The sequence below is a fragment of the Photobacterium sp. ABD4_091 genome (assembly GCF_056160145.1).
This window is the reverse complement of sequence record NZ_JBSWWQ010000003.1, coordinates 576286-633080: the sequence shown is the minus strand read 5'-3', so window position 1 is coordinate 633080 and position 56795 is coordinate 576286. Positions and strand designations below refer to the sequence as shown.

Sequence of the window (56795 nt, the reverse complement as noted above, 5' to 3'; positions counted from 1 at the left end):
ACGGACAACCTTTTTACCACCGCCTTGCCCCCATTAATGGCTGTCCCACTTGATCAAACCAGCCCCTTATCCGCGATTGTCGAACAGCTTTTTGCTGAAGCCTTTGCCCAAAGCCCCGGAAAAAAGCTCATTATCGATAGGCTGTGTGAAATCTTGCTGGTTTTGCTCATACGCCAAAGTATCGAGCAGCAAACCCTTGATGAAGGTATGCTCGCTGGCTTATCTCACCCCAAACTGGCCCGAGTGCTTGAAATGCTCCACAATACGCCAGACAAGACATATTCAATGGAACAGCTTGCTAGTGAAGCTGCGATGTCACGCACTGTCTTCATGGAGTCCTTTAAGTCCGTAGTGGGCACTACGCCAGGTGACTACCAAATGCGTTGGCGGATAGAATTGGCACAGAGCCTGCTCAAAAAAGGCAAAGCACTGGCCTATGTAGCTGACGCGGTGGGATATAGTAACCGCTCAGGGTTTGCCCGCGCCTTTCGCAAGGTAACAGGCATGTCGCCTACGCATTGGCTTGCCGAGCGTTAACCCCTATCACCACTAGGTTTTAGAATTGATATCACTAACTTCAGCGCGGTCGCCTACACTGTCGAAAGTAAAAGATAACGCTCCCCTTTCAGCTGTGATTATTTGTCGTCTATTTACTTATTACTTAGCGAGGATATATGGATATTGACGGTATTCGGCTATTTGTCCTCGCGGCCGATATGCTCAATATCAGTGCTGCTGGGCGCCAGCTAGGATTAGCTCCGGCTGTCGCATCGGCAAAGTTAGCCAAACTCGAACACCAAATTGGCGCCGATCTGTTGCACCGCTCTACCCGCAAAGTCTCCCTCTCTGCCGAAGGGGCGAAGTTCTTGCCGTTTGCCCGGGAAATTATCGCCCAAGAAGATGCGGCTCGTGCCATATTGAGCAACAGCACAAAAAAGGTATCAGGGACACTACGTTTTGCCGCCACCAGCACATTCAGTCAGCTTTACATCGCCCCAATATTACCTGAGTTTCTTGCCCGCTATCCCGGTATCAATCTTGAACTAAGGATGTCGGATACCAAGGTCAACCTGATCGAAGGAGGGTTCGATCTCGCCCTTCGCAACTACGCTATCGAAGACAGCAACCTCAAGGCTCGGAAGCTGGCTGACGACAGGCGGATACTGTGCGCTTCACCGAACTACCTCACTCAGTTTGGCACCCCTCAAACTCCCCAAGACTTAGCAAAGCACCAGCTATTGGTTTTCATGCGTGACAGTGCCAGGGATCTAACCTCTCAGGAAACATCAACCAATACTGAGCTACCTTCTTGTTCATTCCCACCCAAACACGCTAAGAGCCGGGTGGTTTGCGATGACGGTTCTACGATGCGGGTGGCAACAATGGCTGGCGTTGGCATTTCCATGAACGCCTACTGGAGTGTCCACAATGAGCTCAAAAGCGGACAATTAGTCCATGTCCTGCCTAATTTTGAAATCACGGACCAATCAGCTATTTGGTTGGTTTATCCAAAATCGAATGTGCTGCCTGCAAAAGTGCGGGTCTTTATTGACTATATTCTGGAAAAAATAGGTGATCCGCCTATTTGGGAAAGGTAACTATGTTTTAGAGAGCTAGGTTTTAGCAAAAGAGCTTTGTCGGTTATATTGCCGTTTTTACACAATACTGATTGTCTATCATCGTGCAGCATTATTGTATTACATATCAATAAATTATATGCTTTTTAGCTATTCTGAGACATCTTCGACACTATTTTTTTCCGTCTCGAACTATGCTGGGGATATACCCAATGACCTTGAAGTGACTTGGATATTTTATTCAGCAGGAGGGCGTCGTGATGAAATACAAACATATCCTAGTGGCACTGGAACTATCCGAAGAAACCAATGTGCTAATTGATAGAGCTGTTTTTCTAGCCAAGCTACTCAATGCAGAGGTCTCTTTTGTCCATATTGACGGTACGCACGGGGAGATCTATCCCGAGCTGATTGATATCAAGCAATCCCCGAACGAAACGCCTTTGGGTGAGCCTAAAATGGAACAACTCAGGGCCTTTGAAACCAATACCGATTATCCCATCAAGCACTTCTTGGTCGGTACCGGTGACTTGAGCAGTAAGCTACAAGATATTATCCCGGAAAAAGATGTGGATCTGATCATCTGCGGTCACCACCACGACTTCTGGAGTAAAATCATTTCCTACTCTAAGCACCTGATCAATAAATCCCCTGTTGATATCCTTGTCGTGCCAATCTAAAGCTGGCAACGGGATATCAACCACTACTAGCCGGATCAGTGTCCCCTGCTGATCCGGCTTTTTCATATCGAAAAGTTATCCCCCCAGGATTACCGGCGCTGACACGAAGTACAGCCTCGGCAGGCAGAGCGGGTATGCGGGTCCAACCGGCCACGCTGCACTTTGCAATAGGCATTTTTCAGTGCCCGGCGGGCAGAGAACCAGTCATCCGGTTTTGAAATCAACAGGTAACCATTAAATCGCTTAACTAGTTGGGTACGGTACTCATTGATAAACTTGCTATCAAAGTCAATGTCAAAGTACTCCAGTGCCTGTTCAATCGACGTAAAAGTGGCTATTTTTTGCAAGATATCGTTCTGGCTCATCAAATCTTCAGGGGTTAATGCACATAAACAGATGGCAGTTTACGGTAAGGCGCGCCGCTGGGTATTGATGTAACATGGTGTTTGCATTGCTTTTGCTTTATTCAACCCATGGCGATTATATGGAAAACCCATATTCTCTTTTCCATTATCTCTAATTTACCGACAGTCTCTCCTCTCCTAGTTTTTAAGGTGTGCAAAACACTTCTTTCAACTAATTTGTCTGCACGACTCTGATATTCATTCGATTCATATACTTACGCAATAGTGGATGCTGAGATGAGGAGTAACACGATGGAATATAAGAATTTCACGACGTTTACCGTCAACGTTGAGGAAGGTATCGCCTGGGTAACCATTGATTTTCCCCCAGTTAATGTACAGGGGCAAGAAATGCTTGCCGACCTTAACAGCCTGGCATTGCGGCTAGAGCGTGACCGCGAAGTCAAAGTCGTCGTGTTCCAATCTGCCAACCCTGAAATCTGGGTATGCCATTACGATACCAACCTGCTGCGCGATATGTCCAAAGATGCTGTCGCCCGTAACGAAGCCAAACTCCTCGATCTGCAAGCTGTTTTAGAACGCATCAGCAAACTGCCACAAGCGACAATCGCCAAACTTGAAGGCTACGCCCGTGGTGGCGGCCATGAGTTTGCACTGGCCTGTGACATGCGCTTTGCCGCACGCGGGAAATACAAATTTATGCAGATGGAGGTGGCAATGGGGATCTTACCTTGCGGTGGCGGTGCTTCGCGTATGGCACGCCAGGCAGGATTAGGTCGAGCACTGGAGATCATCCTCAGTGCCCGAGATTTTGATGCCGATGAAGCCGAAGCCTACGGCACAATTAACAAGGCACTCGAACCCGATGAAATCGGTGAGTACGTCGAGACACTCGCCAAACGCATCGCCAAGTTCCCAGCCGAATCCATCAACGCCTGCAAACAGACAGTCTATGAGTCTATCGACAGGCCAATCGATGACGCTCTTAAAGCCGAAGCTTACTGGCTGTACCAGGCCACCAGTAAAACGGCGGCTATCAAACGCTTTACCTGGGCTGATGAGCAAGGTGCCCAGTTTGATATTGAAAACCAAAGAAACTGGGAGCAACTGGTGATCAATATTCAGGATATCAACGAGGATTAAGCCTCAATTCCCAAGTTACCTAAACTCAGATGGCTGCCAGAAATTAATTTAACGCTGTGCAGCCATCGGTTGATCTGAGCACTAGCCAGGCCTACAACAAGCAATACCCAAATATGAATTTCTCTTAACCATGGTGAATCAGCTTTATTTTCCATACACTCCTCCTTAAACAGCCAACACCCCAAATAACCTCAATGAAAAATAAAACCGCAATATGGGTTTAATATCTCAGGTTCATAATTTCGCCCCAATATTATTGGGGATAATGAAGGAGTATCGACATGGTCAAGTTGCATTTAATCTTTGAGTCTCTTTTCTGGGCCTTGCTTATTATTACCATTTTCCGAGTCGACCTAAGTAGCTACCTATTAAATTTTCTCATTTCTTTCTAGCCTTTCTCAACCCACACTATCAACGCCAACCTCAAAGCCAAACTCAATACCTGCAAGAACGGCAAGAACTGCCACCGCACATAAACACCCAACCACCTCAGTTATTAAACCACCACAGTTATTAAGCCAATACGAAAACCAACAAACCATTGTTTATAATGAATTTACATATCAAAAGCATGCTCTGCCAAAAATGAATATCTCTTAAACGTAGTGTAATCACAGGCCACTCTTTACCATTAGCCCCATCAAAACAGTCGTATTTCAGACGCAACGGCTTAAAGCAAAAAACACACAATAATACAGTTTATTTCGGAGACAGCAGCAATGAAGTTAACACTTCCAACCTTGCCCAATTACAAACTATTGAAAGTCGCGATTAGCCTAACGCTATCCGTCGTCATTTTAACAGGTTGTAACGCAGAGCCAGAATCAGAAATAAAAGCTGTTGTTGTCCGTCCGGCTATGACGGAAATTGTCACCTTTTCCAATAACTCAGCATTGAGCCTGAGCGGTACTGTTCAAGCTGCACAGCGTGCCGATCTTTCTTTTCGCTCTTCAGGCCGCTTGGTCGAGATATTGGTCAAAGAAGGTGATGAAGTGAAGAAAGGCGATTTGCTGGCTAAACTGGACCCCAAAGACGCTGAAACCAACCTAAACTCAGCTCGCGTTGAAATGCGTAACACCCAAACCGAATACCAGCGTGCCAAGTCCATCTTTGAATCTAGCCAAGCCATCTCAAAGAGCCAACTGGAAGAAATAGAAGTTCGTTTCCGTTTAGCCAACCACCGCTTGGATGAGGCCAAGCGCCGGTTGGAAGAAACCCGGCTGCTAGCACCGTTCGACGGCATGATCAGCCGCAAACACCGCAACACCCATGTGCTGGTTCAGGCTAATGAAGCGGTTTTGTCTCTCCATAACCTCTCCGATATGGAGGTAGTTATCGATGTCCCAGAAAGGCTGATGCTTAAAGAAGAGCAACAGCAGCCAACAGTGATGGCACAAATTCCTGCGTTATCAGGCAAGCAGTTTGAACTGGCGTTGAGAACCTACTCAACCAAGCCTGATCCGGTTACCCAAACCTACGAGGTGACAATGGGTTTTGTTGACCTCAACAACACAACAGTTTTGCCGGGTATGACTGTTCGGGTTGTCCCGGGTGAAGACAATCAAACCGTATCGTCTTCTATTTCGGTTCCATTGTCGGCAGTGATCCCCGATAACCAAGGCCAACAGTACCTATGGCTAGTAAACAGTGATAACCAGCTAGAAAAACGCTTCATTACAACAGGTACGCTGAAAGGAAACCGAGTAGAAGTGACTGCCAACTTATACGTTGGCGAGCAAATCGTCGTGGCAGGCACGGCAAACCTCTCTGAAAACATGACGGTAAGACCCACTCTGATGGAGGCTAAATAATGAATATCGCTCGCTACACATTGGCGAAACGCACCAGCGTTTGGGTCTTGATAGCCCTGACCTTGATCGGAGGCTACCTTAGCTATCTCAAGCTTGGCCGTTTTGAAGACCCTGAGTTTGTGATCCGCCAAGCCGTCATCGTGACGCCGTATGCTGGCGCCACAGCACAAGAAGTCGCAGATGAGGTCACTGATGTTATCGAGGGAGCGGTACAGTCATTACAGGAATTGGATGAAGTCACCTCTGTCTCCAAGCAAGGCATGTCGGAAGTCACCGTTGAAATCAAACGCAGCTTTTCTAAAACCGATGCCGAGCTGCAGCAGGTTTGGGATAAGCTGCGCAGGAAAATCAATGATGCCCAGCGTATGCTGCCGCCGAGTGCCGGGCCATCTATCGTCAACGACGACTTTGCCGATGTTTTTGCCCAGTTCTATGCGGTAACGGGTGAAGGCTACACCGATAAGCAGCTACAAAACTATGTGGATGAGCTAAGGCGAGAGCTGGTACTGGTGCCGGGGGTTTCGAAAACCACCACCATGGCAGAAAAGCAGGAAGCGATTTTTGTCGAGATTGCCAGTGCCCGCCTGGAGCAGTTTGGCCTCTCTGCTGAGAAAGTCTATCAAGTACTGCAAAAGCAAAATATGGTCACCGTGGCAGGTACATTGGAAACCGAGTCCATGCGCGTTGCCGTCGTGCCGACCTCAAGCGTGCGTACCTTTGATGACCTGAAAAACCTACAGATCGGTATCGGTGAAAATAACACCATTATGCGCCTTGGTGATATCGCAACGGTTACCCGTGGCTACCAGGAGCCAACTTCCGTGCTGATGCGTTACAACGGTATGCGTGCGATTGGCCTTGGGATCTCAAATGTCGCTGGCGGTAATGTGGTCGAGATGGGTGATGCGGTCACTGCCCGTATTGCCGAGCTGGAAAGCCAGCGGCCTGTGGGTATTGAATTGCACGATGTGTCGATTCAGTCTGAATCGGTAAAAGCGTCGGTCGCTGATTTCATCAATAACTTGATTGCCGCGGTTGTCATTGTTTTTGTGGTCTTGCTGCTCTTTATGGGTGTGCGCACCGGTATCATCATCGGCTTCGTCCTAGTGCTAACTGTGGCTGGCACCCTGATTGTCATGCTGATTGACGACATCGCCATGCAGCGTATCTCTCTAGGCGCTTTGATCATTGCCTTGGGAATGCTGGTTGATAACGCCATCGTAGTGACTGACGGTATTCTGACCCGACTGCAGAAAAATCCACAAGCGAATCGCGAAGAAATTTCTGCTGAAATCGTCGATGAGACCAAGTGGCCGCTGCTGGGTGGTACCATCGTCGGGATCTGTGCCTTCAGTGCTATCGGCTTGTCACCATCAAACATGGGAGAATATGCCGGCTCACTGTTCTGGGTGATCCTCTACTCGATGTTCTTGAGCTGGGTATTAGCGATTACCGTTACCCCGTTACTGTGCCATGACTTTATTAAAATCAATGCGAAAAAGGCTAATGCCAAGCCAGGGCGAGTCAGCAAGCTTTACCACAAGGTATTAGTTAAAGTACTCAGCAACCAAAAAACCAGCATCATGGTGGTGATTGCGGTTTTCGTTATGGGTGTCAAAGCGTTCGGCTATGTGCCTCCAGGCTTTATGCCAGAGTCACAGCGGGCACAATTTGCGATTGATGTATTTCTGCCGCAAGGCTCAGATATCTCGCGCACTGAAAGCATCATGCTAGATATTGAGAAAGATGTAAGTGCAAAAGACGGCGTCACCAATACCATCAGCTTCATTGGCTCTGGCGGCCTGCGCTTTATGCTGACGTACTCAGCCGAGCCTCAGAATCCGAGCTATGGCCAACTATTGGTCGATGTCGACGACCACAATGCGATAGAAACACTGGTAGCCGAGCTACAGGTTGAACTGAGCGAGCGCTACCAAGATGCCTCGATCAATGTGTGGAAGTTCATGTTAGGCCCTGGCGGCGGTAAGAAAATAGAAGCGGCATTCAAAGGCCCTGACAGTACAGTACTTCGCCAACTGTCAGAGCAGGCAAAAGATTTGATGCACAACAACCCGAACCTGATTGCTGTACAAGATGACTGGCGACAGCAGGTGCCAGTGCTAAGCCCAGTATTTTCGGCAGAAAAAACGCAGCAGTTCGGCTTGACGACCCAAGAGCTGAACAGTGCAATAGAGCAGACCTTGTCGGGCAGGCAGGTCGGTGTCTACCGCGAAGGCAACGACTTGGTGCCAATTGTTGTGCGCGCACCTCATGATGAGCGCAACCATGAGCATGCAATTGAAAATACTCAGGTGTTTAGCTCAAAAGCAGGTAGCTTCATCCAATTAAACCAGCTGATCGAATCGAATGATTTGGTATGGCAAGATGCAATGCTAAGGCGCGTGGACCGTATTCCGACCATTATGGCGCAGGCTGATCCTGCCCCGGGAGTACTGACGTCAACAGCGTTCGAGTCAATCAAGGCAGAAATCGAAAGCATGCCACTGCCTGTGGGCTACCAGCTTGAGTGGCACGGTGAATACAAAGATGCCAAAGAGGCAGATGAAGGCCTGATGCTATCAGCACCTTACGGTTTCACAGCGATGGTGTTGGCAGTGGTATTCATGTTTAATGGTATCCGCCAGGCGCTGGTTATCTGGTTGACAGTCCCACTTGCGGTGGTTGGTGTCGCCATTGGCTTGATTATCTTCCAGACGCCGTTTGAGTTCATGGCGACATTGGGCTTCCTAAGCTTGATCGGGATGATGGTGAAGAATGCGATAGTACTGGTTGATCAGGCCGACAATGAAGTACGTGCAGGTAAGGCTCCTTACAATGCCATCATTGATGCAGCGATGAGCCGGGCAAGGCCAGTGATCTTAGGGGCAACCACAACCATCCTTGGTGTTGCGCCATTGCTGATTGACCCGTTCTTCAAGAGCATGGCGGTGACAATCATGTTTGGTCTGCTGTTTGCGACAGTTCTGACCTTGGTGGTTATTCCGCTGAACTATGCGCTGTTCTTTAAGATCAAGCCGATTAAAGCAGAATAAACTGTTTGGAGACTTCAACTAAATAATAAGCTTGGGCATTTACCCAGGCTTTTTTTATTTTTAAACACACCAACTTTCATTAACCCAGCAAGTTTATGATTTACTTGTATTTATATTTCGATGTCAATGTTGGAGACATGCTCAACAACCAATCGCTGTCGAACATGTGGCTAGGCTATAGCCTTTATATTCAATGGGACTTTTACTACTCATATATTGCGTTGCCAAGCTCCCTAATTGCTGATAAATTCCACACGTTTCTTATCTATTTAGCAAGGAGGTTTCCGATGATTTTTTCTCAACAAACTCAAATTAACAAGCGTCCTTACGTCATTTTAGGCTGATTAAGACACCTAAAGACCCTGTAAGGACGACAACCAATTTATTGTCGGAATTACAAAATGTTCAAAGAAATCAATGAAGCAACTGCAAAGCCTGTTGTTTGGTCTACATATACTGCCGATGTATTGTGGACAGATAGCCATATCGCCAAACAAATGCTGGCCTATCACCTCAATCCGGAGATCGAAGCGGCTTCCCGTTCATTCGATTTTATCGATGAGTCGGTAAACTGGCTGGTTTCAGAATTCAAGCTTGGCCAGTCATCGAAAACGATCGATTTTGGCTGCGGCCCGGGGTTGTATACCCAACGCCTAAAGAAGCAGGGAATAGGAACCGTCATAGGGCTCGATTTCTCGCAAAACTCGTTAGATTTCGCGACTGAGCAAGCCAAGTTTGCCAACTTAGATATCGAGTACCACCTAGGGAATTACCTTGACTACAGTGACTCACGCCAGTTTGATTTAATCTCCATGGTGATGTGCGATTTTTGTGCGCTAAACCCAGCGCAACGCTCTACCTTGCTGGGTAAATTCAAGTCGTTACTTGCGCCAAACGGGGTAATTGCACTAGACGTCTATACCGCGAAAAGGTTTGAACAACAAACTGAGTCGCTAACCCTAGCCAAGAACTCGATGAATGGTTTTTGGAGCGCTGAAGAGTACTGGTGTATCCAATCTTCCTTCACTTACGGTGATGATCTCGTCACACTGGACAAGTATGTCATCAGTGAAGCGCAAAGAGAGTGGACGGTCTACAACTGGCTGCAGCACTTTACACTGGACATGCTAAAAGCGGAGCTTGAGCCGCATGGGTTGCAAGTAAAGGCCACCTACAACGACTTGCGCGGTAAACCATTGACAGATGGTGACGAGATGGCTGTTATTGTCAGCCATCAATAATAAATACTCATCATCGAGTTGGGGCGATAAATCGCCCCTTTTTTATTGGTGCCAAGTTTCATTTATAGCTGGCATTCAACACGTTAATACTTACTTCTTTCGTTTGACACATCTCTGATTGTCCTCGTTCATGACTTGTGAAGAAACTAAGCTAGATTGCTTTGCAATAATGTATATTACAGACAGTTAGGTATGTGGTTAGAGAGACAAATAAGTGAAGCCCGTGAAGCCGGTTCGATTGATCCTCGGTGAACCTTGCAGGGCCATTGACGGCCCTATTGGACAGGAGGAACCATACACAGATCCTCATCGCCATGAGTATTGGGAGATCATATGGTGCTTGGATAGCTCAGGGACACAAAACATTGATTTTGTTGAGTACCAGAATAAAGTCGGGCGCTTTTTTACCGTCGCCCCTGGACAGGTACACCAGTCCTCACCCGAAGGAAGTAATGTTCGCTTGTTGGTGTTTGCTCATGGCTTTGTCGAAACCAACAAACGGAGCACACAGTTGGTCGATAGCGTGTTCGCAGTTCGCAGCAACCGCTCTCCTTACCTAGACTGTGTTGAGCAAGGCAACCAATATTTGCACCCTATCTTCACCTTGATCCAACAAGAATGCGAGCGATCAGATTGTGACTGGGCTTTAGTCGAATCACTGATTAACTGCTTTCTTCGCTATCTGCTGCGCTTTTCAACCAACAACGCATTGAAAGGGGAAGAGCGGGATCCACGTGTCGGCCAAGTTATCGAACTGATAGACCTGCACTACAAACAAGAAAAACACTGCCAGTTTTATGCTGATGCGTTGGCAATCACCAATAAGCGTATCAATGAAATTGTCAAAGCCGATCTCGGCAAGACAGTCACCCAACTGATCCACGACCGGGTAATGTTAGAAGCCAACCGAGATCTGGCCTTTTCAAACAAGACCATCAAGACAATTGCCTTTGAATTGGGCTTTGCCGATCCCGCCTATTTCAGCCGCTTCTACCGTAGCAATATGAAGGAGTCACCGGCGCAATTTAGGCTAAGATGTGTAGATAGTGCAACACTATAAGCAGATAATCCATTTATCCATTGTGCCAATGTACTGATAATACCGGCCACTTAATTCATCTAGCTGGTTATATTACATACAATGGATATCAATCTAAAAACTGATCCAATATCAAAATCTTTCTATCAATACCTATGGCCAGCCTTGACGGGAATGATCATTAAGTCTCTGTTTATTATCGGTGACGGTTGGTTTGTCGGTCAGGGTGTTGGGGCCGATGGGCTTGGAGCCCTATCCCTTGTGATTCCGCCATTTTCTATTTTTACCGCTATCGCAATGATGATAGGTATTGGTGGCGCGGCTAGAATGTCGATTGATCAGGGAAAGGGCAATACCAAGTCAGGTCAGATCTGGCTTAATCAATCTCTGCTGCTCGTCACTCTGCTTTCTAGCTTAGGTGTCGTGTTTGCACTGGTTTGGCTCGATGAACTCATCGCACTCATGGGGGCAAGTGGTTACATGGCTGAATTGGCCTATGACTTTCTCTCAGTACTAATGCCATTCTTTGTTATTTACTCAATTGGCTGGGTACTCTCTTGCTTTGTGCGCAACGATAGAAACCCAAAGTTGGCGACCTATGCAATGTCTATTGGAGCGATCACCAATTTAGTACTCGATTACATATTCATCATCGAGTTTGACATGGGTATGAAAGGCGCAGCTATTGCGACAGCAATTGCACAAGTTGTTATTTTTCTTATTCTGCTCAGCCACTTTGTGCGAAAGCAAGGTTCGTTAACACTGAATATAAAAGGGGTTCGCCTAAACAAAGCTCAAGATATAGTCACATTAGGCATGCCAACGTTCTTTATTGAAGTTACGTCGGCTTTAACTATATTGCTGTTTAATTATGTACTGTTAAGCCAATTTGGAGAAAGTCATATAATTGCCTATGGATTGACAACCAATATCGGTGTCTTTGCCCTTTTTGTCATGGTCGGCATTGCCCAGGCTTGTCAGCCAATCATGAGCTTCAACCATGGAGCAAGCCAAATACAGCGCATCGACCAAACACTTGCGTTGGGCTTGAAAACAGCAATTGGTAGCGGCATCGTATTTCTATTGGTTATTTGGTGGTCCGCACCTCAAATTGCAACTTGGTACTTCGGAGAAGCAGGGGATCTGATCGAACTTTCTGCAACGGCACTGAGCCTGTTTTTCCTTGGCATTCCCTTGATGGGATTAAATATGGTTATCGCTAACCTATTTCAAGCGATTGCCAAACCCAACCAAGCCACAGTCATTTCACTTGGCCGAGGGTTTATTTTCGTTGCACTTGGGGTATTACTGCTTCCTCAGCTATTTCCGGAGAATGGCATTTGGGCAAGCATTATGTTCGCAGAGTTGGTCACGGCCATCATCAGCTTGAGCATGCTGTTCACCTATCGACGTAAACGAAACCAGCAAGCCGATCAGGCTGAAGCTGTTGAATTGGCAGTATAAATAGTCAAAAAGGCCGAGCTTAGCTCGGCCTTTAATTCCTATCACATTGTATTTCGCAAGCGTATTATAGCTCCTGCATCAACTGGATATAGTTACCGCAGGTATCATCTAGCACCGCTATCATGATTAATAGTATTTATTCGACTGTAACAGTGACAGGCTCAATAGACTGCATGCCCGCAGCGATTGGGTAGACGATAGCGGTTCCTTTACCAATCGCAGTAATGGCCTGATTATCAGGTGTCGCACGAACAATACTCGGGTTATCAATCACCCAGCCATCAATTTCATTTATATCGACTAGGCTGCCTGAATTATGCATGCCGCGAATTGAAGGGATAAACTGAGAACCGACGGCCATAGTGGTACGGCTAGGGAAAGGCATTACCCACTCGAATTCAGACTCGCCTTCACTCACGTCAATGCGGATTTCTTGTGAACGAACACCGTCCGCACGGGCAATTAGCAAACCGTAGCCTTCTTCATGGGCAGTCACTAATCCACCTTCAGAAACAGTTAGCTCTTTTGAAGAATTAACGACTTGCCACTGAACAGAACTGGTGACATCTTGTTGCGATCCGTCAGAGTACGTCGCGTGTGCCTGTGCTTGCTGTGACTCACCAACAGCCATATTTCGGTGAGGGAATTCTACCGTAATTTCATCGATAACAGCCTCACCCACCTTGACGGTTGCAGGCTGACTCGAATTGACCCCTTTGTAAGTTGCAGATATCAGCGTCAAACCACTCTTCACACCAAAAACAACGCCATTTTCTGAAATAGGGGATACTTCAGGATTACTGCTGTGCCAAGTCACCCCTTGTGGATACATCTCGTAGCCATCATTGTAAAGAACGCGCACTGTCATTGGCTTTGAAACACCAGAATCGATGGTTACATTGTAAGGTGAGACGAAAACCTCAAGCACCTCTCGCTCTTCTGCAATACCCGGGGTGCTCAATGCACCAAAAATGCTGACTAAGAAAAGATTCTTCAACTTCCACATGACGAATAAAACTCCACTGAAAAAAACGGCTACCTCAACTAAAAACGGGTAACACTAAAAATAATGAGTAAACGCTCAAACACAGCGTTGGTCATTTAAAGCGACATGGAGAAGAAATAACTAATTTAAATAACCTTGAGTTAAATATGACTTAAGAAATTTAAAATTGTTATTTTGATACAATCAGGTTAACCTTAATTAACAAAAATGCCACATGGCGCGATATTTACTGCTACATCATGAAAATTATCTGAATCAGCATCTCAATATATTTGCCCAAATTACATTTAGGATAAGAACCCCATATCAAAACATTACGGTCAATCAATTAATTTGATGATTAATATTGAATAAACATCACGATTTTAATATCTTTGACATTAAAGGTTTATGATAAAGCCATTGATAATCACGAAAATAGCACCTGCAATTAAGCCCAATAAGGGCTCGAAACCAAATAATGACAGAATGCTCACACCGACAATATTCTGCAATCCGATATAAATTACCGCTAACAGCGTCAGTAAAAAAATTGACTTACCGACAGATAAAAGTGTTCTTATATTGGCAATTATTCCAATACCTGAAAAGAAATACAGTAATAAGGTATCCCTCGCCTCAAATAAAAATTAACTAACACATTGAATACTCATCTTTTAAATCAATCAGCATGTGCTATGTTAGTAACAGATTCGTATTGGAAACTGGCCATGGAGTAGACAGCGCTGATGAAAACCAACCTAGAGGATCTTGATCTTAATCTCCTAAAACTACTGCGCGTAGTGGTAGAAACTCGCAACACGTCGACTGCCGCAGAAAAGCTCGGTATTTCTCAAACCAGTGTCAGCCGAGGGTTGGCAAAACTGCGCGAAACATTTGGCGACCAGTTATTTATCCGCAAAGCCCATGGCGTCGAACCTTCAGAGCTGGCCGAGAGACTCGCAGAAGCGGCTGAAAACATGCTGACTCCTTTTGCCAATGTGCTTGACTCATACCAGAGCTTTAACCCGCTCGAATATAGTGGAAAAATTGTTATCGCCATCGAGTTAAGCCTTCTTGAAACGTTTGGCCAAGGTATATACCGGGTTCTCAATGACGCACTTCCTAATGCTTGTCTCGAGCTCATTTATTGGCAAGAAGGCTCGTTGCAAGACATTCTCGATCGTAAAATCGATTATATGATCCACTTTTCAGCTTACCCGCTGCCTCAAGACCTTTATGCTCACCACCTCAGCAGCCTAAAAGTAAGCTTGCTTGCAAGGAAGGACCACCCGATTTTGAGTCAAACCAGCGAACTGGAGTCTATCGCTCACCTTCCGGTAGTAAAGCTCGTTTCCGATGCAATAAACTTGAAACACGACCCCTTTGATGAACTCTATTTAGACAAAGGGCTCACGCCAAAAATTGCTCTCAGAACACACAGTATACCCATTGCTATTGAAAAACTTGAACGCTCAGATGCCATCAAGTTCAGTAGCAGTTACCTTATGAGCCTGAGCGACAAACTAGCCTGTTATCCTTTGCCTAAGATGCCAGCACATTTAACAGAGTTCAGTATTTCAGGAAGCTACCTTCAGTCCAAGCGGGGCTACCCGCTCAACCAGCACCTGCATCAAACCATGCAAACTTTCTTCGATAGCGTAATTCAGCCAAAGATATCCCAGTAACTGGTCATTTCAGGTAACCAGCGATAGCAACTGGTTACCTGAACTGTTGTCAGAGCCACTTTTATTAAAACTGATAGCTCATACCTACTGTCATCAAGTATTCGTCACTCTCATAAAAATCAATGTTCGAGGTGTTGAAATTGGCCCCGGCCAACGACACCAAACTCCAATTATCCCATCCGGCAAAGTCTGCATACTCATAAGCAACAAAAACTTTATATCGGTTATCTGAACGTTCTTTGTTGTCAAAAATTGGGTTTGCACCGTCATAACTTCTATGTGCATAAGAACCGGTGAGAGCTAAACTATGGCCGTTAGCGTGGGTGAAATAGGTCAGTTCGGCTTTATATTGATCGAATGTTTCCGCTTTGCCTTTCGCATCTCGGTGAGTATACGACACAGAAGACACTAGCCCAGAGCGCTGGCTTAGCATCGACTTATACGACCCCTTGATGAAATAGGTATCATGGTCACGACGCAATTCCGGATCAATGATTTGCTCGTCATCCACCTCTGCAGTGGCATAAGCCATATCGAGCGACATACCAGAGTTATTGATATTATTCAGCTTTACACGAAAGGCATGACCTTCAATATCTGTTTTTTGTCGATTACTCCCTGTTTGATAAGGATTAGCCCACACCTCACCCGAGACTACCGTTGGTAAGAAAGCCGCATCCAGTTGAGTACCATTGGCAAAGTCGTATTGGTAGCCGACCTCAAAGGCCAAGTCACCCACCGCTAGGTCATCCCTTGAGGTACCCAGATAAACTCGTTGATTGTTGTTATCGCCCAACCGATAGGTCAGGCTGCCTAAAGGAGCGGCAATAACATCATTGGTATGGGAACCTTTACTCGTTATGTCTTTTAAACGTGCATCGCCATTGGTACTCAAGTTTGAATTCGTAGACATATACCCCGAGGTCACTATGATTTCACCACTCAACCGAGAAGGCTCATTGGCAAAACTCATTGTCGAAAAACCGGTAAGAAAAGCTGCTGTATATAAAAGGTAATTCTTCATCGTTATCTCTGTCTGAATTAATATTGGCTTTCAAAAAAGGGCTGAACTTAAGTGAATGCAATATTAAGGTGTGAGTATAAAATTACCACGCATAACAGAAATTCATTTCTGGGCACTAGACAAAATAGCCATATGTGCAATGCCATTAACATCAAAACAATTTTGAATTTCTCTTATTCATAGCAGAAGGGTAAAAGTAGTGTTAGCTTTATTTCAATAACTTACAGTCAGTAGAGAATAAAAATGTCATTCTATGGTTCACTAGAAAAAGATAACAGCATTAATATTTATATCAACGACCGGCTTTACAATATTGATGATAAAGGCCAAGGTGAGTGTGAAATCATAATTATTGATAAATCCCATTCCAATATTAAAAAAAACAATAGTGGTATATCATCCAAAAGAATTATAACCATGGATATCACTCCTGCTTGGGGAAGTAATATAAATAATTTATCGATTTCCAGTTTATTTGAGCTTGCCAAAGATATACACCTCCTTGCCGATATTTATTGGATAGACAAACTCAAAATAAATGACTTGAGTAATAACATTCAATTGCGTGAAATTTTAGCGTCTATCTTTCACAACCGACTAAAAGATGAAGTAGTGCTTGATTACTACTAAGCACCCTGACATCTCCACTTCTCGTGGCTCTCTCCCCTTTAATGCCAACTTACCCTCATTGGTTAAGTTGGTATTATCGTAGTTACACCTTCCAAGAGCACGGCATCCTTACCTGCATAGTTCAAATATCAAGCAACTTTAGCTTCATAACTCAGAGATGTTCCTTTTCATCACCCCATTCAATCAAGCTTTAAAAAGCCCCTATTCTCTGGAGGATTATTTTATCTGCGAAAATGTAAAAAAATTTTTTCAAAGTTCGATATAATGGGTTCGATAATCTTGTAGAGATTTGGATAGTACGTTAATGAACCAAACCCAGCAGTTGCTAGATGTTAGTACCAACGCTTTATTGCTCCTCGAATTTCAGAAACTGGACAAGCACCTTACCTTAGCTGAAAGAAATAATATTTTAGTTAAGTATTTCAAACGTATAGCTAAATCCAATAGATACCGGGCAATCAAAAAAACAGCCAAACAGTGGATTAATATTGGCCGTCACCCTGAGGGTGATTTGGAAGCCACGCTGAGTAATGAAGTCGAGCAACTCACCCAGACTTGCTCCACCGACTTGTACCGCTTTGTCGGGCTGGTTGACGACATTGAGTCTGAGCTGAAAACCAAAGTGCAGTATTCCCAAGCGCACAAAATTGACCTAAATGCCCGTTACGGCAAGGTATTGGTCTGCGTGGTGGATGAAGATTTGAAAGCCAGCTTTGACGAAGAAGGCTTAATGACCAAGTCGACCCAAGTCTTGTTCATCGGTGCTACAGATGACAAAGACACCTTCTCGGCAGTGATCGATAAGTGTGATGATTTCCAATCGGTTATCGCTTACGAAGATGAAAATCACCTTCGCGTTGAGTTATTCAGGCTCTAGCTAATACGAAAAAAGGAGGCATTGCTGCCTCCTCGTTTATTGCCAAATCATCGCCAATGCGGTTAATCAATCAGCGTTAGCGAATCGAGGATCCCCTTACCACTATGGATCCCCCCTTCGTTTTCACTGGCTGGCTTACTGCGGATCAAATACCCTGCATAGCCATCAAGCTGTGTGACAGGCTCACCGTTGAAATAAGCCGTAAACAAGCCAATCTCGCTGACTAAATCCGCGACGAATGTCTGCTCGGCATCACGAACTGCAACAGTCGGTGTTTCTCGCTCGTGCGGATACAAACGTTGCATCAACGCCCAAGCATCGTACTCTTCAGGCTGTAACTGGCTAAGCCTTTCAGTGATATCTTCACCAAACACGCAATGGCCGCCCCCTTCACCTTGATTCTTCAATACCCACTCATGCTTAGCCGCTTGGGTATTGAACCATTCAATCGTAGCGCTATTGACTGGCTTCATCTCGGCCAGCACACTTTTGACTAGCTGTGCTTCTTCAAGGCTCAGCCCCCAGCGCGCATAGTCTTCTGCTGGCATCATGGTCAGCAGCATCTGCATCGATTTACTGGTCGCCAACTGTTGGCTGATTGTGGCATTAACCGCGACATGATGCTGTTCGATGAACAAACGAGTCTGGCTCAAAGTATGGCAGCAGATAGACTCGTTAAGCTCTGGTGCCCAGTAGTCTGAATACTGGTAGCCTGCCCGTAGGTAAACCACATCAATGGCACCAATCCCTTCCAGTATCAAACGCTGGCCATCGCCAGTCGAAAGCTGAGAGCTCAGCTGTTCGAACGTACGGCGAACAGTGCGCAAGCCCAGTTTCTGTAATGCAACTTCAAGCAAGTGCTGGTCATACACATTGTCTTCGTTCTTCTGCACCACCATCAAAAACGCGGGTTTGCCTTCTTCGTTGAAGTCCGCTCTGATTTTGTTCGCGGATGTGGCAATCGCATAGGCCAACTGTTCAAGCCCCTGGTTCGGCGCCGGTACCGCATTGCTGTCCTCTTGCCATTTCTGGTAAGCCTCCGGCCACTGACTTTGCATATAGGCATGGAACTCTGTTGCCCTTTGCCCAAAAGGCCCCATACCGGCAGCGATACCGTTGAACTCAATCACTTTCGCGCCATGTTGGCGGTCATCCATAAAATCGGTACGCATCAACAGCAAAGGCTGGCGGGCAGGAAAACGTCTGTCCCTGATATCGCCATGCGCCTGTTGATGGAGCGACATCAAGCGGCCAAAGAATGGATCGGCTTTCGCCATATCACCCAACGACGCCTGTAAGAAATCATGATCTTCAGAAACCTGGCTGATCAGCTTGGTGATCAGCGGCGTGACTTTCAGCAGGTGGTCATAGACATCATGCTCCATCGTCATCGGCGCAATGCTAAATGGGCAGTGCCTTGCAGTATTGTCAGCCTGCCTGAATGCCACACCATGCATGATTGCCCACTCGCAGGCATCTTCGATGATTTGCTGCGACAGCAGACTATTATTTGAGTTTGTCATACTTTGCTACTCTTACACTCAGCGATTGAGACACTGCAAAATCAGCCTCTCAATCTTCTATTTGTATTCTTAACTGCTAAATCTTTCAGCCTATCAAGCGGCCGATGCGTTAGTGGTTTGAGCTTGGGTCAAACCCAATGAACTATTCAGGTGCTCGCTCTCTTCCTGTGCTTTTTGGGCAAGGTACAAGTCGCGGTAATCACCCTCTTGGCCAATCAGCTCATCATGGGTACCGCTTTGCACCACGCGCCCTTTGTTCATCACCAGAATTTGGTCCGCATTTTGAATAGTCGACAAGCGGTGGGCAACGGTGATCACGGTTCGGCCATCCTGAATATTCTCCAGCGCTTCTTTGACCGCTTCTTCGGTATCACTGTCAATATTGGCCGTTGCTTCATCAAGCAAGAAAACCTTTGGGTCGTGTGAAATAGCCCTAGCCAGCGCCAGCAACTGTTTTTCCCCGACAGACAACGAGGCTCCGCCGTGCCCGGGTTCATGTTCATAGCCACCAGCGAGCTGCTTGATAAAGGAATGTGCCTGGACTTGCTTGGCGGCAAAGGTGGCTTTATCGATATCCAACTCATCGTGTGATAAGTCGATATTCTCCAACACTGAACCGCTGAAAATAGTAGGGTCTTGAGAAACCAAGCCAAACATCTGGCGAAGCTGTGCGTCTGGCAATGAGCCAATAGGCTGGCCACCAACCAGGATCTCTCCCTTCTGGTGCTTATAGAAACGCATCAACAGGTTAATCACCGAACTCTTGCCGCTGCCAGTGTGGCCAACAATGGCAGTAAACTTTCCGCCTTTGGCGGTAAAGCTCACACCGGACAGTACCGGATTCTCTTCCTCATAGCCGAAGTCGACATTGCGAAACTCGATATCATACGGCTCAGCGACTTCAGCAAATGATTTCGCATGGTGCTCACGCTCGGATTCATCATCCAGCAACTCAAACACACGCTTGGAGGCAACCGTTGCGACCTGCAATTTACGCAGCTCCATCGATAGCTGTCTGAATGGGTCGAAGAATCGCTCAATATAATTGAGGAATGCATACAGCGTCCCCACCTCCACTACAGTCGTCAGTGAACCATTGGCAAACCAGGCAACAATACCAGCCGCGGTCAGGGTGGAGACCAACCTTGTCAGCGGCAGCAGCATCAGGCTGTCGATAGCAATTGACTTGGTTCGGAACTGGAACCAACGCTGGTTTTCCTGCTCGAATTTCTCGGCAAACGCTTTTTCCTGCCGGAAAGCCTGTATCAAGGCCATCCCCTGCAGTGACTCGTTGATCTTGCCATTGATATTACTGACCTGGGTACGGATACCGTCAAATACCGGCATCGATACCTTGCGGTACAAGTGCATGGTCAACAGCAGCACCGGAATGAGAATCAGGCTAAGCAGCATCAAACGCCAATCCAGTATGGCGATGGCAATAAAGATGGCACTAATTCGCAAGCCGCCCTGAATAATGGTCGGAATGGTCGAAACAAACATATCGCGCATTGATTCGGTATCATTGGTAATATACGAAACCAACTTGCCCGCCGGTAGCTTGTCAAAGTTTCTAATTGGGAAATTCAGGACATGGCTAAACAGCTCTTTTCTGACATCTTTCACCACCAGCAAAGCACTGTGGCGGAATGTCACCGCTTGCAAATAAGTAAAAAGCGCTGAGATAACATAAAACAACATCACCAAGCCGGTTAACCAAACCAAGTGCTGCCATTCAAACTGCTGCGGAACGATGACATCATCGAGGATGATTTTCGCCAGCCATGGAATGGCCATTTCAGCACTGACCGCAACAGCCAGCATGGCAAATGCAGTTAGAAAACGGAGTTTATGAGGCAGTGAATACGCCAACAATCGCTTAAGCATGAACTTCTCCTACTGATTGGCCTTCGGCGGTTTCTGCCCTTTGCTGGTACTGGACTAGCTGACTCTGGCGTTGGTAGACCATGGAATACCAGCCTTGCTTTGCAACCAACTCATGGTGCGAACCCTGCTCTTCAATCTGGCCATCATTAAGAACCAACACATGATCCGCTTCTATCAGGTTGGTCAAACGCTGGGTAACCAATAACACGGTTTTGTGCCCGTAATGCGCCTTCAAATTCTGGCGAACGATCACTTCGGTTTTCATATCCAACGCACTGAAAGGATCATCAAGCAAAAGAATATCGGCATCGGACAGCAGGGCCCTAGCCAGAGTCAAGCGCTGGCGCTGGCCGCCTGAGAGGTTGGTTCCCCCCTCACGCAGTTCGGTATTGAACCCATCTGGCATCGCTTCAATTTCCGCTTTGATCCCTGCCATTTCGGCAGCAAATGCTATTTCAGCATCAGTGGCATCCGGTTTGGCCAATGCGATATTTTCGGCAATGGTGCCGGAGAACAAAAACGGCTTTTGTGGTACCCAAGCCACCTTGCCTCGCAATGACTCGAAGGTCAGGCTTTCAACTGGGAAACCATCAATGCTGATTGACGATAACGGCGATAACGGGAACTGCCTTAGCACCAATTGCAACAAGGTACTTTTTCCGCTGCCCGTCGGCCCAGTGATGCCAACCAACCCACCACTTGCCACATTGAACTGAATGTCTTGCAACGCGCGGCGATTGGCACCCTGATAAGAAAATGCGTTGATATTGATAGCTAAATTGGACTTGGCATCGCCAGGCAAGGCATTCTCTCCTTCAATGACATCTTCTTTTTCAGAGAACAACGCCTCCAAACGCTGCCATGACGTACTGCCACGCTGAAACACGTTGAACTGCCAGCCAAATTGCAAGAAGGGCCCCAACAATTGGCCCAAATACAAGGTAAAAGTGGTAAACAAGCCGACAGAAATAGTGCCTTGGTTAATCAACCATGCACCGTACCCCAGTGAAATCACAAACGACAAACCGTAAACAAGCTGGATAGTCGGCCCGAATGCCGCATCCACTTTGGCGACCGCTAGGTTGGCATCCAAGGTTTCATCAAGGGTCTGCCCAAAACGTTTCTCTTGGCGCTGGCCAATACCGTGGGAGCGCACAGCCCGAATACCCGATACGGTCTCGCGGGTTTCTTCGTTAAGATGCGAAAAAGCCGCCTGGGCTCGACCAAAGGCCTTGTGCAGCTTGGCGCCATACCGGCTGGTGACTAGAACCAACAGCGGAAATGGTAAGAGTGCCACCGCAGTTAATTCACCGCTGACGACAAAAATCATCCCGAAGATTACGGTGAAGCCGGCAATCAGAGAGTCCACCAAGGTCATGATCCCCATCCCCGTAGCTTCTTCTACGGCATTGAGGTCATTAGTAGCATGTGCCATCAAGTCACCGGTACTTCGCCGGGAATAAAATGAAGGCGACAATTTGGCAAATTTCTGGAATAAATCTCGGCGCAGCACCTTGGCTATCCCAATAGCGGCACCATAAAGCTGGCTCTGCCAGACATAACGCAGGCCGTACATGGCAACCGCGGCAGCGACAATACCGCCAAGGTGCACCAACAACACTGACAACGTCAGGTTTCCTACGCTGATATAATCAACAATACGGCCGATGAGCCATGAAGGCACCAAGTTCAGCAGTGCCACAACCTGCAGCACCACGATGGCAATCAAGTATTGGCGGGCAAACATTTTTATGTAGCCCCGCAACTTCCAAAGAATATTCATGTGTTTTTCACTAAGACCTCTAGCTTGCATTCAGACGCCTGTTAGCGGTTTTATTACCGCACGGCGTAATTTCTAATTATCCAGAAATATCGATCTAAAACAAATATTGCGTGCTGGGCGCAGAGACAAAACCCAATGCACTTATAGAAAGACGAATGTGAGAGAAAAAAGACGAAATAAAATGAAGAAAATGTGGGGCAGTACTAAGTCAGATTGGTAATAAACTTAATAAACAGTGGGATATAAGTGATTTTACGTTAGCTCAATTGCTAGCTAATTACGAAAGTCTTTTACGAAAGCCTTCTCAGCCAACAGACGATCAAGCTCTGCACTACCATGCCAATCATTCGCTTGAGTCGCGCCGTGCTTTACAGTGTGCAAGTCAGTATTGGCAAATACATAAACATTGTGATGAACACCGGGTTTTACCGTGATCACTTCATTCTCTATCACCTCTTTGATACGAGCTTTGCCATCCTGAAGCTCAGCGAAGAGGATTCTGCCCGATTGAACAATGTACGTCTCGTAAGTCGAGATATGATAGTGGCTGTTCTGCCAAGCACCTCCAGCATTAGGGTAACGAGTACGGATATAACCGGAGCCATCGCTGGCTTTCATTCTATGGCGCGTTTCACCGTTGGCCATCACTTCGCTATTGGTTTGTAGCGTATCGCAAGAAACTGAGAACGCGGAATGATTTTTCATATGGGGTGTATGAAGTGTTATGTACCGCGGTTAGAGAACCGCGGTACGGAAAAAGTAAGTAGTGAGAATAATGTTTGGTTGGGGCTAGATGTCTAGCCAGTCATTGAAGTCTACCCAAGATAAATCTCGGCTTTTCATCTGCTCGACGTAAAGTTCATACTCGGCACATTGCGCATCTCGTTCAGGATTGCGCCAGTTTTTGTCTTCTTTCAAACTCATAAATTCATCCTTGAATCTAAATGAAGGTCGAAACACCTACGGTCAATTCACACTATCACTAAAAACCCAGGTTGCAAACAAAAAACGTTTTTCGCCCAAAAAACCAGAGAATTGACGGCAAATCAGCCATTCAGCACAAAACTGCTAAATTTTTGCCGTTTTGCCGAACTCAGCATTGACCTGTCTACAGCTTCACAGTTTATGCTGCTGCCATCAGTTTTGAGGAGAGATAAAAATGTATTACGGCATCTATGAGAAAAGCCAATCCGAAACCATTATCGAGTTATTTACCCAAACTTTCTCAGATTCAGAAGGCCAAAATGAAGGCAAAGTGATTGGTCAGCTCGTCAGCGAGTTACTGGAATCGACAAAAAGCGAAGACATATTCACCTTTGTCGCCAAGGACGAAAACGAGATCGTGGGCAGTATACTGTTTACCCGCCTGACATTCGCATCAGACAAAACCGCTTTCTTGCTGGCACCAGTTGCTGTTAGCACACAAAGCCAGGGTAAAGGCATTGGCCAAGCGCTAATCAAAGCAGGCTTGGAAGCGCTTAAACAGCATTGCGTGGATCTTGTTTTTACCTACGGTGACCCAAGCTTCTACACCAAAATTGGCTTTGAGCGCATTACCGAACAAGAGTTTCAGGCACCACTACCATTGTCTTACCCGCACGGTTGGATGGCGCAATCACTGAACGAGCAACCACTTGCAGCGATAGCGGGTAATTCATCTTGTGTTGAGGCGTTTGACAAGCCGGAGCTTTGGTAACTAATACACACATAGCAATGGTTTTGGCTCATTCATTGAGCCAAAACACCTACATTTACTGATTATTTTACCTATAAAAACCGACACACCCCATCAAAGATCACATTATTTTGCAAATTAATGTATTTACTTCTGCATCGTTTAGCGTTAGTTTGATCCGGTCTGCTACTCAGACCGACAATGATTTTCGAAGTCACACCTCACTTCTCGCCAAAGTTAGATGCACCCCTAGAAGATTATTCCTATTACCATACCATTGCGTGCTAAGTTGCGAGCACTCTGCAGTGATGAGTCAGTGAGCTAGGTGACCTCCTGACGAATAAAGAATAGAAAAGGTCAATGAGTAAACCGGAACCGCACTTGCGGGTATCCGGCAGGACAAGCGCTGTCTTCAGCATTTGTACTCAATTTGATAGCCACAAACTCAACGCAAGTTCCCTTTTTATAGGTATATAGGCAAACGACGAAAGTGCCTGCCGGGACAGAATGCAGAGTTTGGGCAACAAGGAAAAATTATGATTTCACATACCGGAATTATCCGCAGCTACAACCCAGCCAACCGCACCGGCCTTATCACTTGTGATCTTGGCGGTGACATTCGCTTCTGTGGCGCTAACATTACTAGCCAAGGCCAACCGGCATCAGGTAGCCTCGTCCAGTTTGTCATGGACGATTCAAGCAAAAGCCTACAGGCCGTAAAAATTACTTTTATTTAATTTAGGCTACAGAACATACAGCGCCCTTTTAAGGGCGCTGTTTTAATAACCAACTCCCACCAACAAACCCGCTCACCCTTTAACCAATTGTAAACCACTATTTCTGCTGTTTTTCTTTCCCCCGAATGCATTGCGATGCATTATTAGCCAAAAGTATAAAACTGGCCGCATATACTCTGTCAGAGCAATGTTAAGAGTCACTTTTTTCTGCTTTCATCAAATCGAGCTAATCTAAGCCGTAAAAAATCAAACATACTTCACAAAACGAATATCTTTTACGCAAGAAAACTGATTTTTTTGGGATCAAGGAACCTTTTTAACACACGCATTGTCTCTTTATGGCAGACTAGCGCTTCTTTAGGGATGCATAGTTATAGTCATTCAAAAAATATTCATGGTTATGGGCCACACCAAAAGGCGACATAACCCGAGATAAAGAACCTTTATCAAGAAAAATCAGCAAAAAAAAACGACGAGTTCTTTTACCATGTCTACGCAAAACTCGACGCTTTCTCGAAAGTGGATGTCGACCAAATTACTGGGGATCGCTGGCTTCTCGCTACTGACGATTGCAGCGCTCCTGACACAAACCAGCACCAATCACCGCACGGTTCCGCTAGACCTTGCGATCTCATCAACCCCTTGGTCTCCAAGCGAACAAGCCGATCAGCCCGTCTATGAGCCGCCTCGCTACGCTTATACCATCCAAAAAGGTGATACGCTTAGCCAGATTTTCTCCCGACTAAATATTCCTTTGCGGTCGATTCAAGAGCTTCAGGAAGCTGATCTAAACCATTTGAAGATTGATACACTACAACCGGGCAATACTTTGCGTTTTTGGGTCAATTCGGCCGAAGGCAAGCTCAACCGCCTGGAATTGGAATTTAGTGTTGCTCAAAAAGTCGCCTACCATCGACTAGAAGACAACAGCTTTGAAGTCGAGGAAATTGCCATTCCTGGTAACTGGGATGACGTGGTTGCCAGCGGTGAGATCCACGGCAGTTTCTCAGTATCGGCTCAGAAAGCAGGGCTGAACTCTACCGAAATCTATGAGATCACCAGCCTGCTGCGTGAAAAGCTAAACTTCTCTCGTGACCTGCGCGCTGGCGATAAGTTCGAAGTGGTTGTTTCCCGCCAGTCGGTCGACGGCGAAATTACCGGCCAGCATGAACTGCGTGCCATCCGTATTCACAGCCGAGGCAGGGCAACCACCGCTTACCTGCATAGCGATGGTAACTTCTACGACTCCAAAGGCGAGAGCCTGCAGCGTGCATTCTTGCGCTACCCATACGAGCGTAACCGCACGTACCGCATCAGCTCTAGCTTCAACCCACGACGACTTCACCCGGTTACAGGACGTGTCTCGCCGCATAACGGGGTAGATTTTGCCACTCCAACCGGAACACCTGTCATTTCAACCGGTGACGGTGTCGTTACCCAGGTAGTTAATCACCCATACGCCGGTAAATATGTTGTTATCCAGCACGGTACCAACTACCGCACCCGCTATCTGCATAACAGCAGGATTCTTGTTCGCAAAGGCCAGAAGGTCTCACGAGGCCAGCGCATTGCCCTTGCAGGCGCAACAGGCCGAGTAACCGGTCCGCATATCCACTATGAATTCCATATTCGTAACCGCCCGGTGAACCCAATGACTGCCAATATCCCAATGGCTTCATCAGTACCAAGCAAAGAAAAAGGGCAGTTCAAGGAAACCGTGGCGCTGTATGACGAAATGATGGATAACCCAAACCGCTCGATGTTCAGTATGGCCGAATCAGAGCAAGAGCCTAAGGCTTAGTAAACGCTATATACTAAACAGACAAAGGGGGAAGCATGCTTCCCCCTTTGTTTTAATCACCATTAGTAGTCAGTACCTACTATCAATAGATAGCATCCACTTCATAGAACACCACCTTACCGCCAATATGCACTTCGGCCTCTTCGCCAAGCGTTAAACCCAGCAATGCTTCACCCAATGGCGATGACGGCGTGACAACAACTACCTCGTGATTTTCAACCTTCAGCTTGATGCCACCTGCTGCAGGCCCAAAGAATATCCATTTCTCATTGTCATCTTCATCAAGAAGATGGACCAGACACCCCAGCACGACTTCATCCAGTGCTTTCGGTAGTGACGTTTTCAGTTGATCGTAAGCGTTGATATCCGCTAAACACTCGGCGACGCGCTGTGACTGCCCATGTGCCAAGTAGGCCGCCTCAATCGCCAATGTATCGTATTGGGTTTCAGCAACACTCTGATCATCGGTTGCCGCACTGTGCGCCTGATCAGCCGCATGCATGGCTCCTTGGTAGGCTTGTTGTAAATCGTCGAGGATAAGATCAATGATCTGAGGTTTATGGCTGGAATTCATGGTGTCGGTGTTTTCATTGAAACGAGATGGAAATGAAATTGTACCGTGGATTACCCTTTATCCCCAAACAACTTCAAGGTGCAGGGGCGCGTATATCATTTCGGAATACCTTGGAAATCCAAAGTACTATCATGCTGAGCCAAGTTATTGCTCTTGCGGCTTAGCTTGCGAAACTCCGTAGGCGTCATTTTCATATAGCGCTGAAAGGTTTCATAGAAGCGGCTATTGGAATTAAAACCCACCGTCAGGGCGATATCGAGAATCGTCCGGTTAGTATCGGCTAACAATGCACGGGCATGGTTAATGCGCATGGAAGTGACATATTCCTTGATCGTCATTTTCATCACGCTCTGGAACAAGTTCATCGCATAGTTGGTATGCAAGCCGACATGTTCAGCGATGTTTTTCACTGTAAGCGGTGTGTCATGATTACAAGCGATATATTCCAAGATCTTCTGGACATGGAACTGTGAGTGCTTAGAGAGCCCTTTCATACTGCCTTTGCTTTCCATGGTATGGGTCAGCTTTTCCCACCCCGTCAAGCATACCCGTTTGAGCATCAAAGACATCTCATCAGCGGCCAATTGGCGAAAACCAATATCATTGCTTTTGCTCTCTTCCATCCAAAATGCAATCTGCTGCTCGGTCACCAAATTAGGCAGCGCAGACTGAACCACCGCGCCATGAGTGATCTGATTGAGCAGGTTTTCATCCAGCGGCCAGGCTAAAAAGTAATGGATAGGAATATTCAAGATCCCCATATTCGTCGACTGGCCTGGCTCGGTGAGCTGGTGCGGTGTGGTGGCCCAGAAGATCCCTATATGACCACTATTGATTGTGAACGGGTGGTCGTTAATGACATAGTCGACATCATCACCAAAGGGAATATTCACTTCAATTTGACCATGCCAATGATAGCAAGGCATATGGTGCGGCTTGCGCAGCTCAATATGAATAGATTCATACGAAGAGAAGAGACTCAGCGGCCCAATAGCATCGGCATCAGAGCTATCTTGCGGATTCTCATTCTGGGCAATTTGCTTAGCCATGGTTCCTCTGTATGCCGGTCGGTAAAACAGATGCGAATATACGACAACACAGACATCCCTGTTGGGAATTTTTCCACAAACTGTGAAGCCCAGCCCAAAGCCCGGCTTCACAAAATAGAGGTAAGCACTTATTCCACAATAAAAAAAGGCCATCAGAAGGTGCGATGGCCAAAAGTGCTAAAAAGATACGTTATACCCAGTTTACCTAGCGTGGTTGGGTAAATATGTCTTTGGAAGAACGCAGCTATTTATAACCTTGATCCACAACGAGGTAAAACAAGCTTTTTTTATCGTACTGAGAAAGACATTCACGCGTTATCACCACCTTTCACCGCGGCCAAAACGATAGACCAGCTGGCCCGAAAATAAGTCATCGTTGGTTGAGAGTTTCCCGCTGTAGAAATGCACCCAATCGGCCTGCAATGCCCAGTTACTGTTTAATTTATAGTGCAAGCCAAGCCCACCGTTCACTTGGAAAGTGGTGGTGTCTCGGTCTTTTTCCAATAGTGTTTCACCGATACCGGCATTAATATAAGGACGCAGATCATCATCACCAAAGAAATAATATTGGAAATCGAAGCTGTAATTTTCATAGGTGATGCTTTCACCCGTAGTCTTGCTGTCGGTATCTATACGGGTATATTGCAGGCGGGATGATAAAGATGGGGTGTAATACACACCCAGAGTGATCATCGGTGCCCAGCTATTATCGATCCCCCACTCGTCATCTAAATCCAGATAGCGGCCACCAACCGAAATACCGACGATGCCGTAGTCCACCGGATCATGGGTTGTGACGTTGCGTACACGGGTATAACTGCGCCGCATCGCAGGACTGGTATCGCCCTCACCGAACTGGAAGTTCATATTTATATTGAACTGGCTATCTGTCTGGCCGTTAGGGAGAGCAACATCTTGGAAGCCAATATACCCAGTACCGGCTTTCACTACATCACGCCCCATCAGGTGATTTACCCCGCGGCCTAAGGTGTCAACCGGGTCGAGCAGGAACAACGCCGTGTTACCCATCCATTCGGAATCCCACACTTTGCCTCCGCCCTGAATGATTTCACGTTCTTTATGGAAGGCCCACTCACCGTAGACCCAGCCAAGTACAGGGGTGACAACCAAGTCCTGAACAGCAGGCACTTCAGCAAACGCCTCAACACCATACTCCCAATAGAAAGTCGACATCATGAAGGAATAGACAAATGCGTCCCACTGGCGGTATCCCGACTTACGGGCGATTTGGTAATACACGCCGCCAAAATACGGATGGCCGATATAGTTGATGTACCAAACATCCCTATCCCATACCGGCCCATCCCTGACATTATCCCACCATTTTTCCAATAGGCGGTCATCACTGGTATCCCAGTTTGAGATGTCTTCCGGCAACAAGGCAATAAAACCAGCGACACCGACGCCATACCAGAAAATAGATTTGGTTTGTGACCAGAGGCGATCGATATCTTCGCCATTTTCACCGGAGAACAAAGCAACGTTATAGGGCGAGTCATAAACCGATACAGTACGCGGCACCTGCTCCCAGGTGGTATTGGTATAAGGAGATGTAGAGTACTTGGAATTATAGGCAGGCTGCTCGGGCGAGCTATCCGAGAGAAAAAGAGGCTGCTGTGGTTCATCTTGAGCTACAGCTATTGATGATGCCAACGCTAACCCCACTGCCATTGCTAACCGCATTCCAACCTCCTTTCAAAAACGGCCTTTGGCCTAAATATCGAAAACTAATGGCTATTAATTTCAGATACTTAAAAACCATACTTTTGAGTATAGTTAACACAATCAAAAGAAAATATTTGCTTGCAGTAGAATATCAATTCTCAGATCTGTCGCACAATTTTACAGCTATTGCTGCTTGATCCTCTTCCCCTCCCCAAAAAAAACCAGCACTAGCCGCCAATTTTCAATGCTATTTTTCATTTCCTGCTAGCCTTTAACGTGGAGTTTTCACTACAAAATGGAAGGAATGAATATGAACCTGATCGCCAAATCGGCTGTAGTCATTATTTCAGCCATTGCTTTAGCCTCCCCCTCTGTCATTGCGGCACAGCTCTCTGATGCTGATTTGCAAGCCGCGATGGAAGCCAAACTAACCGAACAATTAAAAGACGAGAAAGTGGCGGCACACACTGCTGAGTTCATCATGAACAACTTGCTCACCTGGCAGGGCGAACCGCTTCCGCTTGATCAAGCCGATAGCATTATCGCCTATGCCTTCGGTAACCGGATAGCCGAGAACGGCAACCAATCACCGGGGCCGATGAACAAAGCCTTGGCTGATACCGTCGTGGAGATCTACGAAAAAACCGGTAAACCCGTCTATGCACAATGGGAAATTGCCCAAGAGATAGGTGATCGCGTTGAAGCCAAAGATCTCACCGCGATTTACCCAAAAGTTGGTGCTGATGGCACCATCATTTACTTAAGCACCATTGGCGTTGCTGAAGAGATAGTGAAACTGGCAGGGGGAACCGAAAAACTCGGTAAAGCTGTTGTGGTCGGCTTCTATGAACACAGCATGCGTACCATCAACACAACCCAAAATGCAGGTATTGAAGCTTATGCCCCTGAAGGCATCGAACTGCCCCACGATTATGATGAGCAATCAGGCCAACCCTGGACGCGTGATGCACTTATTTTTGTCATGCATGAAATCCGCAACCGAGGCACCAACGAACGAACAAGGCTGATTGAACAGGCAAACAAAGAAAATTAAACAGTAGAATGTTGAATTAAATAGAACTCGGTGTGGCTATTTTCTGCCGCATCGAGTTTGTATCAATAAGATTATAACGATTCTTGCGCCACTGATTGATCCAAATAACGCAGAAGCTCGGTAGGTGAGCATTGACGTAAAGCAATACGGCGCAAAATATCAGCACTTACCTCATCGCCACCCAAGCAGCGTTGAATTGAGGCGTTCACATCATGCAATTCAACACCATCATGACACAGCGACTCTATCCACTGGTATTCGACGGAGTCTAAATCTAAGATGGTATCTCGCCCTATTGATAACTTAACCATTTGTTACACCTAATATATTCAGCGATAACACACTCCATTCTATGCACAAATATGCTGTTTGCCTACGATCCATATCACACTGGTATGATGAGTTTTATTTCTATACGCCTCTTTTATATGCCTCATTGTTCGGCAAGCAGGGTGTGTTGACGGCCCTCGAAAATCAATGATAGGTTACAGTGATGAAAATGATGATTTCCAAGCCTTCTATTACCCTTTCTTGGTGGCACTCTCTTCTTTAGAGCGGTGCTGAATAATCATATTTGTTCAAAGCCGCCGGATGGCAGGCTACGAACAAATTATCCCACTTGTCTCTGGCGTTTATCTATCAACTAGCCATTTACCGGAGATAACCAATGCTAGATACCCCAAACGCCCTAACTACAACAGCGGCTAAAGCCACAACGGCAACAATTGGCAGCAAAGCCATCACAAGCCAAAAGATCCTGACAGGCGATCGTGCCACAGGGCAACTTCATCTCGGCCATTATGTCGGTTCGCTAAAGCAACGGGTTGAGCTTCAGCACCACAACCAGCAAACCATACTTGTAGCCGATATGCAGGGGCTTACTGACAATGGCAATACTCCCAGCAAAGTTGCCGAAAATATCCTCAATGTGGTGGCTGACTATCTTGCCGTCGGTATTGACCCGGACAAAACCACTATTTGCTTACAGTCTGGCATTCCAGCCCTTGCCGAGCTGACCATGTATTACGCCAATCTGGTTTCTATCGCCCGACTCGAGCGCAACCCGACGGTAAAAAGTGAAATTAAAGGAAAGAATTTTGGCCGTGCTATTCCGGCGGGTTTTCTTACCTACCCGATCAGTCAGGCCGCGGATATAACAGCTTTTCAAGCCCAGTTAGTCCCTGTGGGTGATGACCAGCTACCGATGCTGGAACAAACCAATGAGATCGTCAGGAAGGTAAACACCCTAGCTAGCCGCGAAGTCCTAAGAGAATGCCAGCCATTACTGAGCAATATCAGCCGGCTGCCTAGTGCCGACGGCAAAAGCAAAATGTCTAAGTCTATGGGCAATGTGATCTCGCTGGACGCATCAGATAAAGCCATCAGCCAAGCAGTGAAAGCCATGTATACCGACCCGAACCACCTCACTGTCGACCAACCGGGGCAAATCGAAGGCAATGTGGTATTCACTTACCTGGATGCTTTCCACCCTGACGCTGACTATGTCGCACAATTAAAAGATCATTATCAGCGTGGTGGCTTGGGCGATGGCAAAACCAAGCAAATCCTCACCGACTGTCTGCAAACGCTTATCGCGCCAATTCGTGCTCGCCGTCAGGCTTTAATTGCGGATAAAGGGTATCTGATTGAGGTACTGAAAGAAGGGACAGAACAAGCGAGGGAGGCATCACAGCACACTCTCGATTCAGTGAAAGCCGCATTTGGGCTGAATCTGCTATGAAATAAGCATAGCCATACTCTGAATCTTTCAGAGTATGGCTAATAAGTTAATCCAGACTTCGATAATCAACTATCGAGGTACAGGAGCAACTCCTTAGGTTGGCATATTTTTAATGCAATTCTTCGCAGGTACTCGGCGGTAGTTTCATCACCACCAAGGCAGCGCTGAATTAATGCGAGAATAGACTCAACCTCTACACCATCATGGCTCAGCGATGCAATCCACTGATACTCAACGGCATTGATATCTGAGATTGTGTCCCTTCCAATAGATAATTTACCCATTATTCACCCTCAGACATAAGCATTTTCAAATCCAGTTCAAAGAAACCGGATAGTACGGTGAGTAAAATACCAAAAAAGCATGAACACAAGTTGTAAAATTACAAAAAATTACAATATTTCATAAGCTTATATAGCTGAATAATGCAACCAACCTCATCGGCTTGCTCATTACTGGGCGATATCCAGCATGTTGTTCTTTACGCCGTTGGTACGGAACCAGCCCGCAATACTAAAGCGCTCCATTTGGGTAGGCAGTACTTCATGGGGGAACTGCTCAGACAAAAATACGAACAATCGGCCTGACTTGGGCGCAAGCTTCATCAGCTCCTTATCTTCCAAATCGTAAACCACCAGCTCACCGCCATCTTGCTCTTCCCAACTGTCGTTCATGTAAAACACGGTGGTCAAGCGACGGTTTTCATTGCCTCGGAAGCAGTCGAGGTGTTTTTGGTAGAAGTCCCCTTTTTCGTATTTGGCAAAATGGGCTTCATACTCAAATAATCCGAGGAAGAAATATTGGTTAACTTCGCGGCGGATAACTTCCATTCGTTCAAGAAAATCTTGCACTGCAATGCCTTGATCCGCGGCTAACCATTGGATCTTGTCGCTGCGAATAGAGGACTCTCGTGCCACTTCATCGTTGCGGCCGATTCGCGCCTTGGTCCACTTTTCTGGCAAGCAAGATTTCAGCCCATCTACCTGCTCAGGTGATAGAAAGTCATCCCACACAAAGTAACCCTGGGTCGACAGCGCATCAATTAACTTCTGCATCGCGTTTTCACAAATTAAGAAAAGGATGCGGGTTATAACGTTGATAGCGCCTAGCGACAATTCAGGTTCTTCATGATGACGATAAGGAAATCTTCAGGCCGTTTGAGTGGGTTACTTACAGCCCGTCAATTCCTCCCCATTATTTCCAAGCTATTATTTACAAGCTCTTCTTTACAAGCTCTTATTTCCAGCCCATCAGCCAGCGGCTGCTATCCTTGAGCTCGCGCCAATCGAGCTCATACATCCGGTGATTGATCACTGCTTGGATCATGCAGAAAACTACCTTTTGGTTTTCATCGTACTCGACGTCAATCACCATAAAATGCTTCTCACGCCCTTCGACTTCCACTTTGGTCCACTTGCTACCATATAGCGACTTGGGGTGTACCCGGTTCATGGCAATCTCCTAGAAAGCGTTTTTATCTCAATACGTAATCTAAGGGAGTGCAGATTAATCATCAAGATTCTTGTTCCTGATCCTAGTTCCTAGAGACAGGAGGGGAGAAAGGAGCTTCTTTTCCCAGATGTATGGACTCCCTCTCCCTGAGGAGTTACGGTCTTAATCCGACGAAAGATTAGCCAAAAGGAGTCCATACATGAACGACCTTAATACATTGGCCATCGACTTAGCAAAGAATGTTTTCCAAGTTTGCAAGCGAAGCCCGCAAGGCAAAGTATTCTTCAATCGGGAAATGACCCGGGCAAAGCTCAAGGAGCTGCTTGCTAACGAGAAAGTGGCTTTAGTCGCAATGGAAGCCTGCAGTAGTTCCCATTATTGGGCAAGGTATGCTGCTGAGCTCGGGCATGAAGTAAAAGTCATCAATGCCCGAGCTGTTAAGGCTTTCCAAATCAAGCAGAAAACGGATAGGAATGATGCATTGGCAATAGCTGTTGCTGCTGCTCAAGAGCATATCCCTAGTGTCCGTGTCCAATCGGCCGATGAACAGGCACTGCAATCCTTAGAGCGAGCCCGCCAATTAGCAACGTCCCATCAAATTGCACAAAGTAATCAAATTAGAGGGCTATTAGCCGAGTTTGGTATCGTCGCTCCAAAAGGCCTCAAAAGCTTGAGAGAGAAAATACCCTATATTCTCGAAGATAGGGATAACCGGTTACCTGGTAGTTTTAGGGAAATGTTACACCGGTTATGGGATCACCTCCTTGCCCAGATTGAGCATACCGAATCCTTAGAAAAGCAGCTTGAAGCAGCGGTAAAGTCGAACGATGTTTGCCAGAAGTTGATGAAGCTGGAAGGCGTCGGACCGATAAGTGCGATAGGCTTGGCAGTAAAACTAGGACGAGGAGAGAACTTTGCAAACGGCAGACAGGCTTCTGCCAAGATAGGTCTCACCCCGAAGCAACATAGTTCTGGAGGCCAAGAACGGATAGGTAATATTTCAAAGTACAGTGCAGACAAGCGACTTCGTTCAACACTTTTTCAAGGAGCGCTTTCAGTCATTACTCAAATAATGAAACGCCCAGCAAGAACGCATAAAGAGCAATGGCTCCAAGCATTAGTCATGAGAAGGGGACAGAAGATAGCTGCTGTAGCCCTCGCCAATAAGACAGTGCGTACAGCATATGCGATATTAAAAAATGGCTCAGTGTACCAGCCTGTTGGATTGGCTTAGTACACTGGTCATAATCAACAAAGAGCGATGTAAAACAGGTAAGACCGACCAGTAAAAGCTAGATGGTTCCTGAGGTGCTTAGATACCGCTTTCTAGGGTTAGCTTACTGGTGCGACTACATTTTAGGGCGGGGTAGCTCCCCAAAGAAGCCCGTATATAAGTGCGCATCTATACCTTGTTTTGATTTTGTTCCTTTGTTGATTTCTCAAGGGAGTCCATATAAGGAACTAGGATCCGCTCTTCCCAGGATCTGCTTTTTTCCTTTGTGAGAAATTTGTGAGAATTTTTGGAGAGTCCTGCAAGATTTGCCCGCCATAGTGAAGGTAACTCACCAACACAGGGAAAGAACAATGAACAAGACACTTACGGCCCTCTCTCTAGCAGCAGTCTTCATGAGCGCAGACCAAGCCCAAGCAGCAGAAATTGATGTCACTATTACCAATGCGACCAAAAACATTTACTTCACCCCTTTATTGGTCGCGGCACACAGCAGTGACATCTTCTTGTTCCGCAGCGGCCAAGCTGCAGGTTCGGAAATCGAGCTGATGGCCGAAGGCGGAGATATCGGCCCATTGTCATCCCTTGCCAGTAATGCCGGAGCCGTGGTGGTTTCCAACCCCGCTGAAGGATTCCTTAACCCCGGCGATTCAGCCACAACCAGCATGGATACCGGCGATGCCGACAGCTTGACCATTACCGCAATGCTATTGCCAACCAATGACGCATTTGTTGGCTTGGATAGCTGGCCTATTCCATCAACGCCGGGGACTTATACCGTTCGCCTCAATGGTTATGATGCCGGTACCGAAGCCAACGATGAACTTGTCGGCAGCATGCCAACCCCACCATTAATCAACTTCGGCACTGGTGGTACCGGGGTAGAAACCACCGTCACTAATGACACCGTCCATATCCACCCGGGTAACCTTGGGGATAACGACCCTGCCGGTGGCCTCAGTGATATCAGCAGCACAGCCTACCGCTGGCTCAACCCGGTTGCTGTTGTTACCGTCACCGTGAAGTAAGGAGGCAGCATGAAGAATTATCGCTTACTCTTGCTCGCGGCCAGTGTTGCGTTTTTGGTCGGTTGCCCGACTGATTCGGACGACGATGATCCAGCGCCACCGGAAGAGACATTCGCGACATTCAATGTCGAGGTTAAAAACACCTCAGCCAACCAACCGCTGTCGCCACTAGCAGTGATCGGCCACAGTAGTGACTATCAATTATTCACTATTGGCGAGCCCGCATCGGAAGCGTTGGAGATGCTGGCTGAAAGCGGTGACAACAGTGCGCTGCTGAGCGAACAGGCTGATAGTATATCGGTACAAATGGCTGGTAGTGGTGTGATCCCGCCATCAGGGAATGACACCGTCACTGTGACTATGGATACCACAGCTTCGCCATACCTCTCAGTTGCCAGCATGCTGGTGAATACCAATGATGCCTTTGTCGCAGAAACAGCCATGGACTTGGCATCTTTGGCGGTAGGTGAAAGCGTTCGCATCGCGATGCCAGCGTGGGATTCAGGCACCGAAGCCAATGATGAAGCCGCAGAGACTATTCCTGGGCCAGCGGCTGGCGGAGAAGGCTTCAATAGCGCACGGGACGATAACGACCGAGTCTCTTTCCATGCTGGCGTGATCAGCAAAGACGACGGTTTGGATACCTCAGTGCTCGATGCCACCCATCGTTTCCAGAATCCAGCCGCCCAGTTGATCATCACTCGTACCGAGTAACAGCAGGTAAACCTGCCCTTCTCATTATTGAGTGAAAGATATTTGCCAAAGCCCGGTCATCTGAGGGAGCCAGCTCCTTCAGATGATTGGGTATGACAATGACCTTAGCTGAAAAACAGGTACCAGCCGCTATGATCCTCATCGTTGAAGATGACAACGACCTTGCCGATCTGATCAATATGCATTTGTCTTTTCAAGGGCATGATGTGGTTCGGGTCACTAGCCTAGAGCAGGCCAGGCAGGCGTTGGCCAAACAGTCTTTTGACCTGCTTGTGCTTGACCGAGGGCTGGAAGATGGCGATGGCTTGAGCCTATGCCAAGGGATCCGCCAGCAGCAGGTGGGCAGCCAACCATGGCTTCCCGTACTGGTACTTACCGCCAAAGATGCGGAAAAAGATAAAGTCGAAGGCTTGGAATCAGGCGCAGATGACTATCTGACCAAGCCTTTTAGCGTGCTGGAATTTCAGGCAAGGGTCAGGGCAATGCTGCGCCGCCAGCATTTCAGCAATGCGGCGGTTAATGACCCAGTTCTTACTCCAAATATTGCGGAAGACAGCCAAGACAATGTGTTAAGTTTTGGTGATTTAACCATCAACCCCGTGACCCATCGGGTTGAATTAAAACATAACGCTATTTCGCTCACCGCCACCGAATTTACCTTGCTGCACTTCTTGGCTAAGCGACCAGGCCGGGTATACAGCAAAGATGAACTGCTTGACGCAGTCTGGCAAACCCAATTTTCTGGCTACCACCACACGGTGTTTAGCACTATCAACCGTTTAAGAACCAAGCTCAACGCCAGCAACGACGATCACAAATACATCCACACCGTTTGGGGCGTGGGTTATAAATTCGAAGCCTGATTGCCAGGGCTATATCGGTACCAGAGTACATCAGGAGAGCGCAATGAATTACAAAACTCGGCTTGTCCTTCTCACCGGTTGCTGGTTTCTTCTGTCTATTTTGGTGATTGGCGGTTTGTTCAATGTCCAGCAAACTTATGTCGAGCAACGCACCCAGCAAAACCTACACCGTGAGCTCGCCGCCCATATGCGAGACGACAGTCCCCTAATGGAAGGCAGCGACTACAATCCCAAAGCCTTGAAATCTATCTTCCACACCCTAATGCTGCTCGGACCTGATTTTGAGATTTATTTCCTCGATAACGACGGCAATATCAAAAGCCACGCAGCGCCAGAGGGGAAGGTTTTGAGCCAGCAGGTCAGCCTTTCCCCAATCAACGCTTTCCTTGCGGGCAAGCCATTCCCTATTCTGGGTGATGACCCGCGCAATGCCTCGCGCCAGAAAGTATTTTCCGTCGCGCCAATAATGGAAGGCAACACGACCCTGGGCTATTTATATGTGGTGATAGGCAGTGAGCAACGCGCCTTGGCCGCCCAATTCAGTGACATCGATTCGTTGCTTCATTCGCCCATTGCCTGGGTGACTGCAGCCGCACTGTTGCTGGTACTTGGATTCAGCCTCAGTGTTTATCAGCTCACCAAAACGGCTTTGCTCACCCCGATAAAGAACGTTGCCCAAGACTTAAAGACGCAAGCCGAAAATGGATATCGCCTGAAACCCGAAGCCATGCTCAACGTGGCCGAGCTCAAACCTATCGCCAAGCAGATGTATCTCATGGCACGGACGATCTCCCAGCAATTCCTTCAACTCGAGCATCAAGAGCAAAAACGCCGAGAACTGCTGGTACAACTGAGCCATGATCTCAAAACGCCACTCGCCAGCGTGTTGGGTTATTTGGAAACATGGCAAATACAGGCCGAAAAACCAGACTCACTGATAAATACCGCCCAACGTAATGCGCAAAAGCTATCAGAAATGCTCGCGCAGCAAATTGATGTCGCCCGTAAGCAATCCGTGCTGACCGAGCCGAAATTTGAGGCCTTGAAACTCAGCAATATTCTTCAAGACGTTATCGATACTATGCAGCCGGTAGCTAACAAGAAGCAGGTTGAACTAACGCTAAATATCCCCAAGCAGGATGCCGTTTTTGGGGACAAACAATTATTACAACGGCTATTTACCAACTTGTTCGATAACGCCATCCGCCATGCTCCGGTATCAAGTAAGGTAAGGCTCACTATCAATCCTGAGCCTATTGGGCTGGGAATTTCTCTAGAAAATGACATCGCCCCTCAAGCGCCGCATGGCAGCATGGGGCTGGGCACCAAAATCATTCAATCCATCCTGATGCTGCACCAGAGCCAGTTGAGTACCCGACAGGAAGAACAGCATTTCGAGCAATCCTTCAGCCTTCCTCTTCCCACCTAGTCACCACTTCTCCTGAAGCGGAATGAGGAAGGCGCTTTTTATCTCAAGCTTTCGCTATGGCTTGAATGCTATGGTGAAAGCCTTTCACCCATTTCTCGGGCCATGGCATCATCAACCACGGGTTGCACCGTAATATCCATCTCACCGTTCCACTTCAATGCGTAGGCAGTAACCGCCTCTGCACTGTCGGACTCAACAATACAAACTCCCGTTCCGCTGACCAGATCATGCCAACGGCCTATCATCTTTATATCTGGCCCCATTAGAGCCTTATCTTGCTCTTCGGTAATTTTGGCGAAGTGGGCAAGAATAGGATGTAACCGGCCTTGATATACCTGCCAAGTGATCAGGAAAGTCATGGAATACCTCTTCAATCACGCATCAAACGTGTTGAGAGTATAGTCACAGATACCCACCCTATATCAGTTAGAATGGATATCTGTTTGAGTGGGGATCTGTTTTTGCAAAATAGGAATCAATTTAGGAGGAACTGCTGGGCTAGAAGAAAATAAAAGCAACATTTATATAAAAACAAAGCATTGGATATATTGGAAGAAGCGCGTACGTTTCATGCTGCGCACTTTGTCTAACGCCTCATCTTTTTTGAGCTGCTGGCTATCGCACATCGCATCGATATAAGAACGATCTGTCGAGCTCAGGCGGTAAATTTCACGCTCAATAATCGTCAGGCACTCTGACTTGGTATAGCCAAGGGCTTGAAGCTCGTGTACGGCTGGCATATCAATACTGGACAGTTTCATGGTGCTTCTCCTTAACAGAGAATGTTGGAATACACGATTAAAGACCAGCATAACGTGTGCCATAAATTGCCCCTGCGTTACCAACCTCTCATCCCCGCCTACGTCTGACAATCCAATGACAAAACATGCAGTGTGATTCTGTATTGTCAGCGAAAATTTTTGGCAGGGTTTACAATGAAAAGCAGTAATTTACCACTAGCTATTATATTGAGCACCGCACTCGTTGGCTGTGGCTCAGACAGCAGTGACAGCAACACACCAAGCGAGGCAAAGCTTAACTTCGGCGTCATTAATCAAATTGACTCCCCAGAGAGTGCGAGCAAAAGCCTCGAGGTAGCGAGTGATTACAGTGATTCAACGTGTAATCATGACAAATGCCTGAGTGACGTCGACGAAGCGGTTATCGCTTTCAATTATGTCTACCTGAAAAAAGTGGGCGGCAATGGCAACGACGCCACCTGCGACCAAACCGGTGAATGTGAGGCGTACCACATCACCTTCGAACAAGAAGCCAATGAGCTTCGCATGATTGATGTCATGAACGCTAACGGTGACAGCGCCTACCCGCTTTTCGAAGACTTAACCATGTCGCCAGGCGATTACCAGATGTGCCTGTACATCAATGGTAAATATGAAAAAGGAACACAAGTCGACACCGACTACGACTCTTATGTGCGTGACATCGACGGTAGCTACCTGTACCTGACCTCACCAAGCCAAGGCTCCTGTGCCGGTGCCAAACCACCGCAAAACGCCCGCCCTACAGGCCGCTTGGTCAGCCAACCTTTTACGGTAGAAGCAGGAGAAAACAACCTCGCTTTCTGGTTTAACTTGGAAGACACCCTGCAATACAATAAAAACCACGACTGGCGCTTTTTGAGCAGCAAAGATTTCGAGATCGTACATGTGGATGATATTGCGCCGCGACTCGGCCACATCCGTGGTACCGTTGACATCGATACAATCCAAAGTGTATGTCATGAGAACAATGCCGGTGCTGTGGATGCCGTTTATCTATACCGCAACGCAACCACTCAAGAGCAGATGCTGGGCTTCCATAGCTTGCGACAAGGCATCGAGGGTGAAAAACGCCCTAAAGAGTCAGCACCGCTTGCCGTTCCTCTGATTACCGAACCATCAGGTATGGAGGCAGTATTTAGCTTTAGTGACATTTATGCCGGCGAGTATGCGGTTGGCTACACCTGTACCGCACAACATGACGTTGAGGAAACCAATGGTTCTGGTTTTGAGATTTACGACTCTCGCAACAACATCATCGTTGAGCCAGGCCGCACAACGGGTGTCACCTTCTCACTTTAATTAGTAGCGTTAACCCAGAAACTAAAAAGGCCGCAATTGCGGCCTTTGTTCGTTGTGCTCAGGGCACCTTCTGGTCACCCAATATTGATTTCGCCATTTCTGACTTTTTTGCAAAACTGCGAGTAATCGTGGCTGTAGGCACAAAACGCCTGCGGTAGGGTCGAGCCCGTCAAGAATTCATCAAATGCCTGCCGGGTACCTTCTGGCAGAGCCGTGGGATCAACAACCTTGAAAGGCGTATCCGGTATCGAGAACTCTCTGAGGTTAGGAAGCAAGGAGTCAAAATCTGTAGCCATAGAATCGTCACCCTTAACAATTGTGCTCTCTGAGTATAGCCAAAGGGATCGCTCTACAATGACATTTCTAGCTTTGGCCCTATTTCGGTAAATCCGCACCGCTTATAGAAAGCCAATGTTTTGCCCCAAGTCGGTTGAGACGGGGCTCCAACCGCCAACACATTCCATCCCTTCGCTTTAGAAAAAGCTATTGCATGCCCAATTAAAGCGGCACCGATTCCCCCGCTGCGCATATGAGGCACAATATAGATCTCCATTATTTCGCCAAAGTGGCCCCCGGCAAAAATGGCCGATGTCTGGGCAATGGTTAACACGCCAATGACACCCTTGTTTTCATCCACCGCCTTGAAAACCCAGTATCTATTATCTTCAAGCAAAGCCGCACAGGTCTCTTTGAATGTTGTAAGGCAGAGACCGGCACTTTCATCTCCCCAGAGCTCACATTCCATTTGGTAAATCATGGCGCCAACCAAATCTGAGTCTGCCGTTGTGGCTAATTCAATGGTATACATTCAACGCCACGCTCATAAATGTATTACTTATTCGAGTGTATTTTTTCAATGAGATAGTCAATAAACACCCGTACCTTGGGTGAAACCATTTCACGCTTCAAATATATCGCATAGGTCGCTGTGGGTGTCGCTTGCGGGCTAAAGTGATAATCAGGCAAAACCTGTCGCAACCGTCCGTCTTGGAGTTCATTGGCAACCGCCCAATACGGAATAAGCGCAATACCGCAGTGGCTGAGCAGCAGCTGCTTTTGTCCGTTGACGGTATTCACTTCCAGCCCATTGCCGATGGCTAATTTTTCGAGTGACTTCCCCATCAAGTACCAATGCTGCCAACCCGCATAGCCATATCGGATGCACTGATGCTCAGCTAATGATGAGGGTGCACTCAACTCAAGTGACTTGTCCAGATACTCTTGGCTGGCACAGAGAATAAAATCATTGTCTTGAAGCTTTCTCGCCACCAGTGAAGAATCGGCCAACTCACCACTTCGAATTGCTACATCAATATTATCTTCAATCAGATCTTTGACTCGTTCACTCAGCTCTAAGCTGACATCAACCTCAGGGTAACGTTGACGAAATTCGTTAATCAGCGGCAGAATCACCGCTTCACCGTAACCTACGGTCGAACTGACCACCAATCTGCCTTTAGGAACATCCTGAAGATCGTTAATCGTTCTGCGCGCCTCATCAAGGCTGGATACAATATGCTGGGAGTAGCTGTAGAAAGTCTGCCCAGCTTCGGTAAGCGATACTGTTCGGGTATTTCGGTTTATCAACCTCACACCCAGCTCTTCTTCCAATGCTGCCAACTGACGGGATACTGAGGATGGCTGAACATCAAACACTCGGCTGGTTTCAGAAATACTGCCGGTTTCTACCACAGTATTAAAATATTGCAGTCGCTTAATCATCACTTACCTCTCAATACGGAGTGGTATTCTACCAAACCAACTTTTGCTTAAAAGGCAAAATACACTTGCCTTGAGATGCATGGATTGCGGTTGAAGCAATTAATATTATGGCCTCGCTTTAGTAAACGAGGGTAAAACAATGAAAGCGATGATTATTGATTCACTGGGCGACGCCAATGTATTCCAGCAGGTTGTACGTGAGAAACCGACTGCCAAGGCAGGCCATTTGGTAGTTGAAGTGAAGGCAACCAGTGTCAATCCGCTTGATACGATGCTGCGCTCTGCCGAAACACCATGGTCAGCCAACTTACCAGAGATCTTGCATGGTGATGTTGCTGGGGTAATCGTCGAGGTCGGTGAAGGCGTGGAACAGTTCAGTATCGGCGATGAAGTCTACGGTTGTGCTGGCGGTATTGCCGGTACTGATGGGGCACTGGCCGAATACATGCTGGTTGATGCCGATTTGATGGCTCACAAGCCTAAATCACTTTCCATGCGTGAAGCGGCTGCACTGCCATTGGTCTCCATCACAGCCTGGGAAGCCCTGGTTAGCAAAATGCATATCAAGCCAGGTGACAATGTTTTGATCCACGGTGCAAGCGGCGGTGTTGGTCATATTGCAGTTCAGCTGGCAAAAGTGCTGGGCGCAACCGTTGCTACTACTTCGCTTGAGAGAAACCTCGAGACGGCAAACACATTGGGTGCTGACCACGTGATCAACGCCGAGCAGCAATCAGTGGAAGAATACATCCAGCAGTTGACCGACGGGCTAGGCTTCGATGCCATCTTCGACACCATTGCCGGTGATCATATCCAGAACAGCTTTAAAGCTGCCCGCTACAACGGCAAAGTCGCAACGATTTTACCAATCAGCGATCCGCTGCAAGTTGCGTTAAAAGGGCTGAGCTTCCACAGTGTGCTGATGCCGATCCCATTGGTTTACGGTATTAATCGCAAAGCACACGGTGAAATCCTTACCCATATCGCCAAGCTAGCAGACGAGGGGCAGATTAAACCCCTTATTGACGATAGCCAATTCAGTATTTGGGATGTTGCTAAAGGCCACCAGCGCTTGGAGTCGAAACAAGCTGTCGGCAAGGTTGTTTTAACTGCCTGAAAAGGCTCAACAAGACCAAAACCACAAAAAGAAAAGCATTAATAATCAGGATGATGAAAATAAAATGCTATTTTTTTAGCCAGTAAACCACTGCAATTTAAGGCTTTTAACTTCAGCTCTACAGCTTTTACAAAAAGGATCGTTGAACACTTTTTGAGCAGCACGTATTATCCGTGCCGTTCACGTTCATTAGACATGTTTCCTTTTTATGTATTTAGTTTCTAGATTTGGTGCCCCTCACTGACCCTGTCAGCTGAGGGGATTTTTTTGCCTCAAGCTTGGCCCCACTACCGTGGACTCAACAAGTCTGCGATTTCACTTGCAGTTTTGGCCAATGCTGTAGCCAACTCTTTCCCTTGACCCGCTCGTTAAACAGTGAAAGTAGCCGCTTAGGATTAGGGGTAAGTTGCAACGCGAACAAAGACTCAAAACCAAAGGCAGCAATACATTCATACTCCCCTTGCCTATTAAGCCGAACACCTACTGCGGTTTCTTTCTCAGGCCAATAGCTCATAGCATCTAGCGTACTCGAATAAGGCTTGTCGCCATTGCGGTGATGCATTAAAGCCTGGTTTCTCACCTGCCAATCGAACTCTGGCATCATTTTCACTAACTGGCGTTCGTAAACTTGATATTGGTTGGGATCATCTTCATCGAGATCAAAGTACACCACATCCACATCATTGAGCGGCGTTGGTTTGCTGCAGCCATGAAGGTGATCCCAAACGAGATTGCGGACAAACCCCGCCGCCAAGTAGCATTGTGGTAGGTTCAATTTGCGGGCACATTGCAGCGCCCTATACCGGCCTTCGTCTTGATCCAGCCACTTGGCAATAAGTTCATTTGTCCGCATAAAATAGAGTAATCCCTATCAATAATCCCTATCAACAACCCCTGCCCCTGCCAACAATCCCAGCCCACAACCTAAGGCAAAAAGGCTTAAACGATTTTTACCCCGGCAGGCATCGCACGCTCAGGGGTTAGCAATACACTTTCCGACTCGTCATCAGTTTCAGCACAAAGCAACATACACTCAGACGTTTCACCGCGCATCTTGGCTTTGGCCAGATTGCACAATACCACCACCTGCTTACCCATCAATTCTTCCTCGGTATAGTAAGGCACCAAACTGGTCACTGTCTGGAGTGTTCTCTCACCTACATCGATTTGGACAATATACAGCTTGTCAGCATTTTGGTGGCGGGCCACCTCGATGATTTTACCGGTGCGGATCTCCAACTTGGCGAAATCTGAATAAGCGATGGTTTCCATTGTGCATTTCCTTTTAAAGTAAATTTTACTAAAACACTTTTAACTTACCAGAAGAATGAAAGATGGCAAGCGCCTCTGACCCTTTTATGTACGATGCGCACATATCAACATCAACATCTCCGTATACCTCTACAAGTTTATTCGAAATGATTTTAGTAAAACGTAGAACTCCCCCTTGGAGTATGTTTAAAATAGTAAAATTGATAGACCGCTCACGGTGAGTGAGCCTTGCCAATGGATACAAGTAAATGGCGACACTGAAAGACATCGCGACGGAAGCGGGCGTATCTCTGGCGACGGTATCACGGGTTCTCAACGATGACCCGACGCTAAGCGTCAAAGAAGAAACCAAGCATCGAATCCTCGAAATCGCTGAAAAGCTGGAATACAAAACCAGCAACGCCAAGGCCTTAGCGACCAGCAAAAAGCAACAACAGCACTTCATGGCTGTTTACAACTACAAGCAAGAAGCTGAAGTTAACGACCCCTATTACCTCTCTATTCGCTATGGTATCGAAACCCAGTGCAGCAAGTTAGGCGTTGAGCTAACCAACTGCTACAACGGCGAAATTGCCAATGAAAACAGTAAAGTTAGCGGCATTATCCTGGTCGGCCGCAATAGCTCGAAAGTCCTTGAGAAAGTAAAGAGCCTTTCAGACAATATTTGCTTTGTCGATTTCAGTGAGACCCACTCGCCATACGATTCTGTCGATATTGACTTGGCAAGGGTCAGCAAGGAAATCACCGACTTTTTCATTAAACAAGGTTACCAGCGTATAGGTTTTATTGGCGGCCAGGATTTACCGGATGTCGCTGATATACGTGAAGAAGCTTTTACGGAATACGGCCAGCTTAAAGGAGTGGTATCCAGCAATGATATCTACCGCGGCGAGTTCACAAGCTCTTCCGGCTATGATCTCGCCAAAGAGATGCTGGCAAACGGCGATTACCCGTCAGCCTTGTTTGTCGCTTCTGACTCTATCGCCATTGGTGTATTACGGGCGATCCACGAACATGGCCTGAAGATCCCTGAAGATATCGCCCTAATCAGTGTTAACGATATCCCAACCGCGAAGTTTACCTTCCCGTCATTATCTACGGTTCGTATTCACTCAGAAATGATGGGCATTCAAGGCGTTAACTTGCTGGTTGAGAAAATACGCGACGGCAGGACGCTACCGCTGCAAGTCTATGTACCAAGCCAGCTCAAGCTGCGAGATACCACGAAGTAACACTAGGCTTTCGCTTGACTGTCGATTGCAATATAAGGCGCTGATGTACAGCGCTTTTTTATTACCTTCCATCAGCACCATCACTCAAATCCCACCAAAAAGCACAGGCCACTACCTCGCCTCTTAACTCAATAAAAAATCCGCCCTGAATTTCTTAACCACCATCACACTATTGAGCGGCTCAATAGTTAAAACCGTGATCGAGTTAAAGCATCCAATTTTTACCGATTTCATTTAGTAAAATTTTTACTAAAATAATTCTCAAGTTACCTGACCAACGTCCTGGTCATGGCAAAAAAACATCGGTATTGAACCGGAGGCATTTCGTGAACAATTGGGAAAACTTCCTTCACCTACATGAGAACCGTCTTGCACCACGTGCATACTTCTTCTCGTACAACTCCCTAACCAGCGCACAGACTTTCCAGCGTGAGCTCAGCAGCAACTTCATGTTGCTCAGCGGACAGTGGCAGTTCCAATACTTCAACCATCCGCTATTGGTACCAGAAGAGTTTTACTCGCAGCCAATGGCGAACTGGGGCCAAATCACTGTCCCAAATATGTGGCAGATGGAAGGCCATGGCGACCTGCAATACACCGATGAGGGCTTCCCTTTCCCTATTGATGTCCCGTTCGTCCCAACCGACAACCCAACCGGTGCCTACCAGCGTACCTTTACGCTGGGTGCCAACTGGCAAGACAAGCAGACCATCATCAAGTTCGACGGTGTCGAGACCTACTTCGAAGTCTATGTTAACGGTGAGTACGTCGGCTTCAGCAAAGGCAGCCGCCTAACGGCCGAGTTCGACATCAGCCAGTACGTCCAGCAAGGCGACAACCTGCTTTCGGTACGTGTGATGCAATGGGCTGACTCCACCTACATTGAAGATCAGGATATGTGGTGGACAGCCGGTATCTTCCGCGATGTGTACCTTGTCGGTAAAGAGCAAGTACATGTTCAGGATTTCACGGTTCGCACAGACTTTGCTGATGACTACCAGCAAGCCACACTATCTTGCACCGTCGAGATTGAAAACCAGTCTGCAACCCAGGCATCGGGCTTTGCCCTGGAATACGCGCTTTATGATAAAGGGCAGATCATTGCCGAGGGTGCATGTTCTCACCTGGCTATCGATGCCAATTCACAGGAACAGACGCAGACACAATTTGCCATCGAGCTGGATAACCCGACCCACTGGACAGCGGAAAACCCTTACCTGTACCAGCTAGTCCTAACGCTTAAAGATAACTTGGGTAACACCCTGGAAATCATTCCACAGCGAGTCGGCTTCCGTGATATCAAAGTGCGCGACGGCCTGTTCTACATCAATAACCAATACGTCATGCTGCACGGCGTCAACCGCCACGACAACGACCACCTCAAAGGCCGTGCTGTAGGTATGGATCGGATCGAAAAAGATCTGATCCTGATGAAACAGCACAACATCAACTCGGTTCGGACCGCGCACTACCCTAATGATCCGCGCTTCTATGAGCTGTGTGATATCTACGGCCTGTTCGTCATGGCTGAGACTGATGTCGAAACCCATGGTTTTGCCAATGTCGGCGACCTGAGCCGCATCACCGACGATGCCGAGTGGGAAACGGTTTTCGTTGATCGTGCAGTACGCCATGTTCACGCCCAGAAGAACCACCCTTCGATCATCATGTGGTCACTCGGTAACGAATCTGGCTACGGCTGTAATATCCGCTCGATGTATGACGCTACCAAAGCGATTGATGACACCCGCTTGGTACACTACGAAGAAGACCGTGACGCAGAAGTGGTTGATGTCATCTCCACTATGTACTCCCGAGCCCAGTTGATGAACTACTTCGGCGAGCACCCGCACGATAAACCTCGCATCATTTGTGAATATGCCCACGCCATGGGCAACGGCCCGGGCGGCCTGACCGAATACCAGAACGTGTTCTACCAGCACGACCACATCCAGGGGCATTACGTCTGGGAATGGTGTGATCACGGCATTCTAGCCCGTGATGAAAACGGCACCGAATTCTACAAGTACGGCGGCGATTTCGGCGATTACCCGAACAACTACAACTTCTGTATGGATGGCCTGATCTACCCGGATCAAACTCCTGGGCCTGGCCTGAAAGAGTACAAACAAGTGATTGCACCGGTGAAGATCCGTGCTATCGACGAGCAAGCCGGTAAATTCTTGGTCGAGAACAAACTTTGGTTCACTGATTTAAACGATTACACCATCACTGCCGACGTTCGAGCCGAGGGGGAAACCCTTCGCACCGTTCAGTTCAAAGTTGAAGATCTCGCCGCTAACTCAAGCCGTGAAATCACAATCGCTATTCCTGAACTGGACCAACGTGAAGTGTTCATCAACTTCACGGTTCGCAAAGACAGCCGCACACTGTATAGCGCCACTAACCACAACATTGCGGTTTACCAGTACCAGCTTAAAGAAAACACAGCAAACGAAGTGCGCTTTACCAACCAAAATGCCACACCGCTGATGGTGGAAGAGAGCCGCCTGAGCACAGTAATTACCGGTCATAACTTCGCGCTGAGCTTCTCGAAAGTCAACGGTAAGCTGACGTCTTGGCTGGTTAACGGTAAGGAGCTGATCAAGTCCGCCCCGAAGTTGAACTTCTTCAAGCCGATGATCGACAACCACAAGCAAGAGCACGAGGGCCTGTGGGAACCTGCACACCTACAAATTATGCAGGAGCACTTCCGCACTATCGACGTGGTTAACAACAACGGCTCTGTTGAAATTACGACCACCAGCATCATTGCCCCGCCGGTGTTTGATTTCGGTATGCGCTGTGAATACCGCTACCAGATCACCGCACAAGGCCAGCTCAACATCGAACTGAGTGGCGAGCGCTACGGCGACTACCCGCATGTTATTCCGGTTATCGGTCTGGACTTGGGGATCAACGGCGATTTCGACCAAGTGAAATACTACGGCCGCGGCCCGGAAGAAAACTATCAGGACAGCAAGCAGGCGAACCTGATTGATATCTACCAGAGCTCTGTTGCCGATATGTTCGAGAACTACCCATTCCCGCAGAACAACGGAAACCGCCAGCATGTACGTTGGGCAGCACTGACCAACCGTCACGGTGCAGGCCTATTGGTTAAACCACAGCAGGAAATCAACTTGAGTGCGTGGTTCTACACCAACGAGAACCTGCATCAAGCCCAGCACACTATCGAGCTGGCTAAGAGCGGCTTCATCACCCTGAACCTTGACCATAAGGTGATGGGCCTAGGATCCAACTCCTGGGGTAGTGAAGTCCTCGATTCTTACCGTGTCTACATGGATGAGTTCCGCTACGGCCTAACCCTGATGCCGTTACAGGCGGGAAATTGCAACGCGCAAGCCATGGCTGGCCATGACTTCGGCAACAGCTTCTTCACCGCGACCTCAAACCTAAACCCAGACTCAAACAACCAGTAAACGAGGCGACAATCATGATCGTGCTAGAGAGCCTAGAGCAATTCAAAGTGGTGTACCGCGATGGCCGTAAATGGAACCGCTGCATAGAAGCGATTGAAAACATCGCCAATATCAAAGATGGCGTAATGCACTCCATCGGCGATTCACTGGTTTACATGATTGAAGACGGTGTTGCCCACAACACCGCTACCTTCGAAGGCAACCGCCGTTACTTCGATGTGCATTACTACTTGGAAGGGCGCGAAACCGTCGAGTTCGCTGACAAGTCAGCGCTTGAAGTGGTGGAAACCTACCGCGACGAAACCGACCGTGAATACCTGCAAGGCGAAGGCGACAGCCGTGAGCTATGCGAAGGCCAAGTGGCAGTATTCGACAACAACAAAGCGTATCGCTTCCACGGTGACAACCGAGTACGCAAGGTCGTGCTGAAAGTAACCATCGAAGATGGCTATTTCCTAAATAAGTAAACAAGACATTCAAAAAATAATAACGGAAGGGCCCGGCTTAGTTCGGCAGCCCTTCCAACACCCTAGATATAACGTGACTCTTCGGAGATAAAAATGTCTGATACAAAACGTAATACGATAGGCAAATTTGGCTTGCTCTCCCTGACATTTGCGGCAGTTTTCAGCTTCAACAATGTCATCAACAACAACATTGAGATTGGCTTGGCCTCCGCGCCGATGTTCTTCCTGGCCACGCTCTTTTACTTCATTCCGTTCTGTTTGATTATTGCTGAGTTCGTTTCGCTCAACAAAGACTCAGAGGCAGGGGTTTATGCCTGGGTGAAAAGCTCGCTCGGTGGCCGCTGGGCGTTCATCTCCGCCTATACCTACTGGTTCGTTAACCTGTTCTTCTTTACGTCGCTGCTACCAAGGGTTATTGCCTATGCGTCGTACGCCTTCCTCGGTTACGAATACATCCTGACGCCATTTACTACCACGGCGCTGAGTATGATCTTGTTTGCTTTCGCAACCTATGTCTCGACCAATGGTGCGAAGATGCTTGGCCCTATCACGTCAGTCACTTCCTCTCTGATGCTGCTACTGACCATGTCCTATATCTTGCTATCAGGCGCTGCGCTGATTGGTGGGGTTCAGCCGGCTGATCCAATCACAGTGGACGCAATGATCCCTGAATTCAGCTGGGCCTTCCTCGGTATTACCACCTGGATCTTCATGGCAGCCGGTGGTGCTGAATCGGTGGCTGTTTACGTTAACGACGTCAAAGGCGGCTCCAAGTCATTCGTCAAAGTCATCATCGTCGCGGGTATTGTTATCGGTGCGCTGTATTCCGTCGCTTCCGTCCTTATCAACGTCTTTGTATCGAGCGACGTACTGAAATACACCGGTGGTTCGGTACAGGTATTCGAAGGCATGGCTAGTTACTTCGGCCTGCCGGAAATTCTGATGAACCGCTTTGTCGGCCTGGTTTCCTTCACTGCGATGTTCGGTTCGCTACTGATGTGGACAGCGACGCCGGTAAAAATCTTCTTCTCTGAAATCCCAGAAGGCATCTTCGGCAAGAAGACCGTTGAGCTGAACGAAAACGGCGTCCCAGCCCGTGCGGCATGGGTGCAGTACGCCATTGTCTTCCCGCTGATGATTATCCCAACACAGGGCTCGGACACGGCGCAAGATTTAATGAATACCGTAATCAACATGACAGCTGCGGCTTCAATGCTACCACCGCTGTTCATCATGCTGGCCTACCTGAACCTGCGTCTGAAGCTCGACCACCTAGAACGTGACTTCAAGATGGGCTCACGCAAATTGGGGATCGCCGTGGTATCAGTCCTGATCGGTATTTTCTCGGTGGGTTTCCTGGCTTCGACCTTCCCGACCGGCGCCGACATCATGACCATCATCTTCTACAACGTGGGCGGCATCGTGATCTTCCTTGGCTTTGCATGGTGGAAGTACAGCCAGTACGAAAAGTCACTGGGTGAAGAGGAGCGCATCAAAGAAGCTGCGCCAACCCTAGCTACTGACTAATAGACCACTGAGTAACACATAAAAATGGCAGAGAAAGCCAATATCCAGCTTTCTCTGCCAGCACATCAGCAAAGCCAGACAGCACTTAGAAAACACGGCGCAGAACCGTAGCTCGGATAACACAACCAGAACGACCAAATAGACACAGCAGCCCAGTGCTGTTATACCCAAGTAACCTTCGGGCACCTCCAGGTTACTTAGGTATAACCACACAACATCAGGTCCTAACAGACACAATAACGGAGGACACAATGTCTGAATCCTTACGCGGCACGATTGGCAAGTTTGCGTTGCTATCGATGACCTTTGCGGCCGTATTCAACGTACGCAACATCGTGAACAACAACATCGAGCTGGGCTTGAGCTCCGCACCTATCTTCCTGCTGGCAACCGTGGTCTACTTTATCCCTTTCGTGTTCATTATTGCCGAATTCGTATCGGCCAATAAGAATTCCGAATCGGGTATGTACGACTGGCTGAAAAAACCGCTGGGCTCCAAAGCCGCTTACCTTGGCTCTTTCCTTTACTGGTTCGTTAATCTGTTCTGGTTCGTCTCGCTACTACCGAACGTTATCGCCTATGCGTCCTACGCGATGCTGGGTTACGAATACACCTTCTCGCCAATGGTCACCTCGCTGATCTCTATCGTGCTATTTGCTGCAGCCACCCACATCTCCACCAAAGGGGCGTCTTGGCTGGGTAAAATCTCCGAAATCGTTGCCTACGGTGTATTCGCACTGTTCGCCATCTATGTGCTTGGCGCCTTGATGGCCCTGAGCGGTGACTACACCCCTGCCCAACCAATTACCATGGAAGCGATGACGCCAACCATCAACTGGGCAACGCTGGGGATCATGTGCTGGATCTTCCAGGCAGCTGGCGGTGCAGAAACCGCAGCGGCCTACCTTAACGACGTCAAAGGCGGTCACAAGTCATTTATCAAGGTGATCATCGCCGCGGGTGTGGTAATCGGGGCTATGTACGCGATTGGTTCTCTACTAGTTAACGTCTTCGTGGCCCGAGAAGATTTGACCTATGCCGGTGGTATGGTCGAAATCTTTACCGGTATGGCAAACTACTTCGAGATCTCACAAGCACTGGTTGGTCGCTTTGTTGGTATTATCCTGTTTATCGCCATGTTCGGTTCGATGATGATGTGGACAGCCGCTCCAGTGAAAATCCACTTCTCTGAAATCCCTAAAGGCGTTTACGGTGAGAAGACTACCGAACTTAACGAGCACGGTGTACCGGTTCGTGCCGCATGGTGGCAGTTCGCCTTCGTCTTGGTGATGCTTATCGTTAACGGCTTCGGCTCTGAATCTGTCCAGGACATGATGAACCAGGCCATCAACCTTACAGCCGGTACCGCAATGCTACCGCCGATCTTCATCATGGCTGCCTACTTCGTGTTCCGCTGGAAATACGATGACACCCCGCGTGATTTCCGTATGGGCTCGCGCAATGTTGGTATGGCGATTGTATCGGTACTTATCGTTATCTTCGTTGTAAGCATGACCGCATCAGCCTTCCCAACTGGCGTTAACCTCGTCCGCGCGTTCTTCATCAACGTGTTCATGACCGCGGTATTCTCTGCCGTTGCATGGTGGTGGATCTCTCGCTTCGAAAAAAAGCAGGCTGGCAAAAGCGTTGAAGCTAAACAAGAAGTTGTGACTCAGTAAACAAAACCCAGTAAGTAAAACTACAGCGCCCGCGGTTCACACCGCGGGCTTTTTATTTTTTATGCATAACAGTGAGCCATTGGTTAATCTTTGCAGCTGTTTTCTCACTTGAGACTATATCAAGATGTTTAGTATTACCCAGTATATGAAACTCAATTTGTGGTGCGTATTCACTTAATATTGTCTGATATGCATCAGGATAAAAAGCCTCATCTAATTCGCCAATAAGTAATAACCCAGGCTTAGTATTGTTGCCTAAGTCAGTTTTATAGTGTGCAGGGGCAAATGATTCATTCAAACGGTAGCTATAACTAGCAACTTGCAAGTCATCATTTACATCTTCTGGACGGTTAAAAAACAATACAGGCAGCCCATTTAAAAATGTTATACCAATAATATTAAGCATCGCCAGACCTGCATACCTACGTTCATGTACCTGGACCCAACCACCAGAATTGGGCCGGACAGTTGGCGCTTTATAGCCAAGATATGGAGCCAGCAATATAGCGCCGTCAAACTTCGTAAGATGATTGCCACTGTATTTAACCGCAAGGCCACCACCTGAGGAATGCCCTCCTATCAGTACAGTTGTGATTTCACTAGTGCTTTTGAGATGGATGAGGAAATCTTCTACATCATGTTCAAACTGGCCGATATAGTTTACATCTCCCGGTTTCACACCTTTTGATAGACCATGCCCCCGCAAATCGGGAATGATCACCGTTGCATCAGATAACTTATTTATACGCTCTGCAAGCGTAGTTAAATATCGTCCTTCAGAGCCAGAACCATGGATTAATATGACACCAAGATCTGACGTCCCAGTTATCCGCCTATAAAATAACTGAGTCCCATCTCGAGCAATATAATTTTTCTCCTCTGTACTATCCATTGGCTTTTGGGAGGATTCCAATACTTCAAAATCCAACCCTTCCTGTGAGATATGCCTTTTAAACGGGAAATAGATAAGCGAGAGAGCTATCGCTAAATAGATCACTAGCGATATCGCAATAAATACCAATATTTTAAAGAGTATGGCTGTCATGGCCTATTCCTAAGGTTCGCTCCATAAGTCAAGACTAGTGGTAGATTCATAAGTTTGTTCAGGAATAGCAATCATCTTTTGAAAGTGAGAAGTGGGCTTTCTCTATGTGTCGAGCGTTTTGGGTATGGCGGATTTGATTCAAATCCCATTTCACTTAACTCTGCGCATACAAAAAAGCCTCGTCATATGACGAGGCTTTCGAATGTGGCGGAGAGATAGGGATTTGAACCCTAGATACGCTACAAACGTATGCCGGTTTTCAAGACCGGTGCTTTCAACCACTCAGCCATCTCTCCGTAAGTGCGGCGTATAATATAGAGCTATCTGGGTGTTGTAAACACCCAAAACAACTGACTGCTCGTAATACCACCAACTTTCCCGCTTTTGAGAAACATCTGTTCAACTAACCACAATAAAGTCGAATTCGCCCACGACTTCACCAGACAATTCTTTGGGATCAAACTGGAGATATTGACGTTCTCGACCGCCCCACCACTCATTGCCCGTTTGGCCTTTGAGGTAAAGTTGCGTGGTCAGCAGTTCCTTGTTACCGCGCCAGAGTTTGACATGAATATGCGGAGGGCGGCCGGTATACGGTACAGGGTTGATGGTACGGAACCGGTATTGGCCATTAGCGTCGCTTTCTACTGCCCCAAAGCCTGCAAAGTGCCGGTCGAAGTCTTGGTTATCGGGTTGCTGAGGGTGATCGTAGACCCCATTACCATCACATTGCCAAATTTCAACTTTCACCCCAGCAAGAGGCTTGCCGTCTGGGCTCAATACCCGACCGAGTAATTGAATGAGTTCACCGCTTAAACCTTGCTCCTGCAAAATCAGATTCGAGCGCAAAGGGATCGGCGTAACAGGATAAAATGGGCCCTCAGCCTGTGATGGTGTAACGGTATAAGCGCTCTTCGCCCAAAGCGGCTTCACAAATAACATCGACCATAGCGCTAAAAAATGCCTTCTCTTCATCATTCCCTCTCCCTTACCTGGCTTATTTACATTGTGGCAGCCAACGAAGAAATTGCAGTGCATTAACCGCCGGCCTGTGCCACGATAATAAAAAACAGTAGGAGCAAAAATGAGCCTTAATCAAGCAAGTTTAGTGATACCCGCACATATGTTACCGGGCGGAGTCGCCCCTATCGCCTCTGAGTTCGGCTTTGAGCAAGTCGACAAGCGACGCCTGGAAAACGGGGAAAGCGTTGTTTTAACCCAATATACCTTCCACTCGCCTTTGGGGACTGTCGATAAAACCTTGCTAGACAAAACTTTCGACAAAGCCACTGAGCATTTTATTTGGCACCTTGCCAAAGGCACACCCTACCAAATTAACAAATCATTCAGTGATGGCACTCAAAGCAGCAAAAGCTATGTATATCGCAACAACAGGCTCACAACCC

55 protein-coding genes, 1 tRNA gene and 1 pseudogene (2 of these 57 only partly in view) are annotated in these 56795 nt (G+C 47.4%); 30 read left to right on the top strand and 27 right to left on the bottom strand.

What is annotated here, in order from left to right; translation table 11 throughout:
• From ACXAGQ_RS24325 to ACXAGQ_RS24315, 3 genes are all read left to right on the top strand, one after another.
• A protein-coding gene (locus ACXAGQ_RS24325) for an AraC family transcriptional regulator (protein WP_475257414.1) crosses the window boundary here: on the top strand, positions 1-537 show its 3' portion. The gene continues 330 nt to the left of window position 1, outside the view; 537 of the gene's 867 nt are visible here — the last part of the coding sequence; the start codon falls outside the window, past its left edge; the stop codon is at positions 535-537.
• Positions 538-674: 137 nt separating this feature from the next.
• Complete coding sequence (locus ACXAGQ_RS24320; protein ID WP_475257413.1) at positions 675-1598, top strand: LysR family transcriptional regulator; 924 nt, start codon at positions 675-677, stop codon at positions 1596-1598.
• 239 nt (positions 1599-1837) lie between these two features.
• Positions 1838-2257, top strand: a complete 420-nt coding sequence (locus tag ACXAGQ_RS24315) for a universal stress protein (RefSeq protein WP_475257412.1) — start codon at positions 1838-1840, stop codon at positions 2255-2257.
• 89 nt (positions 2258-2346) lie between these two features.
• On the opposite strand, the gene ACXAGQ_RS24310 is transcribed toward ACXAGQ_RS24315, so the two are convergent.
• Entirely contained in the window at positions 2347-2622 is a 276-nt protein-coding gene (locus ACXAGQ_RS24310) for a nitrogenase-stabilizing/protective protein NifW (RefSeq protein ID WP_317522369.1), read from the bottom strand.
• 291 nt (positions 2623-2913) lie between these two features.
• Here ACXAGQ_RS24310 and ACXAGQ_RS24305 point away from each other — a divergent pair, with 291 nt between their 5' ends.
• Positions 2914-3765, top strand: coding sequence for an enoyl-CoA hydratase/isomerase family protein (locus ACXAGQ_RS24305; RefSeq protein WP_475257411.1), 852 nt, complete (start codon positions 2914-2916; stop codon positions 3763-3765).
• Here the strand turns inward: ACXAGQ_RS24305 and ACXAGQ_RS24300 are convergent.
• Positions 3762-3920 (bottom strand): hypothetical protein, encoded by a 159-nt coding sequence (locus tag ACXAGQ_RS24300; protein ID WP_475257409.1) that lies wholly within the window; start codon positions 3918-3920, stop codon positions 3762-3764. The two genes, ACXAGQ_RS24305 and ACXAGQ_RS24300, sit on opposite strands and share 4 nt — an antisense overlap.
• A 564-nt stretch (positions 3921-4484) precedes the next feature.
• Here ACXAGQ_RS24300 and ACXAGQ_RS24295 point away from each other — a divergent pair.
• The 5 genes from ACXAGQ_RS24295 to ACXAGQ_RS24275 all read left to right on the top strand — a co-directional run bounded on the left by ACXAGQ_RS24295 (position 4485) and on the right by ACXAGQ_RS24275 (position 12373).
• Positions 4485-5576 carry an efflux RND transporter periplasmic adaptor subunit gene (locus tag ACXAGQ_RS24295; protein ID WP_475257408.1) on the top strand — a complete coding sequence of 364 codons (1092 nt, stop codon included), beginning with the start codon at positions 4485-4487 and terminating at the stop codon, positions 5574-5576.
• On the top strand, positions 5576-8629 hold the full coding sequence (locus tag ACXAGQ_RS24290; protein WP_475257406.1) for an efflux RND transporter permease subunit: 3054 nt from the start codon (positions 5576-5578) through the stop codon (positions 8627-8629). Before ACXAGQ_RS24295 ends, ACXAGQ_RS24290 begins: the two co-directional genes overlap by 1 nt.
• 401 nt (positions 8630-9030) lie before the next feature.
• Positions 9031-9870 carry a class I SAM-dependent methyltransferase gene (locus ACXAGQ_RS24285; RefSeq protein ID WP_475257404.1) on the top strand — a complete coding sequence of 280 codons (840 nt, stop codon included), beginning with the start codon at positions 9031-9033 and terminating at the stop codon, positions 9868-9870.
• Positions 9871-10084: 214 nt separating this feature from the next.
• On the top strand, positions 10085-10930 hold the full coding sequence (locus tag ACXAGQ_RS24280; RefSeq protein ID WP_475257402.1) for a helix-turn-helix domain-containing protein: 846 nt from the start codon (positions 10085-10087) through the stop codon (positions 10928-10930).
• Positions 10931-11011: 81 nt separating this feature from the next.
• Positions 11012-12373, top strand: a complete 1362-nt coding sequence (locus tag ACXAGQ_RS24275) for an MATE family efflux transporter (protein WP_475257400.1) — start codon at positions 11012-11014, stop codon at positions 12371-12373.
• Positions 12374-12509: 136 nt separating this feature from the next.
• Here the strand turns inward: ACXAGQ_RS24275 and ACXAGQ_RS24270 are convergent, their stop codons facing one another.
• Positions 12510-13379: an Ig-like domain-containing protein gene (locus ACXAGQ_RS24270; RefSeq protein ID WP_475257398.1), complete on the bottom strand. Its 870-nt coding sequence runs from the start codon at positions 13377-13379 to the stop codon at positions 12510-12512.
• A gap of 380 nt (positions 13380-13759) precedes the next feature.
• A pseudogene (locus ACXAGQ_RS24265) lies at positions 13760-13987 on the bottom strand (sodium/glutamate symporter); the annotation flags it as partial.
• Positions 13988-14107: 120 nt separating this feature from the next.
• On the opposite strand from ACXAGQ_RS24265, the gene ACXAGQ_RS24260 reads away from it, so the two are divergent.
• On the top strand, positions 14108-15046 hold the full coding sequence (locus tag ACXAGQ_RS24260; RefSeq protein ID WP_475257396.1) for a LysR family transcriptional regulator: 939 nt from the start codon (positions 14108-14110) through the stop codon (positions 15044-15046).
• A gap of 64 nt (positions 15047-15110) precedes the next feature.
• On the opposite strand, the gene ACXAGQ_RS24255 is transcribed toward ACXAGQ_RS24260, so the two are convergent.
• On the bottom strand, positions 15111-16070 hold the full coding sequence (locus tag ACXAGQ_RS24255) for a DUF2860 family protein (RefSeq protein ID WP_475257395.1): 960 nt from the start codon (positions 16068-16070) through the stop codon (positions 15111-15113).
• Positions 16071-16313: 243 nt separating this feature from the next.
• Between ACXAGQ_RS24255 and ACXAGQ_RS24250 the strand changes: the two genes are divergently transcribed.
• A complete protein-coding gene (locus ACXAGQ_RS24250) occupies positions 16314-16700 on the top strand; it encodes a hypothetical protein (protein ID WP_475257394.1) in 387 nt (128 codons plus the stop codon).
• Between the two features lie 304 nt (positions 16701-17004).
• On the top strand, positions 17005-17577 hold the full coding sequence (locus tag ACXAGQ_RS24245) for a DUF2913 family protein (RefSeq protein ID WP_475257393.1): 573 nt from the start codon (positions 17005-17007) through the stop codon (positions 17575-17577).
• Between the two features lie 62 nt (positions 17578-17639).
• Here ACXAGQ_RS24245 and ACXAGQ_RS24240 read toward each other — a convergent pair whose 3' ends face one another.
• The 5 genes from ACXAGQ_RS24240 to ACXAGQ_RS24220 form a co-directional block, all read right to left on the bottom strand.
• Positions 17640-19100, bottom strand: coding sequence for a glutathione synthase (locus ACXAGQ_RS24240; RefSeq protein WP_475257391.1), 1461 nt, complete (start codon positions 19098-19100; stop codon positions 17640-17642).
• A 93-nt stretch (positions 19101-19193) separates the two neighbouring features.
• Positions 19194-20987 (bottom strand): ABC transporter ATP-binding protein, encoded by a 1794-nt coding sequence (locus tag ACXAGQ_RS24235; RefSeq protein WP_475257389.1) that lies wholly within the window; start codon positions 20985-20987, stop codon positions 19194-19196.
• A complete protein-coding gene (locus ACXAGQ_RS24230) occupies positions 20980-22770 on the bottom strand; it encodes an ABC transporter ATP-binding protein (RefSeq protein ID WP_475257388.1) in 1791 nt (596 codons plus the stop codon). Before ACXAGQ_RS24230 ends, ACXAGQ_RS24235 begins: the two co-directional genes overlap by 8 nt.
• Positions 22771-23043: 273 nt before the next feature.
• A complete protein-coding gene (locus tag ACXAGQ_RS24225; RefSeq protein WP_475257386.1) occupies positions 23044-23475 on the bottom strand; it encodes a hypothetical protein in 432 nt (143 codons plus the stop codon).
• A gap of 84 nt (positions 23476-23559) precedes the next feature.
• Positions 23560-23694, bottom strand: a complete 135-nt coding sequence (locus ACXAGQ_RS24220; RefSeq protein ID WP_475257385.1) for a hypothetical protein — start codon at positions 23692-23694, stop codon at positions 23560-23562.
• Positions 23695-23929: 235 nt separating this feature from the next.
• Here ACXAGQ_RS24220 and ACXAGQ_RS24215 point away from each other — a divergent pair, with 235 nt between their 5' ends.
• From ACXAGQ_RS24215 to mepM, 3 genes are all read left to right on the top strand, one after another.
• A complete protein-coding gene (locus ACXAGQ_RS24215) occupies positions 23930-24466 on the top strand; it encodes a GNAT family N-acetyltransferase (RefSeq protein WP_475257383.1) in 537 nt (178 codons plus the stop codon).
• A gap of 515 nt (positions 24467-24981) precedes the next feature.
• The gene (locus tag ACXAGQ_RS24210; protein ID WP_475257382.1) at positions 24982-25182 is read left to right on the top strand and encodes a hypothetical protein; all 201 of its coding nucleotides are present in this window, start codon (positions 24982-24984) and stop codon (positions 25180-25182) included.
• A gap of 487 nt (positions 25183-25669) precedes the next feature.
• Positions 25670-26983, top strand: a complete 1314-nt coding sequence (gene mepM / locus ACXAGQ_RS24205; RefSeq protein ID WP_475257380.1) for a murein DD-endopeptidase MepM — start codon at positions 25670-25672, stop codon at positions 26981-26983.
• A gap of 82 nt (positions 26984-27065) precedes the next feature.
• Here the strand turns inward: mepM and ACXAGQ_RS24200 are convergent, their stop codons facing one another.
• The 3 genes from ACXAGQ_RS24200 to ACXAGQ_RS24190 form a co-directional block, all read right to left on the bottom strand.
• Entirely contained in the window at positions 27066-27557 is a 492-nt protein-coding gene (locus ACXAGQ_RS24200; protein ID WP_475257379.1) for a GreA/GreB family elongation factor, read from the bottom strand.
• A 95-nt stretch (positions 27558-27652) separates the two neighbouring features.
• Positions 27653-28606 (bottom strand): transcriptional regulator MelR, encoded by a 954-nt coding sequence (gene melR, locus ACXAGQ_RS24195; RefSeq protein ID WP_475257377.1) that lies wholly within the window; start codon positions 28604-28606, stop codon positions 27653-27655.
• 318 nt (positions 28607-28924) lie between these two features.
• Entirely contained in the window at positions 28925-30310 is a 1386-nt protein-coding gene (locus tag ACXAGQ_RS24190; protein WP_475257375.1) for a DUF3943 domain-containing protein, read from the bottom strand.
• A gap of 292 nt (positions 30311-30602) precedes the next feature.
• Here ACXAGQ_RS24190 and ACXAGQ_RS24185 point away from each other — a divergent pair, with 292 nt between their 5' ends.
• On the top strand, positions 30603-31346 hold the full coding sequence (locus ACXAGQ_RS24185; RefSeq protein ID WP_475257373.1) for a hypothetical protein: 744 nt from the start codon (positions 30603-30605) through the stop codon (positions 31344-31346).
• A gap of 71 nt (positions 31347-31417) precedes the next feature.
• On the opposite strand, the gene ACXAGQ_RS24180 is transcribed toward ACXAGQ_RS24185, so the two are convergent.
• The gene (locus ACXAGQ_RS24180; RefSeq protein WP_475257372.1) at positions 31418-31657 is read right to left on the bottom strand and encodes a hypothetical protein; all 240 of its coding nucleotides are present in this window, start codon (positions 31655-31657) and stop codon (positions 31418-31420) included.
• A gap of 356 nt (positions 31658-32013) precedes the next feature.
• On the opposite strand from ACXAGQ_RS24180, the gene trpS reads away from it, so the two are divergent.
• Positions 32014-33087, top strand: a complete 1074-nt coding sequence (gene trpS, locus ACXAGQ_RS24175; protein ID WP_475257370.1) for a tryptophan--tRNA ligase — start codon at positions 32014-32016, stop codon at positions 33085-33087.
• A gap of 65 nt (positions 33088-33152) precedes the next feature.
• On the opposite strand, the gene ACXAGQ_RS24170 is transcribed toward trpS, so the two are convergent.
• The 3 genes from ACXAGQ_RS24170 to ACXAGQ_RS24160 all read right to left on the bottom strand — a co-directional run bounded on the left by ACXAGQ_RS24170 (position 33153) and on the right by ACXAGQ_RS24160 (position 34539).
• On the bottom strand, positions 33153-33371 hold the full coding sequence (locus ACXAGQ_RS24170) for a hypothetical protein (protein WP_475257369.1): 219 nt from the start codon (positions 33369-33371) through the stop codon (positions 33153-33155).
• A 168-nt stretch (positions 33372-33539) separates the two neighbouring features.
• Entirely contained in the window at positions 33540-34142 is a 603-nt protein-coding gene (locus ACXAGQ_RS24165) for a 2OG-Fe(II) oxygenase (protein ID WP_475257367.1), read from the bottom strand.
• Between the two features lie 181 nt (positions 34143-34323).
• Complete coding sequence (locus ACXAGQ_RS24160) at positions 34324-34539, bottom strand: TIGR02450 family Trp-rich protein (protein WP_475257366.1); 216 nt, start codon at positions 34537-34539, stop codon at positions 34324-34326.
• A gap of 199 nt (positions 34540-34738) precedes the next feature.
• Between ACXAGQ_RS24160 and ACXAGQ_RS24155 the strand changes: the two genes are divergently transcribed.
• From ACXAGQ_RS24155 to ACXAGQ_RS24135, 5 genes are all read left to right on the top strand, one after another.
• On the top strand, positions 34739-35773 hold the full coding sequence (locus ACXAGQ_RS24155) for an IS110 family RNA-guided transposase (protein WP_475257364.1): 1035 nt from the start codon (positions 34739-34741) through the stop codon (positions 35771-35773).
• A 350-nt stretch (positions 35774-36123) separates the two neighbouring features.
• On the top strand, positions 36124-36798 hold the full coding sequence (locus ACXAGQ_RS24150) for a spondin domain-containing protein (RefSeq protein ID WP_475257363.1): 675 nt from the start codon (positions 36124-36126) through the stop codon (positions 36796-36798).
• 9 nt (positions 36799-36807) lie between these two features.
• Positions 36808-37512, top strand: coding sequence for a spondin domain-containing protein (locus tag ACXAGQ_RS24145; RefSeq protein WP_475257362.1), 705 nt, complete (start codon positions 36808-36810; stop codon positions 37510-37512).
• Between the two features lie 92 nt (positions 37513-37604).
• Positions 37605-38375: a response regulator transcription factor gene (locus ACXAGQ_RS24140; protein ID WP_475257361.1), complete on the top strand. Its 771-nt coding sequence runs from the start codon at positions 37605-37607 to the stop codon at positions 38373-38375.
• Between the two features lie 43 nt (positions 38376-38418).
• Complete coding sequence (locus ACXAGQ_RS24135; RefSeq protein WP_475257360.1) at positions 38419-39804, top strand: sensor histidine kinase; 1386 nt, start codon at positions 38419-38421, stop codon at positions 39802-39804.
• 68 nt (positions 39805-39872) lie between these two features.
• Here the strand turns inward: ACXAGQ_RS24135 and ACXAGQ_RS24130 are convergent, their stop codons facing one another.
• Positions 39873-40163 (bottom strand): DUF3303 domain-containing protein, encoded by a 291-nt coding sequence (locus ACXAGQ_RS24130; protein ID WP_475243988.1) that lies wholly within the window; start codon positions 40161-40163, stop codon positions 39873-39875.
• A 162-nt stretch (positions 40164-40325) separates the two neighbouring features.
• The gene (locus ACXAGQ_RS24125) at positions 40326-40565 is read right to left on the bottom strand and encodes a hypothetical protein (RefSeq protein ID WP_475243990.1); all 240 of its coding nucleotides are present in this window, start codon (positions 40563-40565) and stop codon (positions 40326-40328) included.
• Positions 40566-40739: 174 nt separating this feature from the next.
• Between ACXAGQ_RS24125 and ACXAGQ_RS24120 the strand changes: the two genes are divergently transcribed.
• Positions 40740-41885, top strand: coding sequence for a hypothetical protein (locus tag ACXAGQ_RS24120; RefSeq protein ID WP_475257359.1), 1146 nt, complete (start codon positions 40740-40742; stop codon positions 41883-41885).
• Between the two features lie 74 nt (positions 41886-41959).
• Here ACXAGQ_RS24120 and ACXAGQ_RS24115 read toward each other — a convergent pair whose 3' ends face one another.
• The 3 genes from ACXAGQ_RS24115 to ACXAGQ_RS24105 form a co-directional block, all read right to left on the bottom strand.
• Positions 41960-42181, bottom strand: coding sequence for a hypothetical protein (locus ACXAGQ_RS24115; RefSeq protein ID WP_475257357.1), 222 nt, complete (start codon positions 42179-42181; stop codon positions 41960-41962).
• Positions 42182-42234: 53 nt separating this feature from the next.
• Entirely contained in the window at positions 42235-42642 is a 408-nt protein-coding gene (locus tag ACXAGQ_RS24110) for a GNAT family N-acetyltransferase (RefSeq protein WP_475257356.1), read from the bottom strand.
• Positions 42643-42716: 74 nt separating this feature from the next.
• Positions 42717-43607, bottom strand: a complete 891-nt coding sequence (locus tag ACXAGQ_RS24105) for a LysR family transcriptional regulator (RefSeq protein WP_475257354.1) — start codon at positions 43605-43607, stop codon at positions 42717-42719.
• A gap of 139 nt (positions 43608-43746) precedes the next feature.
• On the opposite strand from ACXAGQ_RS24105, the gene ACXAGQ_RS24100 reads away from it, so the two are divergent.
• Positions 43747-44724, top strand: coding sequence for a zinc-dependent alcohol dehydrogenase family protein (locus ACXAGQ_RS24100; RefSeq protein ID WP_475257353.1), 978 nt, complete (start codon positions 43747-43749; stop codon positions 44722-44724).
• A gap of 298 nt (positions 44725-45022) precedes the next feature.
• On the opposite strand, the gene ACXAGQ_RS24095 is transcribed toward ACXAGQ_RS24100, so the two are convergent.
• Positions 45023-45577, bottom strand: a complete 555-nt coding sequence (locus ACXAGQ_RS24095; RefSeq protein ID WP_475257352.1) for a nucleotidyltransferase family protein — start codon at positions 45575-45577, stop codon at positions 45023-45025.
• Between the two features lie 86 nt (positions 45578-45663).
• Positions 45664-45996, bottom strand: coding sequence for a tRNA-binding protein (locus tag ACXAGQ_RS24090; protein WP_044620558.1), 333 nt, complete (start codon positions 45994-45996; stop codon positions 45664-45666).
• 248 nt (positions 45997-46244) lie between these two features.
• On the opposite strand from ACXAGQ_RS24090, the gene ebgR reads away from it, so the two are divergent.
• The 5 genes from ebgR (at position 46245) to ACXAGQ_RS24065 (ending at position 54344) form a co-directional block, all read left to right on the top strand.
• The gene (ebgR, locus tag ACXAGQ_RS24085) at positions 46245-47228 is read left to right on the top strand and encodes a transcriptional regulator EbgR (protein ID WP_475257351.1); all 984 of its coding nucleotides are present in this window, start codon (positions 46245-46247) and stop codon (positions 47226-47228) included.
• 326 nt (positions 47229-47554) lie between these two features.
• Complete coding sequence (gene ebgA, locus ACXAGQ_RS24080) at positions 47555-50671, top strand: beta-galactosidase subunit alpha (RefSeq protein ID WP_475257350.1); 3117 nt, start codon at positions 47555-47557, stop codon at positions 50669-50671.
• A gap of 14 nt (positions 50672-50685) precedes the next feature.
• Entirely contained in the window at positions 50686-51138 is a 453-nt protein-coding gene (locus ACXAGQ_RS24075) for a beta-galactosidase subunit beta (protein WP_475257349.1), read from the top strand.
• A gap of 93 nt (positions 51139-51231) precedes the next feature.
• Positions 51232-52665, top strand: coding sequence for an amino acid permease (locus ACXAGQ_RS24070; RefSeq protein WP_475257347.1), 1434 nt, complete (start codon positions 51232-51234; stop codon positions 52663-52665).
• 251 nt (positions 52666-52916) lie between these two features.
• A complete protein-coding gene (locus ACXAGQ_RS24065) occupies positions 52917-54344 on the top strand; it encodes an amino acid permease (protein ID WP_475257346.1) in 1428 nt (475 codons plus the stop codon).
• Between the two features lie 52 nt (positions 54345-54396).
• On the opposite strand, the gene ACXAGQ_RS24060 is transcribed toward ACXAGQ_RS24065, so the two are convergent.
• The 3 genes from ACXAGQ_RS24060 to ACXAGQ_RS24050 form a co-directional block, all read right to left on the bottom strand.
• A complete protein-coding gene (locus ACXAGQ_RS24060; RefSeq protein WP_475257345.1) occupies positions 54397-55389 on the bottom strand; it encodes an alpha/beta hydrolase in 993 nt (330 codons plus the stop codon).
• A gap of 205 nt (positions 55390-55594) precedes the next feature.
• Positions 55595-55685 (bottom strand) — tRNA-Ser (locus ACXAGQ_RS24055).
• A gap of 103 nt (positions 55686-55788) precedes the next feature.
• Positions 55789-56364, bottom strand: coding sequence for a dioxygenase family protein (locus ACXAGQ_RS24050; protein WP_475257444.1), 576 nt, complete (start codon positions 56362-56364; stop codon positions 55789-55791).
• A gap of 109 nt (positions 56365-56473) precedes the next feature.
• Between ACXAGQ_RS24050 and ACXAGQ_RS24045 the strand changes: the two genes are divergently transcribed.
• On the top strand, positions 56474-56795 hold the 5' portion of the coding sequence (locus ACXAGQ_RS24045; protein ID WP_475257343.1) for a hypothetical protein. The gene runs 41 nt beyond the window's last position; 322 of the gene's 363 nt are visible here — the first part of the coding sequence; it begins with the start codon at positions 56474-56476; its stop codon lies off the right edge, out of view.

What these genes read in the sequence shown, in the direction of transcription:
- ACXAGQ_RS24140 (WP_475257361.1), top strand. Translation starts at nt 37,605, where the DNA reads ATGACAATGACCTTAGCTGAAAAACAGGTACCAGCCGCTATGATCCTC.
- ACXAGQ_RS24060 (WP_475257345.1), bottom strand. Translation starts at nt 55,389, where the DNA reads ATGACAGCCATACTCTTTAAAATATTGGTATTTATTGCGATATCGCTA.
- ACXAGQ_RS24240 (WP_475257391.1), bottom strand. Translation starts at nt 19,100, where the DNA reads ATGACAAACTCAAATAATAGTCTGCTGTCGCAGCAAATCATCGAAGAT.
- ACXAGQ_RS24160 (WP_475257366.1), bottom strand. Translation starts at nt 34,539, where the DNA reads ATGAACCGGGTACACCCCAAGTCGCTATATGGTAGCAAGTGGACCAAA.
- ACXAGQ_RS24255 (WP_475257395.1), bottom strand. Translation starts at nt 16,070, where the DNA reads ATGAAGAATTACCTTTTATATACAGCAGCTTTTCTTACCGGTTTTTCG.
- ACXAGQ_RS24110 (WP_475257356.1), bottom strand. Translation starts at nt 42,642, where the DNA reads ATGATTTACCAAATGGAATGTGAGCTCTGGGGAGATGAAAGTGCCGGT.
- ACXAGQ_RS24090 (WP_044620558.1), bottom strand. Translation starts at nt 45,996, where the DNA reads ATGGAAACCATCGCTTATTCAGATTTCGCCAAGTTGGAGATCCGCACC.
- ACXAGQ_RS24145 (WP_475257362.1), top strand. Translation starts at nt 36,808, where the DNA reads ATGAAGAATTATCGCTTACTCTTGCTCGCGGCCAGTGTTGCGTTTTTG.
- ACXAGQ_RS24180 (WP_475257372.1), bottom strand. Translation starts at nt 31,657, where the DNA reads ATGGTTAAGTTATCAATAGGGCGAGATACCATCTTAGATTTAGACTCC.
- trpS (WP_475257370.1), top strand. Translation starts at nt 32,014, where the DNA reads ATGCTAGATACCCCAAACGCCCTAACTACAACAGCGGCTAAAGCCACA.
- ACXAGQ_RS24270 (WP_475257398.1), bottom strand. Translation starts at nt 13,379, where the DNA reads ATGTGGAAGTTGAAGAATCTTTTCTTAGTCAGCATTTTTGGTGCATTG.
- ACXAGQ_RS24165 (WP_475257367.1), bottom strand. Translation starts at nt 34,142, where the DNA reads ATGCAGAAGTTAATTGATGCGCTGTCGACCCAGGGTTACTTTGTGTGG.
- ACXAGQ_RS24190 (WP_475257375.1), bottom strand. Translation starts at nt 30,310, where the DNA reads ATGCGGTTAGCAATGGCAGTGGGGTTAGCGTTGGCATCATCAATAGCT.
- ACXAGQ_RS24310 (WP_317522369.1), bottom strand. Translation starts at nt 2,622, where the DNA reads ATGAGCCAGAACGATATCTTGCAAAAAATAGCCACTTTTACGTCGATT.
- ACXAGQ_RS24260 (WP_475257396.1), top strand. Translation starts at nt 14,108, where the DNA reads ATGAAAACCAACCTAGAGGATCTTGATCTTAATCTCCTAAAACTACTG.
- ACXAGQ_RS24065 (WP_475257346.1), top strand. Translation starts at nt 52,917, where the DNA reads ATGTCTGAATCCTTACGCGGCACGATTGGCAAGTTTGCGTTGCTATCG.
- ACXAGQ_RS24285 (WP_475257404.1), top strand. Translation starts at nt 9,031, where the DNA reads ATGTTCAAAGAAATCAATGAAGCAACTGCAAAGCCTGTTGTTTGGTCT.
- ACXAGQ_RS24185 (WP_475257373.1), top strand. Translation starts at nt 30,603, where the DNA reads ATGAACCTGATCGCCAAATCGGCTGTAGTCATTATTTCAGCCATTGCT.
- ACXAGQ_RS24295 (WP_475257408.1), top strand. Translation starts at nt 4,485, where the DNA reads ATGAAGTTAACACTTCCAACCTTGCCCAATTACAAACTATTGAAAGTC.
- ACXAGQ_RS24050 (WP_475257444.1), bottom strand. Translation starts at nt 56,364, where the DNA reads ATGAAGAGAAGGCATTTTTTAGCGCTATGGTCGATGTTATTTGTGAAG.
- melR (WP_475257377.1), bottom strand. Translation starts at nt 28,606, where the DNA reads ATGGCTAAGCAAATTGCCCAGAATGAGAATCCGCAAGATAGCTCTGAT.
- ACXAGQ_RS24135 (WP_475257360.1), top strand. Translation starts at nt 38,419, where the DNA reads ATGAATTACAAAACTCGGCTTGTCCTTCTCACCGGTTGCTGGTTTCTT.
- ACXAGQ_RS24075 (WP_475257349.1), top strand. Translation starts at nt 50,686, where the DNA reads ATGATCGTGCTAGAGAGCCTAGAGCAATTCAAAGTGGTGTACCGCGAT.
- ACXAGQ_RS24150 (WP_475257363.1), top strand. Translation starts at nt 36,124, where the DNA reads ATGAACAAGACACTTACGGCCCTCTCTCTAGCAGCAGTCTTCATGAGC.
- ebgR (WP_475257351.1), top strand. Translation starts at nt 46,245, where the DNA reads ATGGCGACACTGAAAGACATCGCGACGGAAGCGGGCGTATCTCTGGCG.
- ACXAGQ_RS24275 (WP_475257400.1), top strand. Translation starts at nt 11,012, where the DNA reads ATGGATATCAATCTAAAAACTGATCCAATATCAAAATCTTTCTATCAA.
- ACXAGQ_RS24210 (WP_475257382.1), top strand. Translation starts at nt 24,982, where the DNA reads ATGATTTCACATACCGGAATTATCCGCAGCTACAACCCAGCCAACCGC.
- ACXAGQ_RS24115 (WP_475257357.1), bottom strand. Translation starts at nt 42,181, where the DNA reads ATGGCTACAGATTTTGACTCCTTGCTTCCTAACCTCAGAGAGTTCTCG.
- ACXAGQ_RS24305 (WP_475257411.1), top strand. Translation starts at nt 2,914, where the DNA reads ATGGAATATAAGAATTTCACGACGTTTACCGTCAACGTTGAGGAAGGT.
- ACXAGQ_RS24105 (WP_475257354.1), bottom strand. Translation starts at nt 43,607, where the DNA reads ATGATTAAGCGACTGCAATATTTTAATACTGTGGTAGAAACCGGCAGT.
- mepM (WP_475257380.1), top strand. Translation starts at nt 25,670, where the DNA reads ATGTCTACGCAAAACTCGACGCTTTCTCGAAAGTGGATGTCGACCAAA.
- ACXAGQ_RS24250 (WP_475257394.1), top strand. Translation starts at nt 16,314, where the DNA reads ATGTCATTCTATGGTTCACTAGAAAAAGATAACAGCATTAATATTTAT.
- ACXAGQ_RS24200 (WP_475257379.1), bottom strand. Translation starts at nt 27,557, where the DNA reads ATGAATTCCAGCCATAAACCTCAGATCATTGATCTTATCCTCGACGAT.
- ACXAGQ_RS24125 (WP_475243990.1), bottom strand. Translation starts at nt 40,565, where the DNA reads ATGAAACTGTCCAGTATTGATATGCCAGCCGTACACGAGCTTCAAGCC.
- ACXAGQ_RS24155 (WP_475257364.1), top strand. Translation starts at nt 34,739, where the DNA reads ATGAACGACCTTAATACATTGGCCATCGACTTAGCAAAGAATGTTTTC.
- ACXAGQ_RS24170 (WP_475257369.1), bottom strand. Translation starts at nt 33,371, where the DNA reads ATGGGTAAATTATCTATTGGAAGGGACACAATCTCAGATATCAATGCC.
- ACXAGQ_RS24120 (WP_475257359.1), top strand. Translation starts at nt 40,740, where the DNA reads ATGAAAAGCAGTAATTTACCACTAGCTATTATATTGAGCACCGCACTC.
- ACXAGQ_RS24315 (WP_475257412.1), top strand. Translation starts at nt 1,838, where the DNA reads ATGAAATACAAACATATCCTAGTGGCACTGGAACTATCCGAAGAAACC.
- ACXAGQ_RS24100 (WP_475257353.1), top strand. Translation starts at nt 43,747, where the DNA reads ATGAAAGCGATGATTATTGATTCACTGGGCGACGCCAATGTATTCCAG.
- ACXAGQ_RS24225 (WP_475257386.1), bottom strand. Translation starts at nt 23,475, where the DNA reads ATGAAAAATCATTCCGCGTTCTCAGTTTCTTGCGATACGCTACAAACC.
- ACXAGQ_RS24220 (WP_475257385.1), bottom strand. Translation starts at nt 23,694, where the DNA reads ATGAGTTTGAAAGAAGACAAAAACTGGCGCAATCCTGAACGAGATGCG.
- ACXAGQ_RS24130 (WP_475243988.1), bottom strand. Translation starts at nt 40,163, where the DNA reads ATGACTTTCCTGATCACTTGGCAGGTATATCAAGGCCGGTTACATCCT.
- ACXAGQ_RS24300 (WP_475257409.1), bottom strand. Translation starts at nt 3,920, where the DNA reads ATGGAAAATAAAGCTGATTCACCATGGTTAAGAGAAATTCATATTTGG.
- ACXAGQ_RS24230 (WP_475257388.1), bottom strand. Translation starts at nt 22,770, where the DNA reads ATGAATATTCTTTGGAAGTTGCGGGGCTACATAAAAATGTTTGCCCGC.
- ACXAGQ_RS24245 (WP_475257393.1), top strand. Translation starts at nt 17,005, where the DNA reads ATGAACCAAACCCAGCAGTTGCTAGATGTTAGTACCAACGCTTTATTG.
- ACXAGQ_RS24235 (WP_475257389.1), bottom strand. Translation starts at nt 20,987, where the DNA reads ATGCTTAAGCGATTGTTGGCGTATTCACTGCCTCATAAACTCCGTTTT.
- ACXAGQ_RS24215 (WP_475257383.1), top strand. Translation starts at nt 23,930, where the DNA reads ATGTATTACGGCATCTATGAGAAAAGCCAATCCGAAACCATTATCGAG.
- ACXAGQ_RS24070 (WP_475257347.1), top strand. Translation starts at nt 51,232, where the DNA reads ATGTCTGATACAAAACGTAATACGATAGGCAAATTTGGCTTGCTCTCC.
- ACXAGQ_RS24095 (WP_475257352.1), bottom strand. Translation starts at nt 45,577, where the DNA reads ATGCGGACAAATGAACTTATTGCCAAGTGGCTGGATCAAGACGAAGGC.
- ACXAGQ_RS24290 (WP_475257406.1), top strand. Translation starts at nt 5,576, where the DNA reads ATGAATATCGCTCGCTACACATTGGCGAAACGCACCAGCGTTTGGGTC.
- ACXAGQ_RS24320 (WP_475257413.1), top strand. Translation starts at nt 675, where the DNA reads ATGGATATTGACGGTATTCGGCTATTTGTCCTCGCGGCCGATATGCTC.